The following is a 56,583-nucleotide window of genomic DNA, read 5'->3' on the forward strand; positions in this document are numbered from 1 at the left end:
GGCAGGAAATGCCGATCTTATTCTCAGCAGCGGTGGCGTATCAGTCGGCGAAGAAGACCATGTCAAATCGGCAGTGGAGGCACTGGGCTCATTGAGCTTGTGGCGGTTGGCGATTAAGCCGGGTAAACCGCTTGCGTTTGGTGAAGTGAAAGGTACGCCGTTTATTGGCTTGCCAGGTAACCCCTCGGCTGTCTTGGTAACCTTTTTGATGCTGGCGCGCCCGTATCTCTTGAAAATGCAAGGTGCTTGCAATCTGCAGCCGCGTCAATATCAGGTACATGCCGGTTTTGATCGTACTAAAGCTATCTCCAGAAAAGAGTTTTTACGCGTCATCGTTACTAACGAAGATGGTAAATTGTTTGCAGCACCGGCCCATAGCCAAAGTTCTGGTGTCTTGAGTTCAGCGGTTATGGCTGATGGGTTGTTAGTGGTACCCGAGCAGAACCCGGTAGTAAAAGGTGATCTTTTAGACTTTATTCCGTTCGCAGAACTAGGAGCGGTTTAGCTGAATTTTTTCATAAATAGGGATAACAATGAGCAATTTAACGAAGTTAACAGCGGGTGAGGTAATGTCTTCCTCTGTACTGACCGTGCCACAGTACTGGTCATTAAAACAGCTGATCGACTTTTTTGATCAGCATAAAATTAACGGTGCGCCAGTGATGGGCGAGAGCGGTAATTTAGTTGGCGTTGTCAGTATTAGTGATATTTTAAAGTTTGATAGTCGCGCCCACTCGATTAACGAAAATCCAACTACGCAGTTTTACTACAATAATATGGACGGTGCTTCACCTGAGCAGTTAGGTTTGGTGGGCGGGGATGTACATACGCAACATCAGGTCAGCGAAATTATGACGGCCCATGTTGTTTCTGTTGATGCCTCTACGCCATTAACAGAAGTGGCAGCGTTGATGTGTAAAAATAAAATCCATCGTGTTTTTGTCACCTCAGGTAATGAACTCAATGGTGTATTATCTACTCTTGATATACTTAACCGGGTATAGCAGGGGATACATTGGCGACTCTTTTGGGACGTTTACCATTAAAAAGCCTTAATATCTTTCGTGTGGTAGCACGGCTTAAAAGCTTTAAGAAAGCGGCAGATGAGTTGTGTGTTACTTCGCAGGCAGTGAGCTTGCAGATACGTTCTTTGGAAGAGGCTCTAAGCATCACTTTGTTCCGGCGTTTTCCTGCAGGGGTTGGGCTTACTCCTGCTGGTGAGCGCTTGTATGAGTATACTGAGCGTAGTTTTCAACTATTAGAGCAGGGTATTCGTCAAGCGCAAGCGTGCCAGCAACGGCGTCAATTCCGTATTAATGCATCACCGTGGTTTGCTGTGCATCGTTTACTGCCTGTACTGGATCAATTTGAACAGTTACATCCTGATATCGATATAAAGATCACTACCGCCGTGGGCTTTCCGGATTTTGCAGATCAGCGTCTGGATTGTGCTATCCAGTGGGGTTGGGGGCAATGGCCGAGCAGTGCTAAGCAGTTGTTGCTCAAAGATGATAAGCGCTTAGTGTGTGCGCCATCGTTATTGAACGATAAAAAAACCTTAAACACGTCCCGGGATCTTAAACATCATCGTCTTTTGTGTACTCAGCTATCAGTTTCATTGTGGCAGCAACTTTCCAATACATTAAACCTGGACCTGCTTTTGGATCAGCAAGCTCTCGTACTGGATAGCCAAGCGAGCCAGGTGGAAGCAACAGAAAAAGGGCTGGGTGTTGCGCTGATTTCTGATGCATTAGCACTTGAGGCTTGTCACCAGGGACGATTGATAATGCCATTATGGAAAACGCCCGTGAGCGTGCTTAATCCTGCACTATTGCCAGGTTATTGGCTGGTGGTAGGAGAAGAGCGTCAGCAGGACCCGCTGACGTTAGCGTTCAGAAAATGGTTATTCAATACACTCAAAGACGATGAGCGCTTTGCCGGTTTTTGAGCTGTTGCCACCCCAGCCAGGTTTCACAGTGCTGCTTCCTTAATGTCCGTTATAAAATGTTCCTACCCATATTTTTGGATAACTCCCGCAAGCACATATTGCTTTAGTTACTTTTACAGCCACCTGATGAACGGCCAGTTCAGCAGGTAACGAGTTCAGCTGTTTATAAGCACAACCAGGTCTTTAGATCTTTTTATCCTTCCTTAAAGAAGCAACGCCTTTAGCCGATATGTTGACTATGACGACTACATACTAGTCACCTGGTTAACACACCCACTATGCCTGGAGTTTTTGTGAATACAGAAAATTTTCAAAAAAGTACCGCATATCTAGACGGTGCTTTGATGTCACTTGATGGCGATAAAGTCATCATTATTAGTTTTGGAAGCCAGCAAGAACGTTTTTATGTTTCTAGCTGTGGTGAAGTAAACCGTTGCGGTGAACAAGGACCGGTAAACGGTAATGAGAATGACTTTGAGCGTTATCGAATGGCCTTTTTAGAAGCACTGATGGATGGCGGATCACTCATCGTACGTCAGATAGGGGTTGGTGAATTGCAATTACCAACTGAGCTTGGCGGTGTCATTATTCCCTTGGATTTTCTGAGTTCAGCAAAAGTCGGCCCAAAAGGTATACGCTCAATGAGAGCTGAGGAGCTTAAAAAAATCTATAAGGGAGGTGCTGACGGGGCCGTTGAGTATCACGACTTTCCGAGTCAGGACCAGGTGAAAATCGCAATGTTGAAGTTGATAGAAACGGAGAAAGATGAAAGTACAATTGTCTGAAGAGCTGAAGTTAGCTGCTGTAACACGGGTAATGACAGCTTAATTCTGTTGCCTAAATAAACTTGTTCTTGGTGGTAAGTTTTATTGTTTGCTCTGCGGCCCTTTCAAGGCCAAACTTAGGTAAAATAATCCTGATTTTGGAGCGCACTATGCAAGCTGAAGCCTTTTTTAATGAATTGTGGGCCGATTACGTCAGTATCGCTCCGCAGGCTCAGAAAATTCATGATCTGTTTGTTGTCACTGATGGTGAAGTGATTAATGATCATGTGGCTTTTCGTACGTTTGCCAATACGCCGCTACGGCTCGATCTGCTTGAACCTCTGATTTTAGCGATGGGATATGAGCGTCAGGATAGCTACGAGTTCGAAGCCAAGAAATTACGTGCTCACAGCTATATCCATTCGAATCCGCTGCTGCCCAAAATCTTCTGTTCTGAGTTGCTGGTGGATCAGCTTAGTGATTCGGCGCAGAAAATTATCGGAAAATACACGGCTGAAATAACAGAACAGTCGCTGGATCAATCAGTGTTTTGGTCTGGCCGGCACTGGGCTATGCCTAGCTGGGAGGATTACACTACGCTAATGGCTGAAAGCGAATATGGCGCCTGGTTGCTGGCTATAGGTTTACGGGTTAATCACTTTACTGTCAGTATTAATCACCTTACGACTACCGGTGCTATTCATGAAGTATTGGATCGGGTCAAGGGTGCCGGATATAAAGTCAATACGGTGGGCGGCGAAGTCAAAGGCACACCTGAGTCTCTCTTAGAGCAAGCCTCAACCATGGCGGACCGTCAGGTTTTTGAGTTTTCTGCTGGTGATCAGCATGAGATTCCAACCTGCTTCTACGAATTTGCCAAGCGCCATGCTGATGCTCAGGGTGTTGTCTATCAGGGCTTTATTGAAGCAAATGCTGACAAAATTTTTGAATCGACTAACGGTTAATATTACCTGTCCATAAAATATTTGGTTAATTACATAAACCCGCCTGTATAACGTTATCGTTATACAGGCGGGCTTTTTGCTTAGTACGATGAGACCTTTGCACGAGCCGGAATTTTGTTTATTGGCAAAGCAAAAAGGCACAAAATAAGTGAGTTTTTGCTGATAAATGACCGATTGAGTACGTTTTTAACGCCGCTGGAAGACAGCAGGGCAATCAGGTCTTATGATATATAGCTCGCTATCAGGCCAATCAATCCGCCAAATACTCCTCCCCATACGACTAACCAACCCAGATGTTTTTTGATCATGTGTTGAATGATATTCTTCACCATGTCCGGCGTTAATTCGTTCAGGCGGGCATCAACAATCAGCTCAATATGCTCACTGATATCAGCACTGAGTTTTTCTGTACTCAGGCTATGGTGAATAGCCGCCTGAAAGCGTTCGCTTTGGGCTATTTCTTGTAATGCTGTTCGCATTTTTTCTGATACAGGCTGGCGTAATGGTTCGAGTGCCTCAGCACCGCCCACCATGTTAAGCATGGCGCCAAGCGAAGAGGCATTAATGGCATCGATCAGCTTTTGAAAGATATTGTCGTAATCCACAGCATCCAGAACGGAAGTGAAGTCTAACGTCTTTTTGGCAGACTTTTCTTCCGATTGAATGAAACGTTTAATGTTCTCTGTGGTGAAAAACTGCAACATGATGATGTTCTTTATGCCACTTTTAAAGTCTTCGAATTGGTTTGGAATAACACCAGAACCATACAGAAAGGGCACTTTCTCAAAGAGCATATGAATCGCCAGCCAATTAGTGATCGCACCAGAGAGTGCAAATAAGCCGATGGATAATAATATCTCTGAATAGACAGGCGAGACGAAGCCTGCAATAACGAGAACAATGGCAATGAGATTGGTGATGAGACTTTTATTCATAATATCAAGCTGATTTCAGTGTCAGGATGTGGGAGCAGGATTTTAGCGCATTATCGGCTTATTGAAGAGAATATTTAATCAGGTCTTGCTGTTTCAACAGGGTATGCACCTCAGTTATTTAAGCCGTGTTAGTAAAGGCCCTTTATGGTGATCATATCGGGCCTTTCCGGGCTATGCGTAAATTAAATTAGCGCTTCACCCGGACCAAAAATCTCATAATGCAGCTGCTCATCGGCTACGCCTGATTGGCGTAGAAGTGTGTGTATTGCTTGCATAAAAGGCAGCGGTCCGCAGAAATAAAACTCGGCATCCAGTGGGCAATTTTCTTTTATGAGCTGGGCCGTCATATAACCCTCATGGTTATAATCAGTATCTTGTGTAGCACCTGCGACGTCATCATAAAAAACCACTTTCGTCAGGTGAGCTAAGTCGTTATCGAGAGCGTTGATATGCTCACGAAAGGCGTGGGTCTGGCGATTACGAGTACCATGTAACCAGGTAATCTTGCGTGTTGAGTGCTGCCGAACTAAGTCATTCAGCATGCTAAGCATTGGTGTCACGCCGACACCGCCACTGATGAGAACAACGGGTTTATCTGAGTCGTCTAAATAAAAATTGCCCGTCGGTGCATGTACTAAAATTGTATCGTCTACGTTGACCATATCGTGAAGGAAATTAGAAGCGACCCCTGCAGGTATGTCATGTTGTGGTGCGGGTTCACGTTTAACAGATATCCGATAGCTGTCGCTGTTATATGAATCCGATAAGCTATATTGGCGCAGTTCTGTATTGACCAGGCTCGCATCATTGAGTTTTAAGCTGAGATACTGGCCCGGCTTATAGCTTGGTAAAGGCTGGCCATCTGCAGGCTTTAAGTAGAATGAAGTGATTTCACTGCTTTGTTTAACCTTATTAATGACACGGAAAGGTTTAAAGCCTGACCAGCCACCAGCCGTATTTTTCGTATTCTCATAAAGTACTTTTTCTGCACCAATGAGAATGTTTGCCAATTGCCCGTACGCTTCTGCCCATGCATTGATCACATCGTCGCTAGCGACCTCGGCTCCCAGTACTTCACGAATGGCTTTTAACAGGTTTCTGCCGACAATAGGATATTGTTCTGGCTGAATATCTAAACTGAAATGCTTAGTCGCAATGTTGTTGACCGCATCCCCGAGTGCTTCTAAACGATCGATATTAGCGGCATAGCCCAAAATAGCGTTAGCAAGAGAGGCGGGCTGGCGGCCGTTGCTTGACTTGCCATATTGAATACATCTTTGAGATCAGGGTTTTCTTCAAATAGCAGATGGTAGAAATGTTGTGTGATCTCTTCTCCGCGTTCTTGAATGACAGGTACGGTTTGTTTAATGATTTGGATATTTGATGCCAGCATAGAAAGTCTCACTTATAGATGTATTTTATATGCATTAAAATAGAAAAGCATTAAAATGTCAATAAAATACACTTTATGAGGCTGCCTGTGTGTTAGAATATTTCCAGGGCGGTTTGAATTTGAAGGCGCTTATCTGTTATTTGTTATCCTAGCGGGAGCACTTCAATAGCATTAAAATTTAAAAACTATGGGAGACCAAGTCTCCCATTCTTGTCTCGATAGCACTTATAACAGTGCTTCAGTTGAATTTGCTGGTGCTACCAGACCAAAGCTGGCGACCGTGCTGTTGGCAATAGATGTTATGTGAGTCGTGTTTGCAAAGTGTGCTTCAGTTGATGCACCTAAGACAGACAATGGACTAATAGCTGCTGTGAAACTCTCGGCTGGTGTAGTCACTCCTGACGCTAAGTTATGTTCTGCCGATTGTGCAGAAAAATCATTTAATCCACCGGCAAAAGCTTGTGAAGCGAAAAGTGCAGAGGTGATCAGGGCCGCGTTAATTAAAGTTTTCATGGTTGTTACTCCAGTTGTGTAAGTTGATGGGTGTACTATAAAACCCGTTACTGAAACGAAACTGAAATAAGAAAACCCTTTTATATAATTTTTAAGTATTAAAAATGAGTAGTGCTAATCGCTGGTCAATAAATAGAGGCGAATACACTTGTCGTCTCTATGCGGTCAATAGAAACGACAAGTTGAGTTGAAAAAGCCTGTTGGTGCCCGGTTTAAGCCTAAACCGCTTGTTTTGCTTGAGCTTCCAGCTCCGCCTTTAATGAAGGATCAAACTTCAGTTGGCGTGCTAGCTCATCCAGATAAGCTTTTTCCATAAAACTGTCTTCATCAACGATCAATAAGCTGGCCAGGTACATCTCTGCCGCCATTTCCGGGCTGCTTGCATGACCAGCTATCTCCACTGGATTTAAGGGCTTGTGTAGTTCCTGATCAAACCAGCGTTGTAAATCCGGGTCGTTTGTCAGACTAGCAATTCCCTGGTCAATTAAACGTCGCTCGTTTTCATCAATATGCCCATCTGCCTTTGCTGCGCCTATCATTGCGCATAATACAGCACGGCTATGTTTTTCTGCTTCTTGTGCGGGCAGGGCGCTTAAGGGGGCGGCGGCGGGAGCAGCGGCTGCAGTTGAGGGATGGTTTTGCTGCGCTTGCCAGTTGTTATAGGATTTGTAAGCAACGGCACCTAACGCCGCAAGACTGCCGTATGTAAGCACTTTGCCACCTACTTTACGCCCCGTTTTACTGCCGAGTAACAGGCCTAGTACGCCTCCAGCCAGCAACCCTCCTTTATTATCGGAGAGCAGGCTGCCTAAAGAGGTGCTTTTTTGAGATGTATCCCCTTGAGTTGAGGCAGTGCTATCGGTATTTTGGTTTTGTAAAAAATCAGTCCCGGATTTTAGTAATTGATCCAGCAGGCTTCGAGTGTCCATGAGATATCCCGATATGTGATTAAGATAAAAATTCGACATTGCTTATCCGGATAAATTCCAAAGATAGGAAAAGTTTCACACAGAGCAGGGCGTATGAGTCAGGTGAAAGCAAATGAGTCTGCGTCTTGAGGATTAGCGTTTACCGTTTGTAGCCAATGCATGTCAGGGGCGACACTTTAATCTACAAAAAACTCTATTTTGAGATGGACCCGGAGGGCTGCATGATGAGCCTAGCTTTGCCCTTGAATTCGCAAATAAAGTGCTACGTTATTGAACTTTAGAACTAACGAGATATGATTCTGCAAAAGGATTTATTCTGTCGGGCAGAGAAATGGCTCTTTTTTACAAAATTGATAGAAAACCATCGGCTCTGGAAAATACTGCTCTGTGTCGAGTTATCCACATATCTACAGGAAATAGAAGTGATACCCAAGAAATATACGTCATATGTTTTCTCATTTTTTATGGCTTTGCTGATGTCATGCTTAATGTCGCTGTTAATTAGTATTTTCAATGTTGGTTTAGTCGATGGAATAATATTAATTTGGCTCAAAGCCTGGTCTTTTGCATTTTCTGTGGCCTTTCCAATGATAATTATTGTATCTCCAGCGGTAAGAAAGTTGGTAAGTTTAGTAGTTGATAACAGTGAATAAAGCATATCAGAATAAAAAATAAACAAAGCAGCAATAATCAAACGTTTGTTTTATTTAACAAAGGGTTAATGATTAATATTTATTTTTCCTATATGAAATGATTTTGTTTAAATTCCTTTAACTAGGTGTCTATAATATCAGACAGAATATCTCCTGTTGGTTTGAAGTGTTCAGCCACAAATGTAAGCGGGAGTTATTTCAATAGGGAGGAGGTGTTCTATGGATACTGAACTTCTTCCCTGGATACTGAATACCTTGTGTTTGTAACAAGCTACGCGGTTTGATGGAAATGTTTGACCTAAAGGGATTTGACATGGGACGTTGTACAGAATTATCCTCAATTCCACTACACATCAAGCTTCTCTACTTCGCAGGCCCGATCGCGGCGGCTCTTCTCGCTTTTTTGATTCAGTTTAACGGGTTAGCGCAGTCATTTGAGGACGAGCTAGATACCGCTGTTTATCAAATAGAAACCACAGTAAATTCTTTCGAGGTGGCATTAGAAGGGTTTGCTAACTTTATTGCCATCTCTCATGATATCCAGGATGATCAGATTCGTGCGTATGCTCAAGGTATTCGAAGGCTATACCCTGACCTGTATATGTTTGAAATTGCCAGTGAGGTACCATATTCTGATCGAGACGCTTTTGAACGTTTAATGCGAATAAAAGGTTATCCTGATTTCAGGATTCATGGATTTGATTATACTGCCACCCGACAGGTAACGACTGTTGCAGAAAAACAGTTTTACTATCCCATTCGTTTTATCGAGCCTGAGTCTCCAGAGGTAATGGAAGTACTTGGATTAGATCTTGCGAGCTCATCAGGTATTTTAATTGAAACGCTGCTTGGGTCTTTAAAAGCCCCAAGACCTCTGGCCTCAAGGCCGTTTGAGCTTCTTGAAGGGGGCAAAGGTTACGTTATTTACCGACCAGCCGTGGCTATGCCAAATGTCCGTCTTGATGATGCAAAGATGCCGTTTTTAAATTTTGCTATGTTGGTAATAAGAGGGAAGGACTTGCTTCCTGACGGGTTAATGGGCCAGAGTGGCTACCGTGCCACTCTCTCCTTTACTGGGGTAAATACTGAAGATGTAACAGAGGTTTTGGTCGAACCGATAAAGATTGAGGAATCAGCCTACCCACTGTATACATACACAAAAACAGTGCAGGTGGAGAATGAGTCCCAACCCTTCAGGCTAACGCTGGAAAAAGATATTAGTTGGAATGCTTTCAATTGGTTAAAGATTCTGAGCATTACATTGGCAGGTGTTCTGTTTTTCTATTATTTAACCAGCAGACTATCAAAAGCTCACAGTAGAGATATTCTGGCTAAATATGAAAGAGACAAACTATATAGTCAGGCAAACTTTGATCTACTGACGGGGTTGCCTAATACCAATCTGTTAATGGATCGGGCGGAACAAGCTATTCGAATGGCAGAGCGCTCCGGTAGTATTGTCGCAATCTGCTATCTGGATTTAGATAAATTTAAAGTGGTTAATGATACATGGGGGCATGATGCAGGTAATGAACTGCTCATTCAGATAGCACTGAGATTAAAGCAGGCGTTAAGAGCTGAAGACACTGTAGCTCGCATTCATGGCGACGAGTTTGTCATCCTGCTTCCAGAGGTCAACAAGTTATCTGCATGGGACTACAACATTCCGGATAAATTACTTTCTATCTTTGAACAGCCCTTTTATGTTGCAGGCCAGGCTCTGCATATTACAGGTAGCTTCGGTGTTGCCTCCTATCCTGAAGATGGGCGCGATCTCGAATCATTACTAGGTGTCAGTGATAAACGAATGTATGTACATAAACACGAGCTCAACGCCCTCATGAGTTAATTGTGAGTTAATTGGGGTCAGAGCAACAATTCTCAATACAAGATCAACACAACTGCTATTTTGCTACGGTAATTCCGTTTCGCTCGAGTATCTCCAATGCTTTCCCGATATCCGGGTTGACTGGATCGATCTTCGCATCCACTTCGGTGAACATTTCTGCCGATCGGCTTTCCCGACTTGTTAATTCCAGCATCGAACCGCCCCCCGCACCGTAGGTGAATGCATGGATCGTATTCCTCGGGACATGGACTAAGGTGCCAGGTGCGCATAAGTACTTTTCTTCACCGCATTGAAACGAAATTTCGCCTGACAACACAAAAAACGCCTCGTCCCATCCGTGACTGTGGGGTGGCGGGCCGCTTCCTTCTTCACCCTGCTGATGTGTTATCCCGTAACCGCCTATCTGTGAGGCGGCCGCTAGTACAGTGACGTCGGTTCCAAATACCTTGAGTGAAGCCGGCCGGTCATTGGGCGTTGTTACAATGTACTTGTCCATAGTTCGGTCTCCAGGAGTTAAGTGGGGTCTTAATTGGGCTCAGAGGCACAATCCTTTAATTCAGACAATCGGAGTCAGAATAACAATTCTTTATGTCTGTTTATAGTTCCCGATAAAACGCCTGATCTGGATTGATTCACAGCTAATCAGGTCGCTCAAGGATACAAAGCGGTCATATGAAGGCTACAACCATTCTGATTTTTAAACCAACCCCGACACGAAATGCCGGCGCTTAACATCGGCGCAGATATCCTGCTAAACAGGCTTAACTTAGTGTAATTCTCGTCTGACCCCATTTATACTGAAGACTCGTAGTCGAGACTCAAAAAGGTCAATTTATTTTTTAAACGTACTCTTAGTGTGCTAATTACCCCTCCACTCAATAAGCTGAGAAATTAACTATGCTTGAGAAGTTTCAGACATTTATTGCACCCATTTTAGAATCATTCGGCGACAGTCCAATGATACAAGCGACAATGGTGGTATTAATTTCCTTCGTTATAGCCTCTATTTTCAAATATATCGTCATTGCCGGCTTAAAAAGAATAATAGCGCGCTCGAAAATAAATCTCGCTAATGGCTTTTGGGCGCTACTACATGGGCCTATTTACTATACGGTTCTTCTCATCGGTTTATCCAGCGCATTGTCGATTTTACAGCCAGCATATTTATTTATATGGCTGTCGGTACTAACGTCTATTGGCATGCTTATATGGACGTTATTTTTGTTAAGAGGCAATAGAGTTTTACTTCAGAGCCTCGCTTTGAACCCGGCCCGCTTCCAAAGCGTTAATCATAAAACCTTGCCGCTCTTTCAGAATATTCTGAATATTGTAATTATTATCCTTTCTGTATATTTAATTTTCTCTATTTGGAATGTAGATATGACGGCATGGCTCGCATCTGCGGGTATCGTCGGTATTGCCGTTGGTTTTGCTGCCAAAGACACCTTGGCCAATTTGTTTTCGGGGGTGTTTATTATGGCAGACGCGCCCTATAAAGTGGGCGATTATGTCGTCTTAGATTCTGGAGAGCGGGGTGAAATTACGCATATAGGGCTGCGCAGCACTCGAATGCTAACAAGAGACGATATTGAAATTACCATTCCGAATTCCGTCATAGGCAATACTAAAATTGTCAATGAGTCAGGCGGACCACATGAAAAATCGCGCTGCCGCTTACCTATTGGCGTGTCTTATGATGCAGATATCGACTTGGTTCGCAGCGTGTTAATGGCAGTAGCCAACAATGATAAATCGATTTGCATGGACCCTGAACCTCGGGTGAGGTTTCGTCGATTCGGCGGCTCATCGCTCGATTTTGAATTACTGGTATGGATAGATAGACCCGCCATTAAGGGGCGTATAATTGATATTCTCAATTGTTCAATATTGAAGGAGTTCAGGGCAAATAATATTGAAATCCCTTACGCCAAACAAGATTTGTATATTAAAGAAATGCCATCTCCCAAGTAAGATCGGTAACTGGTTTAGGATATCCGCATGCTAGCCCACATTGGCGCTAGCATGGTCTTTCCCTGTAACTGATTACATCGGACGTGAAGTTGTCGTGCATTTGTTATTTAATGATATATGTTGCAAACAGACCCACACCCAGCGCAATGGTCACGCTGCTGAATGTTCCCAGCATGATGTACTCGGTAAGTTTCATATCTTTGCTTTTTGACAGGTCGTTGAAGCGGAATACACTTTTTGCAGCAAGTAAAAATCCAATACCACTCAACAGATCAAGCAGAACGAAACTGAGTACCAGCCAGCGTTCCAGATAACCTATGGTTTCACCGGCAGACTTAAGGCTGCCGACTGTAGCGCTCTTTGTGAAGGCTGTATCAGCATCGGTGCTTATATCAGTGCTTGTATCAGTACTTGCATTGGCTCTATCCAGATGAGGAGTCCATTTTTTAAGCATCAGGCTGATGATAATAGAGGCCGGTTTCGCGCAAATAATATAAGCCAAAGCTATTATCAGCGATTTTTCGTTGATTATATTGACCAGCACGGATGTCACTGTGTCCGGGTTCCAACCATCAAGCCATCCCCAAACAGCGATCAGGCAGAGAATATGCAGTGCCTGATCGAGCAGAAACCATCTCAAACTGGACTGAAGGTAGGACTTCAGCAGGTCGATGCTCAGGTGGCAGATAAGGATGAAGGCTGCCAGCGCCACACAGGTGAGTGAACTGATGGGACTGAACAGTATTAAAATTAAAAATGTCAGAATCCCATGGACGCCTGCATGTTTGTAAAGTGCGGGTGATTTAAAATGTTTGCGGTAGCGGCATATGACCCACGGGTTTGGTTGCAGGTAAAAATCACCGATGACGTGAGCGATGATCAATAGCAGAAGTAAGCTGATGTCATTCATTGAATATTATCCGCTAATGTTTTTTCAAAGCAGAGTACATAATCACGAATCAAAATGGCACCACTGCGGCGTAACAGTTTACTGGCATTTGATCGGCTTCCGCCAATCTGTTTGGCAACTTGTTGGTGGTCGCCAAAGTCACAGCGAATATAGGCCAAAACAGCCTCTGCCTGTTTTGGGGTGATGCTTGATAGTTGAAAGTTTAAGAATTGAGTGGCTAATTGCAGTTGGTTATTCAATGGAGTGATGTTGGTGAGGAGTGAAATATCACTGTTTTTTAGCGCCTCTAAACCCATTCCGGAGAGTTCGAATGCTTCGCCGCTGGAAGTGCCGCTGTTGTTTCTCAAGTCGCGGTATCCGCCCACACCTAATGCCAGGCGAACCTCGACTGGGGCATCAGGTGAAGAGGCGATCAGTGCCATTTTCAATAACAATGCGCAGCGCATAGCAGGGATAGGATCTTTAAATGTCACCTGAAAACTATCACCGCGAAATATTTCATAAACGCCGGCGTAGTGTTCTTTTATTTCGGTAAGTGTTTGCTGCAAACTGTACAGCATCGTGTCGTAATGTTTCGCATCAATGTTCCGCGAGTTGACAATATCGCCTGTTAATACTGAGAGGGTGGACATTAGCTTTCCCTGATCGCCGCTTTGCTTAAATAAAACCATTAATGGTTCCTTAAGTCAAATTGAACCGAAAATGGTCCCATTGATAGAAAGGTTCCGTTTTTGGTTCCAGTTGAAAGCACTGAGTCAGTGGGCAGGCGTTACAAAAAATATGAAGCGAAGCGGAAAAAGAGATGACAGGGAAGAAGGCAGGAGGAATATATCGCTCCTGCCTGAGGGTATTAGCCGCGCTTGCTTATTTTCTTTTCCATGGCCAACTGGTCTGCCAGGTACTCTTCATAGGTGCCCTGGAAGTCGATCAGTTTTTTGCCTTTGATCTCGATCACACGGGTGGCCAATGAGGAGACGAACTCACGGTCGTGGCTGACAAAAATCAGGGTGCCCGGGTAATGTTCCAGTGCCATGTTTAACGCTTCTATCGCTTCCATATCCAGATGGTTGGTCGGTTCGTCCATAATCAGAACGTTAGGATCAGACATCATCAACTTGCCGAACAACAGACGGTTCTTTTCACCACCGGAGCAGACTTTGGCTTTTTTGTTGTAGTCATCAGCCGAAAACAACAGACGTCCGAGTGTTGAGCGAACAATCTGGTCGCCATGGTTGGGTTTACGCCACTGGCTCATCCAATCGAACAGATTAAGGTCCGAGTTAAAGTCAGTGGTGCTGTCCTGCGGGCAGTAGCCGAAATTGACGTTTTCTGACCACTTAACAACACCTTGCTCAGGGCTTAACTGGCCGAGCAAACAACGTAACAGGGTCGTTTTGCCTGCACCGTTTTCACCGATGATAGCTAAGCGGCTGCCCGCATCCAGGATGATATTGCCACCTGTGAATAGCGGCTCTCCATCAAACCCATGTCCCAGGTCTTCCAAAACCAGCGCCTGACGAAACAGTTTCTTATCTTGATTGAAGCGGATAAAAGGGTTAATACGACTGGAAGGTTTTACTTCATCCAACTGGATTTTATCGATCTTTTTCGCACGTGATGTTGCTTGTTTAGCTTTTGAAGCATTAGCAGAAAAACGGCTGACAAATTGCTGCAAGTCGGCTATTTGTGCGCTCTTTTTAGCGTTCTCAGAGAGCAGACGCTCCTGTACCTGAGTTGCCGCCATCATAAAGTCGTCATAGTTGCCTGGATAAACACGCAGCTCACGATAGTCGATATCAGCCATATGAGTACAAACCGCATTCAGGAAATGGCGATCATGCGAGATGATGACCATGGTACTCTTGCGCTCGTTAAGTAGCGCTTCCAACCAGCGAATGGAGTTGATATCCAGGTTGTTGGTTGGCTCATCCAACAGTAGAATATCCGGGTCTGAAAACAGCGCTTGAGCCAGCAGCACGCGCAACTTCCAACCGGGTGCAACACTGCTCATCGGGCCATAAAACAGGGACTGATCAATACCGGCACCCAGCAATATCTCTTCTGCACGGCTTTCTGCACTGTAGCCATCCATCTCGGCAAAGATGACTTCGAGTTCTGCAACTTTCATCCCTTCCTCTTCAGACATCTCCGGCAGGGAATAGATACGCTCTCGTTCCTGTTTGATCTCCCATAGCTCTTTGTGGCCCATGATGACCGTATTAACCACACTGAACTGTTCAAAGGCGAACTGGTCCTGATGCAGTTTGCCGACACGTTGGTTCGCGGAGATCGAGACATTACCGGAAGTAGGCGCAAGGCTACCGTCCAGTATCTTCATAAAGGTGGTTTTTCCGCAGCCATTTGCGCCAATCAGGCCGTAACGATTACCGTTGCCAAATTTTACTGAGATATTTTCGAACAATGGCGTGGTGCCAAATTGCATGGTGATGTTTGCGGTGGAGATCAATGAATTATTCCTGAATCTGGGAAGCGTTTAAAAATGCTGCATAAGCGGTACGGTACTATAAAGGATTGCGGAGTGATTCAAAGGGGTAAAGTGCAAATAATTGGATGATTTTTGTTCAAATGAGAGTAAAAGAGCCTTTCTGCATCCTGTTTGGGATTGAGCGTGTGAAATTTAAGAATGAATGCGCTTAAACGTAGAAAAAAGGATAGACAGAATACGAGCATTCGACGCTAAAATAGACGGTTTTAAGTTATCTGTTGGTGATCCTCCATTCAGAGTATTTTATCAGGTAGGTTGGCCAGAGATCTCTTTTGAGATAGGTAGAGTGACAGAGGCCGTTATAAAGAATCGATATACAGAGCGGTTAAACAGAACCGATTTACAGCAGCGTTATAGAGAAGCATTACAGAGAAGGCTACGTGAAGACCAGTCAGCGTTTACAGCAAATTGATAAGATGATTGCCCAACCCTACGAACATATCTGGGATTGCTGTTGCGATCATGGCTTGTTGGGGTATTTGTTATTGCGTCGGGATGCCGCTCGCACAGTGCATTTTGTTGATGTGGTTGAGCCACTAATAGCGGAGGTGCAGGGTAAATTACAGCGCTACTTTACGGAGGGTTTTCCTGAGCATGCCTGGCAGGTGCATTGTACAGATGTGTCAGAACTGCAGTTGTCTGAGGCCAGGTTGGCGAACGCTGCTAGCATACATCTGGTTATTATTGCCGGTGTGGGCGGGGATCTGTTAATTGAGTTGGTAGAGGGCTTGATTAACGCCAACCCTACACAAAAAATGGAATTTTTATTGTGCCCCGTACTGCATAACTACAAAGTGCGGGCAGCGCTTGTCGACATGAACTTTGGACTGATAAATGAGCACTTGGTCTGTGAAAATAATCGTTTCTATGAGATTTTGCATGTAGCTATGGGCGTAGAGCAGCCCATTTCACTGACGGGGTCGGTTATGTGGGATCTCTCCCGGGAGGAGGATCAGACGTATTTAGAGCGCACTATCAGCCATTATCAACGCAAGGCGCAAAACTCGAGCCGGGATGTAGAGCAAATTCTTTTCGATTATAAGGCGTTGCGCCCTACGTGCATCGCTCAGCCGATTGAGTCTTAATCTGCGAAAACAACTGTCCTGTCGCCATTTAAAAAGACCCGTTGTTCGACATGATAGCGGACAGCCCGGGATAAGGTCAGACGCTCGATATCGCGGCCTTTGGCTATCAGGTCTTGCGGATAGTAAGTATGGTCAACGGGTTCAATACCCTGCGCAATGATGGGGCCCTCATCCAAATCATCGTTGATATAGTGTGCGGTGGCACCAACGGTTTTAACACCTTTTTCATAGGCTTGATGATACGGTTTAGCACCTTTGAAGCCAGGCAGCAGTGAATGGTGAATGTTGATTGCCCAGCCTTCTAACTGCTGACACATATTTGACGATAGCACCTGCATATAACGTGCAAGCACCACTAACTCCGCATCCGAGTCCTTGATGATTCTCATGACCTTGGCTTCCTGCTCCGCTTTAGACGCTGCGGTGACAGGTAGGTGATAGTAAGGAATGCCATGCCACTCAGCCAGCGATGCCAAGTCAGGGTGGTTGGAGATAATAGCGGGGATTTCGATGGATAGCTGACCAATACGGTGTTTATAAAGAAGATCATTCAGGCAGTGATCAAACTTAGAAACCATAATCACTACTTTGGGTTTGTCGGCGGTTGAGCGCAGCCGCCATTGCATGCCAAACTTCCCGGCCCTCACTGCAAACTGACGCCGGAAATCCGATTCATCAAAAGCCGCTTCAACCCTGAACTGCGCGCGGATAAAAAATTGGTTGCTATGGCAATCATCGAAAGAGTTCAACTCAGTAACGTAATGCTGATGCTGATATAAAAGCCCCGTTACGGCATCAATCGTACCTAAACGACTCGGGCATTGGGCGGTAAGAATCCAGTTACTCGTGGCCATCACTGTATCTCCGGGGAAATAATGAAACTCATTGAGTGAATTGAGTATAAAGGTATCACACTCACATACTCATTATGCCGCTGTTGCATGCGATTTATGCGCTGCTGATTGATTCATAGGAATAAACCGCACCAGCCCCCCGACAGCCAGTTGTAATGTCCGGAATGTGGCTTGATCGATAATGATATCGCCGTTTTCGTTGAGTTTCCCCGGGGCTAATGCAACACGATAGTTGTCCAGGTTTTCATTGCTGATCAGGTACATTTGCGAAGAAGCGGGTAGGCTGTCAATGACCTGAAAGTGGCTGCTATTACTGTCTTTGACACTGCGTATCTCTTTGATATCTGCCTGTACGGAAGGGCCTCCATCAAACAGATCGACATAACCTGTGAATTGAAACCCTTCTTTTTTCAGCATATATAAAGCAGGCGCAGAAGAGTCGTGAGGTTTGCCAATAACGTCTTGTGCTTCCTGCGGTAGCAAGTTGATATAGATGGGATACTTAGGCATCAGATCAGAGATAAACTGCGAACCTTTCAGTGCGGCGGTATTTACGGCATCCTGAAACTCAATACCAAAGAAAGGCTTGCCTAAGTTATCCCACAACGGAGACCGTCCATTTTCATCCTGCCAGCCACGTAGCTCGGCAATAACCTGATCGCCGAAACGTTCCGGGAAATCAGCCATTGCCAGAAAACGTGCACGTGAAAGGAACTGCCCAACGCCGGGTTTACGGTATTCCGGTAACAGATAAATAGAGCCGACCTCAGTAGAGCCGGTGTAATCATTGACGATATTAAGGACTTTGGTTTTACGAATAATATCCAGGTCGCTGCTGCTACTCACCAGTGTGGATATTTTGTAAGAGTAAAAAGGGCGCTTAAGCCCCACACCTGTGTATATAGCGGTGGTACCGGCAATATGCCCGGTAGCCGTATCTTCCAGTACCATGAAATAGGTGTTGCTATCCGCTGCTGGTAGGGCAGAGTTAAATGCTTGAGCCGATGCACTGATTTTTTCCTGCCATGCGGCTTCATCGGCAGGCATTGATGTCATCCCTTTGCCGACAGCACGAGAGATATTCATCAGATCATCCAGATCACTTTCTTTGCAGGGGCGAATAATCAGCATGTTGCGCTCACTTATTTCTCATTGTCATTTTTATATTCTACGCGCGGCCTGACAAAATGAGCTGTTTAAATAGGTGTGTAGTGAGCAATAAAATAGGGAAATAATAGCTAATGAAAAATTTAATTCGGATAGTAAGTAAAAGTCATCGGAATGTGGTTTTTAGATAATTTATTGAGATAACAAATATTTACTCGTAATTAAGGCGTAATTAAATAGCAGCGCAGAAATAGCGGAAGGGAGTGATGGGGATGGGGCGAAATATTATTTCGTTCCTGTTGCGAAGCTATCCGCTACTTATCTTACACAGAGTCACTCTAAAAGCGTGAGGCTGTAGAGATAGGTTAATGAGATAGGGTAATGAGTTAGGCTAGGTGTTAAATAGCGCTGTAAGCGAGTTCATCAACTTCCTTTGCTGACCTGTGCTGTTTGATGATCTGTCGTGCAGTGCGTGTGCACTTCCCACAGCAGCTACCAAGCGATAACGATTTGTTCAGATCAGAGACATTCGTAGCACCTTCATCGAGGGCATCTTTAATTTGTGAATCAGTTACTGCGTTACAAATACAAATATACATGATGATAGAACCTGATATGCTAAAATCTATATGTTATTAAGATTGATAATAATTCTCATGTAGATTTAAAGCAAGCTTTGTTCGAATTTTAATCCTAACGTATGACTTTTGCCGCGCATCGTTTTAAGCTTCATGTGTTTTATAAACTTAACTAAAGTTTGCCGGAGGGTGTTATGCAGGGTGATAAGCAGGTGCTAAGTATGCTCAGTAAGGTTTTGACGGCTGAGCTGACATCTATTAATCAGTTTTTTTTGCATGCTCGTATGTATAAGCACTGGGGGCTGGATGAGTTGAATGAAAAGTCCTATAAAAAATCTATCAAAGATATGAAGCAGGCTGATGCCCTGATCGAACGAATTTTGTTCCTTGAAGGGTTGCCCAATCTTCAGCATCTTGAGCGGTTGCGGATTGGCGAGCATACCGCTGAGATGCTGCAGTGCGATCTGGAGTTTGAGATGGAGCAGTTGGCGCTGCTTCGTCAGGCCATTGCGCTGTGTGAAACCCAATCTGACTATGTTAGCCGTGATATGCTGGAAGAGATTCTTGAAGCCGAAGAAGGGCATCTCGATTGGATTGAGGCGCAGCAGCATCTGATTAGCCAGATGAGTATCGCAAATTATCTACAGAGCAAGCTTTAATCGGGCGGAGAGAATGTATGAAAGGTAATCAACGTGTAATTGACGGCTTGAACTCGTTGCTGGCAATGGAACTGGCGGCCATGGATCAGTACTTTATCCACTCACGCATGTACGATGATTGGGGGTTAAGCAAACTTTTTGTGCGTATCGATCATGAAGTCGAAGATGAAAAGGGGCATGCCGCGTTACTGATCGAGCGTATGCTTTTTCTCGAAGGCATACCTGATATGGTGACGCGAGATGGGTTGAAAATCGGTTCTAATGTTGCCGAGATGATAGAAAGCGATCTGCGTATTGAATATAGCGTGGCTGACCAGCTCAAAGCAGTGATTAAAATCTGTGAAGAAGAGCAGGATTATCAGTCCCGGGAGATTCTTGAGAAGCTGTTGGAAGATACAGAAGTTGATCATGCCTATTGGCTTGAGCAGCAACTGGGCCTGATTAAGATGATTGGGCTGGAAAACTACCTGCAGTCTCAGATGTGATTTTTTCTTTGTGACGGATCGATAAAAGCGGTCACTCTCTGGAAAGGAAACCGCTTTTTAGTTAGCTTCCTTTATGCATAAGTATAGAAGTAGCCCGAGTATAGAGTGCCTCTGTTATAAGAAGTACTTTGTTATCAATGAGTGCTGAAGGCTGTTTGTCGATGCTTTACCTAACCTGGTGAATAATAGGTACCCTATGCGGATTGAAAATAGTAAGAATCGGATTGTTTTATGACGCTTGACCGTATCAATCGAAAGATTCTTTCAGTCCTTCAGAATGAAGCACGCATCACTAATCAGGATCTGGCGGAAAGGGTGAGCCTCTCCCCGAGTTCCTGTTTAAACCGGGTGAAAAAATTAGAAGAAGAAGGATTGATCGGTCCGTATCTGACTGTGTTAAATCTGCCAAAACTATGTCGCAGTGTCACGGTGATTGCGACCGTCAGTTTAAAGGATCAGAGCACTGAGGCGTTTCGTCTGTTTCGTCAGGCAGCCCAGGGCATTCCTGAAGTCGTTGAATGTGATACGGTGAGTGGTGTGTTTGACTTCTTTCTTAAAATTGTGGCGCCAGATATGCTGAGATATAACGCCATTAATGACCGGTTACTCGATCTGATACCCGGACAAATTAATATTAGCAGTCATGTAGTACTTGAAACCGGAAAACCCTTTCGTGGCTACCCGCTGGATCAGTTGTTGGATGATTAGGAAATCAAGCCTGTCAGGTGATAACAGGCTTGATGGGCGTTAAAAATGCTATCAGATTCAGTTTTTAATTAACGGCAGCAACGACAGATATCTCTACCAGCAGCTCCGGAGAAGCCATCTTCGCCTCTACACACGCGCGAGCAGGAGCCTTGCCTTCCTCAACCCATGCATCCCAAACACTGTTCATCTCGGCAAACAGGCTCATATCTTTCAGGTAGATAGTGGCTGAAAGGATACTTTCTTTTGAACTGCCGACTGACTCCAGCAGAGAAACAACTTTTGCCAGCATGGTTTGTGTTTGTTGTGTAATACCCGCGGTGCGATCTTCTGCTACCTGGCCACAAAGATAAACGGTATTGTTATGTACCACTGCGCGGCTCATGCGGACGCCGGTTTCATAGCGAGTGATCGACATTGTTTGTATACCCTGTAGTTAGTTAATAGTTAGTTAAAGAAGGTTAATTAAAAAGTTAGTTCAAACCGCTGATGAAAAAGCAGCTTTTGATAAATCGTATCTGATAGACAATAGTAATATATGTCTGTCAGGAGATTTTCATTTTTTTTGAGTTTATTCAGCCAAAACGGCTATTTCGCCAAAGGTGAGTAACCCAAGTGACCGAGTTGCACTTATAGGTATTTTCCCATTGATGGTGGCCTGACTTCTACTTTTAGCAGCGCTAAAATTGGGAGGACTACCTTTATGAGAATCTGATCTTTGAGTATGTGCTCATGTAAGTTGATCAAAGGGTTCCATTTAGAGGTTCGTAATCTGCTCTATGTAGAAAGGGTTTCAAATAAAAAAACCGGGCTTTCACCCGGTGACAGAAGCGCTACAACTAATAAGGAGGCATAAAGTAATTCAGACTTGCTGAAAGGGATAAACAGAGCCCAGATTTAAGATCTGTGTCAGTTCATCCAGTGCACGGCGAGATTCCAGCAGTAGTTGTGGATCAGCCAGATCTGCTTCTGTGATACGATCGCGATAATGTTGCTCAACCCATTGAGTCAGATGAGAATAAAGTGCTGCACTCATCAGGGTATTCGGGTTACACGCGGCTTGTTCCTGTTCATTAAGTACCACGCGTAAGCGCAGGCATGCAGGCCCGCCGCCGTTGCTCATGCTCTGTTTCAGATCAAATACTTTCAACTCGTTAATCGGTGAATCACCGTCGCGTAATTCAGTTAGGTAATCCCAGACAGCGGGTATCTGCTGGCATTCTTCAGGAATTACAATCACGGTTTTGCCGTTGATAGACAGTAGCTGGCTGTTGAACAGATAACTTTTTACGGCATTTTCAACAGAGACGCGTGCGCTAGGCACTTCAATCACATTGAACTGGTTGTTCATTGCAGCAGTGAGCTGCTTCAGCACTTCGGGTTGATTTAAAAAGGCTTCCTGATGGCAGAACATCAGGTCACGGTTGCCCACCGCAATAACATCATTATGGAATACGCCTTTATCGATCACATCCGGGTTTTGTTGAGCATAAACGACCCCTTTATCCTGCAAACCATGTAAACGAGCTACGGCTGCCGATGCCTCGTAAGTATGACGGGCCGGGTAGCGAACCGGTGCAGGCTTGCTGCTATCAAATGCATTACGGCCATAGACGAAGAATTCAACACCGGCGTGGCCATACTCATGGCAGAAACGCGTATGGTTTGCTGCGCCTTCATCACCGAAGTGTTCCACACCTGGTAGCGCCTGGTGATGAGAGAAATAGCGCTCATCACTGAAGGTCGCTTTCAGAATACGTCCGGTCACTTCATGTTCAATCGAGCGATGAAATTTATTAGTCAGGTTTGCCGGTGTGAAATGTACTTTGCCATCGGCCGTATCAGCACTGGGTGATACGGTGGCGGCATTGGCTGTCCACATGCTCGAAGCCGAGCAGCAGGCAGCCAGAATTTTAGGTGCTTGCGTGCTGGCCGCTTGCAGGACGTCGGCATCCGTGCCGGTAAAACCCAGGCGGCGCAACGTGTTGATATCAGGCCGCTCTTGCGGAGCAAGGACTCCCTGAGTCATACCGGCATCGTGCAGGGCTTTCATTTTAGCTAAGCCTTGCAGTGCTGCTTGCTTAGGGTTTGATGCCTGGGCAGAGTGGCTCTGTGACGCAACGTTTCCAAATGACAGGCCAGCGTAGTTATGTGTTGGCCCGACCAGGCCGTCAAAATTGGCTTCTACCGCATTGATAGTGGATGTCATCTCAATCTCCATTAGGCTTAGTTGAGTGTCAGGCCTGGGGATAGCGTCTCTGGCAATGAAAGATGATCTGCTTCAATGCCGGCAACAGGGTATGCGCAGTAATCTGCGGCATAATAGGCGCTGGCGCGGTGGTTGCCACTGGCACCAATGCCGCCAAAAGGTGCAGCACTGCTGGCACCTGTTAGTTGCTTGTTCCAGTTGACGATGCCGGCACGGATATGGCGGTAAAAGTGATCGAAGTGTTGGGCATTATCGCTGAACAGGCCGGCAGATAAGCCAAACTGCGTAGCATTCGCCTGACGGATAGCATCATCGAAATCAGTGTAACGGATCACTTTTAATAGCGGGCCAAAGTGTTCTTCATCTGGCATGTTTTTAACAGCGGTGACATCAATCAAGCCCGGGGATACTAGGCCTGTACCTGCTTTGAGTTTTTCCAGCTTGAGTAGCGAAGTTGCACCCATGTCCAGTAGTTGTTGCTGTACGGCGACCATACCATCGGCGGCCGCTTCAGAGATCAAGCTCCCCATGAAAGGAGCCGGTTCATCAAACTGACCACCAACCTTAATCTGGCTGACGGCTGTTTTTAGTTGCTCAAGGAACTGATGGCCGGTGTCGGTTAACGGTACAAATAAGCGACGCGCACAGGTACAGCGTTGGCCTGAAGTGATATAAGCAGATTGAATGGTTTCGTGTACGGCTGCTTTAATGTCACTGATCTCATCGATGATCAGTGGGTTGTTGCCGCCCATTTCCAGTGCGAGAATTTTTCCTGGATGCCCCGCGAATTGTTCGTGGAGCAGATGGCCGGTGCGCGAGCTGCCGGTGAAGAAAAGCCCATCAATATCCGGGTTTGAGGCCAGGGCAATTCCGGTCTCTTTTTCACCTTGAACCAGGTTGATCACACCGGCGGGTAAACCTGATTTTTCCCACAAAGAGACCATCAGTTCTGCCACTTTAGGCGTGAGTTCACTTGGCTTGAAAATAACCGTATTGCCTGCCAGTAAAGCCGGAACGATGTGTCCATTGGGTAGGTGAGCAGGGAAGTTGTAAGGGCCGAAAATAGCGACAACACCGTGGGGCTTGTGACGCAGCACAGCCTTTGCTCCAGCCATATCACTGCTGCGCTCGCCAGTACGTTCGATGGCCGCTTTGACAGAGATCTCGATTTTACCAATAACGGCCGCGGCTTCGGTTTGTGTCTCCCAGAATGGCTTGCCGGTTTCTTCTGCGATGGTGCGCGCCAATGGCATCTTATTTTCGCTTAACTGTTCAGCATAACGGCGCACCTGTTCGCAACGTTGTTCGAAACTGAGGTTTGCCCATGCGGCGCTGGCCGTCCTCGCTGCAGATACAGCAGAGGATACCTGTTCTGCACTGGCTGCCTGGCCTGTCCAGATGGGTTCGCCGGTTGTTGGATTAACGGAATTAAAGGCTGTGCCCTGGCCTGCCAGCCACTGGCCGTTAATGAAGAGTGATGCCGTCATATTAAAATCTCCTTCCTGAGGACAGTCGAACGATGCGAACAGTCGTGCCCTCAATAATGTTCAGTGCAGAGGCCACGTCGGGCGTTACATTAATTAAGTTATTACCCGCTCGTGTCAGCGTCGACATGCAGCAACGAAATTGGCAAAGCTTGGTGGTGCTGATCAGATAAAGCTCACCCTCATCTTTATCCTTAGCGGGTGTGTCAGTGATATGTACTTTGACATACCGACTTTCCTGAATAGCGCGTATATCGTTGACGCGTGCTTCCAGTGTCGGGCCTCCATCAAAAATATCGACATAGCCGGTATAGCGCATCCCCTCGTTCTCTAACAAACGGCGCGCAGGCGTGGTCGCCTCATGGGTTTTGCCAATTGAATTCTGCGCTTCCTTGGATAATAGATTGGTATAGATGGTGTTTTTGGGCATCAGCTCGGCAATAAATACTTTGCCCATTGACGAAATTTTATCAGCTTCCGCAAAGTCCAGAGAGAAGAAGTGTCGGCCCAATCCTTCCCAAAATGGAGAGACACCTTTGTCGTCTGAATAACCACGCATCTCCGCAATCAGGTGTTCATTAAATCGTTGTGGAAACTCTGCCATAAACATGAAGCGGGATTTCGACAGCAGCGAGCCTTGCTTACTGTGGCGTGCTTCGGGTGTTAAAAACAGCGTGCAGAGTTCGGAGTACCCGGTATGATCATTGCTGATCGTCAGGGTGCTGATTTGGTTATAGACCTTTAATTCGCGAGAAGCATGAACCAGTGTGCCTACACGGTAGTTGTACCAGGGATCGGTTAACCCCACAGCTGATTCGATTCCGCATATGCCCACAACTTCATGTGTGTCTGTATCTTCCATGACAAACAGGTAGAGGGCTTCTTTTGGGGGGCTTTGGGCAGTAAAAGGGATGAGAGCTGCTTCAAGTTTAGCCGCGACCTGCTCATCATTGTCTTGCAATGAAGTGAACCCCGGCCCGGTTTTGCGTGCCAGTTCTCGCAGGGCTTTGTAATCATTTGCCTGAATAGGGCGAACTACCATCATAATTATACTTTCTCCTGTTGCGGTTAAAGGCGAATGGTACGAACCTTATCGCCACTGCTAAGGAGTAACGCTTCGGCTACCTCTGCACTAATGACGGGGTGTTGTGGATCAAGTGCGGTCATCAGACAACGGAAGTTTTCGCGTCCCAGATTACTGATCAGCACATCGACGGGTTGCTCAGCTGCATCTGTGTTGCCAATTTTTACTTCGGTTAGCCGGTTCTGTGCGACCGTGTGAATATCCCGGGTGCGTGCTTCAAGCGTAGGCCCCGCATCGAAAATATCGACATAGCGGCGGTAGCTGAAGCCCTCTTCTTCGAGCAGGGTTTTAACCTCTGCCATATCAGGGCGGGGTTGGCCCAACGATGCCTGAGCTTCCGCACTTAATAGCGGCACATAAACCGGATAGTGGGGCATCAGGTCAGCAATAAAGCCTTTTGAATTAATGCCGGTTAAGTAGTTAGCTTTATTGAAGTCCATATTGAAAAAGTGCCGTCCCAGACATTCCCAAAACGGAGAGCGGTTTTCGCTGTCGGCGACACCTTGTAACTCGGCAATCAATTTGTTTGCGAAGCGCTCCGGATATTGGGCGATAAATAGCATCCGGCAGCGAGACAGTAGATTCAGATTTGCTGTGGTACGATGTGCTTTATCCAGAAACAGCGTACATAGCCGCGCTGAACCGGTGTAATCCTGGCATAAATGTAAGGCAGGAATACGGTTGTGGATCTGCAGTTCGTTGGACGCATGCACGACGTCATCCACTCGATAGCTATAAAAGGGTGTATTCATGCCCACACTTGCATCAACACCGCAGACACCCACTATTTCGCCATTGGTTTGATCTTCTAAGACAAAATGGTAGCTCTCATCAGAATATTGAGTCACCTCTTTGCGTAACGACTGTCGGGTACGGTTAATCAATTCGTTCAGATGATCACGGTTGGCAGGCAATGTGGTCATGCGGCCACCGGAGATAACCGCCAAACGTTCTAAGCCTTGCAGGTCGGCAAATGTAAGAGGGCGAATTAACAGCATTTATTGCTCCTTTAGCCAACTAAGGTCAGTGGCGCTAGCCAGTTTCATGAGCAGTAAAGCGCTTAAGCGCGCACGCGCTGATAAACTACTGACAAACATATATTCATCACTGGAATGAATTTTTCCACCCTGTACGCCTAACGTGTCGATATTAGGAATACCCGCTGCTGCCAGATTGTTGCCATCACAGCAGCCACCTGTAGCGACCCAATTGATGCTCATTCCAAGATCTTCGCCGCATTCTTTTGCCAGTTCAAATAGCTTTTGGTTAGCAGCACTCAGTACTTTGGGTTTGCGGCCAAAACCGCCGTGCAAAGTGGCATTAATACCATCACGTTGGTTAAGTTCTGCTATCAATTCTTCGATATGTTGTGTGCACCATGCTTCATCTTCCGGGCGCTCTAAACGTATGTTAAAACGTGACAAACACAGATCGGGAACCACGTTGACGGCACCGCCACCTTCGATAAAACCAGGGTTGATCGTAACGCCCTCGCGCTGTCCGTTGAGATCATCTAAGGCTGAAATGAAATCACACATGGCACGGATCGCATTGCGTCCAAGGTGATGTTCACGGCCTGCATGAGCTGCTTTGCCCCGTACCACAATGCTGAAGTTGCCGCTGCCTTTGCGAGCACCGGCAAGCGTGCCATCGGGCATGCAAGGCTCGTAAATCATACCCAGATCAACGCGGCTCGCTGCATCCGCAATCAGGGGTGCTGAGCCGGGAGAGCCGATCTCTTCATCGGGATTGAACAGAATCTCCCAACCAATGTTATTTGCCCAAGGACTACGTTCTAAGGCTTCAATGGCCTTAAGCATTACCATTAATCCCCCTTTCAGGTCGGCAACACCGGGGCCGTTTAAGGTATTGTCGTCCAGCCAGGTGATATCTTGAAAAGAGGAGTCTGCAGGAAATACAGTATCCATATGACCGCAGAAAAATATCTGTAGTGGTGCTTCCGGGCGTTTGCGGATGCGCAGAGCATCCCCTAAGGGTGCATGGGACACTTCTCCTGAAGCACTGACAAATTCAAAGGGCGCGACAGGAATCACCTCTGCGTTACCGCCAAGCGCTTCGCAGTATTGCGCTAGCTTTTGACGAACACGATTGACGCCGGCTGTATTCAGGGAGCCTGAGTTTAACAAAGCAAGTTCAATGGTTTTCGCCAGCATCTCATCTTGTTGCGAATCCAGCCAGTCCAGCCATTGTGTGTAGTCGTGAGCCATACTTGAGTCCTTTTGTCTGATTTAACCATTATTGGTGAAAACGTTAAAAGAATCTGTTGAGTATGCGACCTGATTTTCAGATTTCTAAATAATTTGTTGTGTCGTTACCAGGGTGGGGAGGTAAAGCGCTTAACCAAAAAATCCAGCAAAGCACGTACGGCGGGTGATAAATGCCGCCTGGAAGCATAAAGCGCGTATAAAGTTAGCGGGGGGGGAGACCACTCGGGTAGGATCTTTACCAGAGATCCCTCGGTAATATATGGATTAGCAAGGTAGCATGGCTGTAGCGCTATTCCTGCATTGCTGAGTGCTGCATTTAGTAAAACAGTGACTTCATTGGCAGTGAAGCGCGGAGTGACTTCGACCTGTTCAAGCTGCTTATTACGCGATAATTGCCAGACTCCTTTTCCAAAGTTGGCATATCCCAGGCAGGCGTGTTGTGCCAGTTCTGATGGATGCTGTGGATATCCATGAGTCTCTACATAATGAGGTGAAGCAACCAATACTGAATCACATTGCGTCAGAGGGCGGGCAATCAGCATTGGATCAGGCGTGTTGCTGATACGGATCGCCAGATCAATCCGGGCTTCTACCAAATTGAGTGTATTGTCGTTAGCATCAAGGTCAATTTTCAGATGTGGATGTAATGCAAGGAAGTCGCACACGGCTGTTGCCAAGTGAGCATGGGCAAAAGACATGCTGCAGGTTAGCTTGAGTTGTCCCCGTAGCGTGTTTTCCTCAGGTGTTATTTCTGCCTCGGCATCCTCCATAATATCGAGCATCTTTAAGCAATGTTGAAGGCTTTGTTCGCCCGCATGAGTCAGCGTTACGAGTCGTGTTGTGCGTTGTAACAGCCGGGCATTTAACCATTTTTCCATAGTGGCAATGTAGCGCGTTACCATCGCACGTGACATATCCAGGCGTTCTGCGCTGGCGGTAAAACTACGCGTATGTGCTACATCGACAAAAACCCGCATGGCAGTAAGTCTGTCCATTTCATTAACTCTTTTATTTGATCTATTTGTGAAACAATATTGCGCATTTTTAGCAGTTTATCTGATCGGATAATGAAATTATAGTGTTGCCATGCTTAGCTTCATACAGGTGGCTTAGCGAACAAATTGTTAATTCTATGAGGAATACAGAGATGTTTAAAAAAATGATCTTGGGTGCATTACTGGTAAGCACATTGGCTTCAGCGCAAGCCGCAGAGCCGTTGGCGTTAAAAGTTTATAATGCCAATGCAGAGAGCTTTCATGTGAACTCGGTGTTGGTCAGCGGTGAAACAGAAGCTATTGTTATTGATGCGGGTTTTACGCGGGCTGATGCTCATCGTATTGCGGCTAATATATTGGACAGTGGCAAAAAACTGACTACTATCTTTGTGAGTCAGGCAGACCCTGATTATTACTTTGGTGTAGAAGTACTGAAAGAAATATTTCCAGAGGCAAAAGTACTGACAAGTGCTGCGGTTCGTGAAAAAATCGAATCTAAGTTACCTGCAAAGGTTTCATTTTGGGGCCCGAAAATGGGAGTAAATGCGCCACAAAATCCTATTCTTCCACAGCTCCTTAAAGGCGATAAGCTATATGTCGATGGCGAAGTTCTTGAGCTTCACGGTACTAGCGGAGAACTGGCGCATCGTCCTTATGTATGGATTCCTTCTTTAAAAGCTGTTGTTGGTAACGTCGCAGTGTTCGGTGATTTGCATGTGTGGACAGCTGATGTGCAAAGCACAAGCGCCCGTAACGCTTGGTTAGCACAACTCGATGAGATGGAAAGCTTAAAACCTGCTGTTGTTGTACCGGGTCATATGAAGGCGGAAACGGAGCTGGATTTGAATACGATTCGTTATACGCGCAGATACCTACAAGGTTTTTATAAGGCAGCAGACACCGCGGACAACTCTGCTACATTAATTGAGACTATGCAGAAAAATTATCCTGATGCCGGTCTGCCAGTCGCATTGGGTATTGGTGCGAAGGTCGCCACAGGTGAAATGAAGTGGTGAAATATGGCAATGAGAGCCGGGTAAGCAGGTGAAATAGATATGATGACGCGGCTGCTTGCTTGTATTAATAACTGCCGCGTTTTTATGCCCTCGAATTTGTCATGCCTCTTTGCATTTAAAAGAGAGGCCTTCTTGTTTCAGCATTGCCTGAATAGAACTGCGTTTGAGTAAGGTTATCAGCAACTGCTTAATCTTTGGATAATCTTGTGCCCGGCTTTCGTAGCGGCGACTCCAGTAGGCAATCATAAACAGATGAAAGTCAGCACCACTTAATGTATCCCCCAGTATCCAGGGGCCTTTCCCGCTAAGGTCTTTTTCGATTACTTGCCAGCAGCGCTCAAGCTCTGCAGACGCTTTTACTTTTAACGAGTGTTGACCTGCTGTGTTATCACAGTAATGTTCGGGATGTGCCCAGCGGTTGGCGGCCTCTTGTAGTGTATTCGACATCCAGATGAGTGATTGGTAGTAATGGCCTCTTTGTGGTGACGTTGTGATAGGGGATAAGCCTGATTCAGGGTGCTGATCCAGAAGGTATATGAGAATGGCGGCCGATTCGTAAATAATATGGCCATCATGTAGCAGGGTGGGGACCTTGCCGTTTGGATTAATGGCGAGGTACTCCGGTGTTTTTTGCATCTGGCGGGCAAGGTCTATTTCAACGAGCTGATAATCAACGCCAAGTTCTTCCAACACCGCGTGAGTAGCCATATTGGCCCCGCCCCGGTCCCAATAGAGTATGTAAATAAGGTATCTCCTGTCGAGTTGCTACTAGAAATTATTATACATAAACAAGCATAATCGTTTGAATATTAATCTGAACAAGTGCAGTGGCTTTTAATAGTTAATAAACTGACTTGATGGTTTGCCTGGCAGACAAAATAGCTGAGCCGGTTTCATCATAAGTGATCACTTTTTCTTGCCTGTGAAGTATACTTCTGCTCCCCTTTCAATACCGTTTTTTTATTTTGGTCACTATCATGCCGAGAGCTTCAGAACTTAGAAAAGGACATGTTGTAGAAATCAGCGGAACATTATATCGAGTCCTGCATGTTGATGTGCGTAGCCCGTCATCAAGAGGTGCGCAGACGCTTTATAAAGTGCGCTTTAATCAATTACCACACGGTGGTAAACGCGAAGAAACTTATACTGGAGATGATGTTGTTACTTCAGTGGCTCTTGAGCGGCGTCAGGTGTCGTTACTTTATCGTGAGGGTAATGTTTACACCTTCATGGATCAGGAAGACTACAGCCAGTACAGTGTAGAGGAACAAATTATCAGTGAGCAGCTAGCATTTCTCAGCGATGGCTTGGGCGGTATTAATGCAATGCTGGTAGATGATCAGATTATCGGCCTGGAACTGCCTACGACGATTGTTCTTGAAATCGTGGAATGTATACCGGGAATGCAAGCTGCTAGTGCTACAGGGCGGACTAAACCCGCAAAATGCATCAACGGTTATCAGCTGCAAGTGCCTGAATATATAAAAGAAGGTGAAAAAGTGAGGATTAATACAGAAACGGGGAAATTTATTTCGCGTGATTGAGTTAATGTAGGTTTGCGGATGCTCTATAACGACGAAAGCCCGCACTAATGCGGGCTTTTCGAGCTTAACTCTGATCGGAAGATCGAGAGCGGTAAAGGTTAATCTACTGCTCTCAATTCAGCCTCAGCATTGTTATTCAACAATGCCAGAGAAGTTCATTATACAGCTTCGATCTGGTCAGCCTGAGGACCTTTTTCGCCTTGTACTTCTACGAAACGAACTGTCTGTCCTTCGTGAAGAGTTTTGCGGCCTTCACCAACGATAGAACGGAAGTGGGCAAAAAGGTCTTTACCATTTTCACGCTCAATAAAACCAAAACCTTTCTCATCGTTGAACCACTTAACTGTTCCAGTCTGCTTGTCGGACATATTCAATATTTCTCATAAATAGTAAGTTAAAACCGGGAAGTCATAATGTCTTCAATACCGGTTGTTTTCAGATGTAGCTGATCAAAAAATCATATACATCGGAATCACAATACACAACTAATGTTAGAGATACAAGCTACTTAAGAGCGATGAAGGAGGGGAGTTTAATCAGAGATTAGGAGAGTTTGAGCGTTGCGACATTCAGGCCGCAAGATTCTTGCTTGTAAAACTGGTATACTGTGCCCTCATTCTCCCCATAGGATTCTCTATTATGGCAGCAAAGCCTAAGAAAAAAGCAGCAACCGAAACTCATGACTCTATTGAAGAACAAACAGCGGCTTTCCTCCGGGCTGGTGGTCAGATTCAACAAATTGCCAGCGGTGTTACTGGCCAGCAGAATCTTGCCGGGCCACGTCAGATTGTATTGGGTAAGCCTGCAGACAAGTAATAGTCGGGATGGGCTGGTTGCGTATTAATCGAGAGCATCTTTAAACAAGTGTATCTTTGAATATGTACCGCCCTGTTTTTTCACCTCCTTTCTGACTGACAACCCTCCCCGGAAAATTCTTTGTGTCTCGTTCTGTTTGCCAATAAGTAGTTGCTGAACTTTATTAACACATCTAAAAGATACCCGTGCTACTTATCACCTTACAAATAGCACTGGGCTTTGGTTACAAGTAGCACTGAGCTTTGACAGATTAAGCGTTTTCAGCCATGAGTACTTTTATTATGGCGCGTTCCAATAATGCCATACCGTCACGAATATCTTCATCGGGTATGATCAGAGAAGGAGCCATGCGCAGTACATTCGGACCTGCCATTAAAATCATCAGTCCCTCTTCGCGAGCCGTTGCAAGAAAAGATGCAGCTTTGCCATGCATGCTGTCGATTAGCTCAACCCCAATTAATAAGCCATCGCCACGAATCTCCTTAAAGATTTCATGTTTAGCGTTTATTTTTTGCAGGTCTTCTACAAACAAAGCACGCTTATCAGCGACGCCATTCAGTAATTCAGGTTGATTAATCAGGTCCAATGCGGTTTCTGCTACAGCGCAGGCCAGTGGATTACCTCCATAGGTACTACCGTGTGTACCGAAACCGAAACTGGGAGCGATTTTATTGGTTGTCAGCATCGCGCCAATGGGAAAACCGCCACCTAATGCTTTAGCGCTGGTGAGTATGTCGGGTTCTACTCCCATTCCCATATAGGCATACAGGTGTCCGGTCCGGCCCACGCCTGTTTGGATCTCATCGAAGACAAGCAGAGCATTGTGTTGGTCGCATAACTCACGTACGCCTTTTACAAATTCAGGATCAGCCGGAATAACACCGCCTTCTCCTTGGATAGGTTCCATGACAACCGCACAGGTTTTATCTGAAATAGCGGCTTTGAGTGCTGCTAAGTCATTGAAAGGCACATGCGAAATTCCACCTGGGGCAGGTTCAAACCCTTCACGGTATTTTGCTTGTCCACCTACAGAGACAGTGAACAGTGTCCGGCCATGAAAGCCTTGATAAAAGGCGATGATTTCATGCTTTTCAGGGCCAAAATTATCATATGAGTATTTGCGAGCGAGCTTGAAGGCTGCTTCATTTGCTTCTGCACCCGAGTTACAGAAAAAAACTTTATCCGCAAAGGTGGCATCGGTAAGTTTTTTTGCCAGACGAAGCGCTGGTTCGTTGGTGAAGGTGTTGCTCATATGCCAAAGCTTATCTGATTGCTCTTTGAGTGCAGCAACCAGCGCCGGGTGTACATGGCCAAGTGCATTTACAGCGATACCTCCGGCAAAGTCGATATATTCATTATCTTCCTGATCCCATACTCGTGAACCACGGCCGCGAACTGGTACCATCTGTTGAGGGTTGTAATTGGGAACCATCACTTCATCAAAAAGTGCGCGATTAACCGGTTGTTTCAACATGGGAGTACTACCTCATTATTAATTCGGAGCTTATGGTGGGCGTCCGTTCAGCCCAATATTAGGTCAAAGGCCAGTAACAACCGGCCTGTTGAGTTGTCTATAGTCAGTATCAGTAAAAAACGCTCATGAATACAGGCCTTTAATTTCTGTAGTGCGACATGAACTTGCGCTAAGCTGACATTTGGAAAAAAGGCTAAGGAATTAGGCTCTAAAGATCATTATTGTTAGGCTCAGATCTATTTACTAATAAGAATATGCAGAGGCAAGTCCGTTGGCAATATGGAAACAGAGCACGCAAGAAAATAAACCCAGACCTAAAAGGTTTGGTTTTTTATTGCTTCCTAATTTTTCCCTTATTGCCTTCTCATCGGCAATAGAGCCGTTGCGGATGGCGAATTGGGTGAGTGGAGATGATCTTTACGAGACTGTCCTGGTAAGTCATGACGGTGAAGCGGTTGCAAGCAGCCTGGGTGTTGAAATTCTGGTAGATTGCAGCCTTAATGATATTCCTTCGTTAGATACCGTTTTTGTGTGTGGTGCAAGTCCCATTGCACGAACCGGCAATGAAGCCGTGATTGGCTGGTTGCGCCGCCAGAGCCGGGGTAGCATTGCATTGGGTGGTATCGGGACGGGCTCCTATCTGTTGGCTTGTGCGGGGCTTCTGAACAATTATAGGGCGACAATACACTGGTGGGATATCGCCAGCCTTAAAGATGAATTCCCCAATACTCTGGTAACAAATAACCTGTTTGAGATTGATGGTGCACGTTATACCTGCAGTGGCGGAACTGCCGCTATGGATATGATGTTGTTTTTGATAGCTCAGGGGCATGGTATGGAGTTGGCTGCATCGATATCCGAGCAGTTTGTTTATGAGCGTATGCGCACGTCAGAGGAGCAACAGCGTATTCCGTTAAAAGCAAGAATTGGTGCCAGTCAGCCAAAATTGATCGAAGCGGTCACCTTGATGGAGATGAATATCGAAGAGCCTTTGTCGACAGATGATCTGGCACACCATGTGGGGGTTTCCAGGCGGCATCTTGAGCGCTTGTTTAAAAAGCATTTGCAGACGGTGCCTTCTAAATATTACCTGGATCTTCGTCTGGAGCATGCGCGCCAATTGTTACGCCAAAGCGATAAAACAATTTTACAGATTGGATTAGCCTGTGGCTTTTCCAGCGCCTCCTATTTCAGCACGGCTTACCGGAATCATTATGGTGTGACGCCACGGGAGGAGCGAAAGCGTGAAGCGGATCATAGTGGGGAGCAAAGTGCTATGGGGCGTTCTGTGTTAATGACGCCGTGAGGCGCTAGAGCGTAATATTTCTTTAACGATATGCCATGCTGCTAATTTATCAGCGAAGCTGAGAGAGGCATGTGCAGGGCTGGTGGATGGCAGGGTGATGAAAGAGATCCCGGGAGTCGTCAGCAAGCCTGGGAAATGTCGTTTAAACATTTTTGCTGCCGTTTGCCCGTTGAAACAAATTGCCCGGATACTCGGGTTCGCTTTTAATAATCTGGCTATCTCGTTGGGTATGACGCTGTTTCTATCAATTTCACTGTCCAGGCTTCCGGGTCTTATGCATTGATGTGCAACATCCCACAGCGCAACGCCATGCCTCTGAATATGTTCTAAACGCCGGGTGTAATTCAGCTCATCATCAAACTCCAGCAGATGCTTCATAATTTGCCAGAAAGCGTTACGCGGATGTGCGTAATACTGTTGTTCCTGTAAAGATTTAACGCCCGGCATTGAGCCGAGAATCAAGAGCTTTGCTTGAGGTGCGACAATGGGGTTGAAGCTGGTGACGGGAGAGTTCACGATCTGTTTTTCAAACCTTCGGTTGGTGGGCTGCGTTTGCCACTTTACTCAAAATATTGACTGCACCACGAATAACTTTCTGGGCTTTGTGTACATCCTCATTCTGGCCAATCATGGATATATATAATGTATTGTTTTCTAAGCGGAAGCAGAGCAAACGACGTTGTCCTAATTGCAAATGTGCTTCGTCGTATTTTTCTGTGATGTCATCAGTTGCAGCTTTTTCAGCATCGGCTTTATCAGCATGTTTGAAAATGAGCGTAAATGCTTGCAGGGATAGTTTAAGGTAAACGCTCTCTTCGGTAGTGAAAGTGGTCGCAAGAGATTGACTGTTTTGCACAAGGGCGCTGCAATTTGTGCCGGCCATCCCCTCAAGTTTTCTCAGTATTTTCGACATTGTCGCTCCATTGGAGCAGGTCTTCTGCTTGTTGGCGGATCTGTTTGTGTGTAAGTGCGGGTAATGTCAGCAGCCCTAAAGATTGATCTTGCTCGAGAAAAACTGAAACTGAATCTTTATCAGGAGCATGTAGTGAGATGTTGCGTACCAGTTCGAGCTGAGGGGCTTTGCTTTTAATGGCTGCCGCCAGTTTGGCCAGCGATTTGAAAAGGTTGTTACATTCCAGATCTTCCTGAGAGGTATCGATCGTATTAAATTCTTTATTCAGATGGGTGGCACCGGAAATGCCTCGTACTTGCATGGCTGCTTCGATAATAGATATTTTGGGCACGTCCCGGGTTTTTCGTAGCCACTCAAATTGAGGAGAGTCAGGGTCAGGGTTGCGGTTCTTTAATTCGGTCATGGCAACGCGATGTGAGACTTCCGCCCAATCGATGTCGCTCTCCTGATTCAAAGCCGATACTACCAGATCCATAACGTCCATCGATTTGCGTGCATCGATGAAAAGAATAGGGGCCAGGATACCTTTATCTTTCAGGTAATTCTGGTATTCGGCCTCAGTCGGGCTAGGGGTCAGGTCGGAACGTGTAATTGCGATAATAAAGTGTCGTTTGACAATGTAGTCCCAAAACTCACTCAGATAATAATCAATGTCGCGAAAAGGGTAGTTGCGTGTATTGTCGATAAGCAGGATAAGCGCCGAAGCATCGTTCGCTAAATCGCTAACCATCAGGTCCCACATGAACTTAAAGCGTTCTTGTCCCGGCGTGCCATATAAATGAAGCACGCTATCTTCACCCAGAGATAACTTACCGTAGTCCATGCCGACGGTCGTTGTTCTTTTTCGTTTAATAGTTGAGTCAGACACCTTAGTGTCGGTATCGACTACATCGACATCGCTGATGGTTCTGATTGCTGTGGTCTTCCCCGAACCCGGTGAACCAACAAAAAGCACTTTATATGATTTCATGACGCACTTTTTATAAACTCCATTTTTAAGACTGTGTTTACGAGTGATATCAGCTGACAAGATCAGAAGGCTGGTATTATCATGTAATCCGGTGAATCGACACTGAACTGAATTATAGCTTAAAAATTCCGATTGCCAGTCAGAGCGCTATAAATCTAAATAGAAAAGCCAGAAGCAATTAATTACTTCTGGCTTTTATGTGGTTGTTCTAAAGGGTGAGACCTATGGGCAGAGAGCGTCCAGTTTTTGCTTCATCATACCTTGTACCTGACCCGGGTTAGCTTTGCCGCCTGATACTTTCATGACTTGTCCCATAAAGAAGCCAATCATTTTTCCGCGCTTATCAGGTTCAGCAGCGACATATTGATCAACTTGCTTTTGGTTATTGGCAATGACTTCGTCGACTATTTTTTCAATAGCACCCGTATCAGTTACCTGTTTCAGGCCTTTTGCTTCGATAATTTCATCAGCACTACCGCCTTCTTTCCACATGGCTTCAAATACTTTCTTGGCAATGTTTCCTGACACGGTATGGTCTTTAATCCGCTGCAGTAAGCCGCCCAGTTGCTCTGCCGATACGGGGCTGTCTTTGATATCAGTATCATGCTGATTCAAGTGCCTGGAGAGTTCCCCCATCACCCAGTTAACGGAGAGTTTAGCGTCAGCCGATATGGTGGCCACTGTTTCAAAAAAGTCAGATAGCGGTTTATAAGCAGATAACACACCGGCATCATAAGATGATAATTGGTAGGTGTTGATAAAACGAGCCCGGCGCGTATCGGGTAATTCTGGCAGTGCGTTACGAATCGCGTCGATATACTCGTCATCAATGACGATAGGGAGCAGGTCCGGGCAAGGGAAGTAGCGATAATCGTTGGCTTCTTCTTTACTGCGCATTGAGCGGGTTTCATCTTTGTCGGCATCGTACAGGCGGGTTTCCTGAGTAATGCGGCCGCCATCTTCGAGAATATCGATCTGGCGCGCGACTTCACCCTTAATCGCTTTTTCTATAAAGCGAAAAGAGTTGATGTTTTTGGTTTCTGTGCGGTTGCCCAGAGCCTCTCCTTTATAGCGTACAGATACATTGCAATCGCAGCGGAAAGAACCTTCTGCCATGTTGCCGTCACAGATCCCCAGATTAGTCACCAGAGAGTGGATTTTTTTCACGTAGGCAACGGCTTCTTCAGCAGAGCGCATATCCGGTTCAGATACTATCTCCAGCAGTGGTGTGCCCGCGCGATTCAGGTCGATACCTGTCATGCTGGCGAACTCTTCGTGCAGTGATTTTCCCGCGTCTTCTTCAAGATGGGCACGTGTTACGCCAATACGTTTTGTCGTGCCATCCTCTAATTCGATATCAATGTGCCCTTCACCCACAATTGGATAGAAGAGTTGACTGGTTTGGTAGCCTTTCGGCAAATCCGGGTAAAAATAATTCTTACGATCAAACACAGATACCTTGCCAATCTCAGCATCAATCGCCGTACCAAACATAACAGCCATACGTAGCGCGTTTTCATTGAAAACGGGGAGTGTACCCGGTAATGCTAAATCGACAGCGCACGCCTGGGTGTTTGGCTCCGCCCCATAGGCGGTGCTGGCACCCGAGAAAATTTTAGTGGTTGTCGCGAGCTGAGCATGAATCTCCAGCCCGATCACTGTTTCCCATTCCATTATTCGTTATTCCTCTTAAAGGCCTGCAGGCTTCAGGGTGTGCCAGTCAGTTGCCTGCTGGAATTTGTGGGCGACATTCAAAAGCTTTTCTTCAGCAAAATAGTTACCGATAACCTGTAAGCCTACCGGTAGGCCGTTGCTCATACCGCAAGGAATAGACATGCCCGGTAATCCTGCCAGATTTAACGATAGTGTGAAGATATCTTCCATATACATTTCTACAGGGTCAGATGTTTTTTCACCTAGCCTGAAGGCCGGCGTTGGCGTTGTTGGCCCCATGATGACATCGACTTCAGATAATACGCGCACAAAATCTTGTTGGATTAAGCGGCGGATCTGCTGTGCTTTTTTGTAGTAAGCATCATAAAAACCTTCAGAAAGGGCATAGGTGCCGACCATGATGCGGCGTTTGACTTCGGTGCCAAAGCCTTCTCCGCGGGTGCGCTTATACATGTCTTCAAGATCTGTCGGATCTTTACAGCGATAACCGTAACGTACACCGTCAAAACGGGACAGGTTAGATGACGCTTCTGCTGGTGCAACGATGTAATAGGCCGGAACTGATAAGGCTGTATTTGGCAGGCTGACTTCTTTTACTGTTGCGCCTAATGCTTCATATTCTTTGACAGCGGCATGAACGAGTGCGGCTATGTCAGGGTTAAGGCTGGCAGAGAAAAATTCTTTTGGTAAGCCTATCTTTAAACCTGCCAGTGGTGCATTCAGATTGGATGTGTAGTCAGGCACCGCACGGTCAACACAGGTAGAGTCGAGTGGATCCATACCTGCCATGACATTCAACATCATAGCCGCGTCTTCAGCCGTTTGAGCCATTGGGCCGCCTTGGTCTAATGACGATGCGTAGGCAATCATGCCGTAACGGGAAACACGGCCATACGTAGGTTTAAGGCCTGTCAGGTTGCAAAATGCAGCGGGCTGGCGAATCGACCCGCCAGTATCTGTGCCGGTTGCCGCTGGCGCGAGTCCGGCGGCAATGGCTGCAGCCGATCCACCAGAAGATCCACCAGGAACATGCTGTGTGTTCCAGGGGTTGCGGGATGGGCCGTAAAAGCTGGATTCATTTGACGAGCCCATAGCGAACTCATCCATATTGGTTTTACCCAGGGTCACTGAGCCTGCTGCATTAAATTTGCGGATAACTGTTGCATCATAAGGTGATATGAAATTATCCAGCATTTTTGAACCAGCGCTGGTGCGGACGCCTTGTGTGCAAAAAATATCTTTATGCGCAATTGGCAAGCCGGTCATTATGCCAGCGTTACCTGCTGCGCGGCAGGCATCGGCAGCAGCGGCTTGCTGCAGTGCGAGTTCTTCAGTAACAGTAATAAAACTGTTGTATTTGCTGTCTTCGTTTTTGATGCGCTGAAGATATGCCTGAGCCAACTCAACGCTGCTGAATTCGCCCTGTTGAAGCCCTTTGGCCAATCCGGCCAGTGTTTTATTTAACATCTTTATTTAGTCCTAAATCGTTCGCGGGCGCTATTATTCAATCACTTTAGGCACTAGAAACAGGCCGTTTTCTACTGCAGGTGCGACTTGTTGAAGGTGCTCGCGCTGATTTTGCTCAGTAATGATATCCGCTCTCAGGCGCTGCACTGCATCGAGTGGGTGTGCCAGTGGTTCCACATCGGAGGTGTCGATATCTTGCATCTGGCTGATGAGGTCCAGTATGTCGGACAGATTTTTTGCATATTCAGGTACATCGTTCTCATCTATCTGCAAACGCGCCAGATGGGCGATTTTTTCTACATCGGTTCTGTTTAGAGCCATGGTGATCTCGCTAACTGTCTCGGTTTTGGCGAAAAAAAGACTAACTTAACATATTTGCTCCTTGCTCTAAATGCCTGCCGTTGCTAGAGTTACGTGTTTTTAAAAATACCTCAGCTATACCTGTAACTCTTTAAGGTTTCCATTCGACATGTTCAAAAAAATACGGGGTCTGTTTTCGAGCGACCTATCAATCGATCTGGGTACAGCTAATACGCTGATTTTTGTACGTGATAAAGGCATTGTTCTTAACGAACCTTCTGTTGTTGCGATCAGACAAAGTGGTAATCAAAAGTCTGTCGCTGCTGTTGGTAGAGACGCTAAGCGCATGCTGGGCCGTACACCGGGGAATATTACAGCGATCCGTCCAATGAAAGACGGTGTTATTGCAGACTTTCATGTTACTGAAAAAATGCTGCAGTATTTTATTAGCAAAGTGCACGATAATAGCTTTTTCTCGCCTAGTCCGAGAGTGCTTGTCTGTGTTCCCTGCAAATCAACGCAGGTAGAGCGTCGTGCCATTAAAGAATCTGCTTTGGGTGCCGGTGCACGTGAAGTGTATCTGATTGAAGAGCCGATGGCTGCCGCGATAGGAGCTGGTTTACCTGTTGAAGAAGCCAGTGGTTCGATGGTCGTGGATATCGGCGGTGGGACTACTGAAATCGCCGTCATCTCTCTGAACGGTATTGTTTACGCAGAATCTGTGCGCATTGGTGGGGATCGCTTTGATGAAGCGATCGTCACTTATGTGCGTCGTAACTACGGTAGCTTGATCGGTGAAGCTACCGCTGAGCGTATCAAACAAGAGATTGGCTCTGCATATCCAAGTAAAGAAGTACTCGAAATCGATGTGCGCGGACGCAATCTGGCAGAAGGTATTCCACGTAGCTTTACACTCAATAGTAATGAGATTCTGGAAGCTTTACAGGATCCGCTTTCTGCTATTGTACAGGCGGTTAAAAGTGCCCTTGAGCAATGTCCTCCTGAGTTGGCATCTGATATCGCAGAACAAGGTATCGTGTTAACGGGTGGTGGTTCAATGTTGCGTCATATTGATCGCCTGATCAGTGAAGAAACAGGCCTTCCTGTTATTCTGGCGGAAGATCCTCTTACATGTGTAGCCCGTGGTGGTGGTCGAGCGTTGGAGTTGCTGGATAAGCACGCGTTTGAGCTGCTAACGTTCGAATAACAGCGGTTGTTGTTATGAGTAGCTGTGAAACCCCTTCTTTGAGATTGAGGAGGGCGGTCGCGTGAAGCCAATATTTAAGGGCGGTATCCCTCGCCTTTTTTTCGTTGTTCTGGTCTTGCTTGCCATTTTATTTATAGTCAGCGACCTGAATTCTTCCCGTACTCGCGAGGCACGTAGTGTGCTTTCTCTTGTGATGACGCCTGTCCAGTGGTTGGTGGATCTGCCCACACGTGTAGCAGATGATCTGTCAGATGTATTGGTTAGTCGTCGTTCTCTTGTAAGAGATAATATTCAGTTGCGTTCTGAAGTTATTTTGTTGGATGAGCAAGTCCAGCAAATGTCCTCACTGACGACTGAGAACTTGCGGCTTCGTGAGCTATTGAGTGGTCGTCAGCGCATTAAAAATGAGGTGCAGCTAGCCGAGTTGATTGGCGTTAACCCTGACCCCTTCCAGCATCAGATCATCTTGGGAAAAGGCCAGGAGGATGGTGTTTTCCTTGGTCAGCCCGTTTTGGATGCACGAGGCGTGCTCGGGCAAGTCGTCGATGTTTCTCACTATACCTGCCGGGTTATGCTGATTACTGATGCACGCCATGCGCTGCCGGTTGAGATTAATCGTAATGGTTTTCGTGCTATCGCTCTGGGTAAAGGTACATTGGATGAGCTGGAGTTAGAGCATGTTCCTGATACGGCTGATGTGCGTGTAGGAGACCTGTTGGTATCTTCTGGATTAGGCGGGCGCTTCCCATATGGGTATCCGGTGGCGAAAGTGACCAGTGTTGTGCGTGATCCGGGGCGGCCATTTTCAATTGTAAAAGCAGTGCCTGCGGCACGCTTAGATAAAAGTCGGCATTTGTTGCTGGTTGAGCCGGTAAGTGAAAATCGGGAAGAGCCATTGCAAGACGCTTTGCAAAACCCAGCGCCTCCTGAGGAAAAGCAAGCAGATGAATGAACGGCATAACGGAGGCGTGCTGATAGTTATCGGCACCTTGATCATTGGCTTTATTCTAAGTCAAATGCCTTTGCCCGCGATGTTTGTCTGGTGGCGGCCTGAATGGGTTGCCATGATTGTTATTTATTGGGTCATGGCATTACCGCACCGTTTCGGCATTGGTATGGCGTGGGTATCAGGTCTGGCATTGGATGTGTTAAAGGGCAGTTTGCTTGGCATGAATGCGCTTTCACTAACGATGGTGGCATTCCTCACCCTGATCCTGCATAAAAGGCTGAGAATGTATCCTTTGTGGCAGCAGGCGATGATGGTGCTGGTGCTGGTGGGTATTAATCAATTGATCTTCCACTGGATTCAATCTTTGTCCGGTAGTACCGGCGATAGTCTTATTTTTCTGTTGCCGGCTTTTGTTAGTGCGATTTTATGGCCTTGGGTTTTTGTTATATTAAGAGGCATACGACGGACTTTTCACGTCAATTAAATTTTCTGATTAGAGTCGCTTATGTGTGATTTGATTCTGGCTTCGGCTTCTCCCAGACGCAAGGAGTTATTGGCACAGATAGGTGTTGTTTTTAAACAATGCAGTGTGGATATTGATGAAAGTGTCCTGCCTGATGAGCGGCCTGAAGATTATGTGCGTCGTTTAGCCTGTGAAAAATCAGCGGCAGGATTCCGGATTAATTCTCAGCAAGGTGTGGTTCTGGGTGCAGATACGACGGTCGTTGTTGATGGCGTAATATTGGGTAAACCAGATTCTGAAGATCAGGCAGTAGAGATGCTGCAGCAATTGTCCGGCAGAACACATCAGGTTATGACGGGTATCGCCCTGACCGGTAATGGTTATGCTAATAGCCAGGTGGTCGTGACACATGTTACTTTTAAAGACTTGGATGTCGCGCTATGTCGCCGTTATTGGCAGACAGGGGAGCCATGCGATAAAGCAGGCGGATATGGCATTCAGGGATATGCTGCTATATTTGTTGGTAAGATAGAAGGGAGTTATTCCAACGTTGTCGGTCTGCCATTAGCAGAAACCGCGGAACTCTTAAGTAAAGCCGGGATCCAAATTTGGCAAGTCTAGTGTTTTAAAATCTGGTATTTAAAAAGCTAACATTAAAAAATAGGTAGGAATATTGCTGTGGCAGCAAACGTTGGAGAAGAAATCCTGATTAATTTCACCCCGATGGAAACCCGCGTTGCTGTTATTGAAAACGGGATGCCACAGGAGATCTATGTAGAGCGTTCGGCGAAACGGGGAATAGTCGGTAATATTTATAAAGGTAAGGTCGTACGGGTGCTGCCTGGTATGCAAGCGGCATTTATTGAAATTGGCCTTGAGCGCGCCGCCTTTATTCATGTTGAGGATGTGTTGCCGCAGCCTGCCAATGGTGAAGAGAAAAGCAGTATATCGATTTCACAGGTGCTAAAAGAGGGGCAGGCGCTGGTTGTACAGGTGACCAAAGACCCGATCGGTACTAAAGGCGCGCGTTTAACCACACATATTTCAATCCCCTCCCGCTATCTTGTTTATATGCCGGGTAATAGCCATGTCGGTATTTCGCAACGTATAGAAGATGTTGAAGAGCGCGAGCGGCTTCGTGCAGCATTACAGAACAGCATTGCATCAGATGAATCTGATACCGCAGGCTATATTTTAAGAACGGTGGCCGAAGGCGCTTCTGAAATAGAGCTGGTGGCCGATGTTCAGTTCTTAAGGCGTTTGTGGAAATCTATTGAAGCCGATATCAAGACGGCGGCAGTGCCATCAAATGTGTATGAAGATCTACCGCTTAATATGCGTGCGTTGAGAGATATGGCGCATACGGGAATGGAGCGAATTCGTATCGATTCCAAGGAAACCTTCCAGAAAGCGCAGTCCTTCTCGAAAGCTCTGGTGCCTGAAATATTTGATCATCTTGAGTATTATCCGGGTGAAAGGCCTATTTTCGATCTTTATAACGTTGAAGATGAGATGCAAAGGGCGCTGGGGCGAAAAGTTGATCTGAAGTCTGGTGGCTATTTGATTTTTGATCAGACAGAAGCGATGACGACCGTTGATGTGAATACGGGTGGTTTTGTCGGTCATCGTAATCTGGAAGAGACTATTTTTAAAACCAACCTTGAAGCCGCGACTGCTATTGGCAGGCAGTTGAGACTAAGAAACTTAGGTGGCATTATTATTATTGACTTCATTGATATGGAGTTGGTTGAGCACCAGCGTCAGGTGCTAAGAACGCTTGAGCGGGTGCTTGAGCGTGATCATGCTAAGTGTAAGGTGACGGGTGTGTCTGAGCTTGGGCTGGTTGAAATGACCAGAAAACGTACCCGGGAAAGTCTGGAGCATATCCTTTGCGAACCCTGTAGCCAATGCCAGGGGCGAGGTTCTATTAAAACCCCCGTCACGGTCTGTTATGAAATTTTCAGGGAGATTTTACGCCAGCACCGGGCTTATGATACTGACGCTTATCTGGTGCTTGCCTCCGCCGCTGTTGTCGAATATTTAACAGATGATGCTTCAGACCATGTGGCTGAACTGGAAGCCTTTATTAATAAAACTATTCGCTTTCAGGTGGAAGCGATGTATAGCCCTGAGCAATTTGATGTTGTACTGCGATAACCGCGCTTGGTTAGTGGTATAGCGTATATTTTTCGCGTTATTATTTCATTCATAGTACTTTCCGTAATAGTACTCTGCAAAACAGTACTCTCCGACACGGCGAGTGGATAAAGTCTGATGCTGAATCGTATCTATAGCTGGCTTGTTTGGGCAATACTGGTGTTGTTGCTGTTAGTGGCAATACTGGTCGCGGTTAGCCGTCAATTCTTGCCTTCTATAGCAGAGCATAAGTCTGCTATTGAGCTTTTCCTTTCTGAAAGAACCGGGTCTGCGGTCAGTATTGGTGATATTTCGGCTCATTGGGAAGGGCGTTACCCGGTTTTTCAATTGCGCGAAATCAGAGCCCTGACTGAGTCTGAAGCGGGGCCTGATATTAACTTCAGTGTCCGGCAATTGGATGCTGAGGTTGATCTATTGGCATCCTTGTGGTCGTTTTTTCCTGTTTTTGCGAAATTATCGATTGAGCAGACGGAGGTAGAGATCCATCAGCGCCAAGGGCGCTGGGGGGCCGCTGCTTCGAATGATAATGTGCCTGCCAATGCCTCGGCTTTTGTTCGTCAAATTATTGCGGTTTTGTCTCGGCAGCCTGAAGTCTCCTTCAGCAATGCCAGCTTGTCACTGTACCCCGAGCAGGGCGAGATGCAACGGTTATTCCCGATCACTTTTCTGTTAAACAATGCGGCTGAGCAGCACTACCTGCATGGCTCATTAACATTGCCAGTGGCGGGTAGCAGTGAGTCTCACGTTGAGTTTGCTATTGAAACAGAAAATCTTCCTTTAGATCCGTTGGCGGCCGATTACCGGCTTTATGCAAAAGTCAGTAATCTGGGACAGCAGTTACTGAATCTGGATCTTATCGAGTTGCCGTTTAGTGTAAAGCGTCTTGATATGGGTGCTGAGCTGTGGGGGCGTTGGAATAACCGCAGGCTCGAATCAGTTCAGGGGGCATTACAGATTAGTCAGTTGTCTTTTGAGCAAGCTTCGCTAGAGAATATTACGGACAGCGCACTGACTTTTACGCTGCAGCCGAGCAACCCCCAACAGTTTAATCTCGTTGTATCTGATCTGATTGTTCAAAATAGTAAGGCGAAATTAACGATGCCTTTTGTCTCCGCCGACGTTGTCTGGGGTGAAGATGAAGTCGCTTTGCAGCAGATCAATGTTAAGGAGATAGATCTTGGGATGTTATCAGAATGGTTTACTGATAAGCCCTACCTTCCTGAGAGCCTTAACGATGCGTTGTTAAAACTCAATGCAAAAGGATCTCTGAAAAATCTGCAAATAGTCTGGTCAGATAGAAACGATTACTCACGCTTCCAGGGAGCTGGTGATCTGCATCAGGTGAGTGTTGAAAATTATTATGGTGCACCGGTATTAAAAAATGTAACGGGTCGTTTGGGCTTCACCAAGGATACGGGATCTATTGATCTTAATACTGAAAATTTCCACATGGGGTTTCCTGATCTTTTCCCGCAGGGATGGGATTATAGTCACGCCAAGGGCCGGGTTAACTGGATTATCGAGAGCAGAGTAGGGCATGAGCGCCCAGTGGTGACGGTTAATAGTAGTTTACTGAATCTTGAAAGTTCAGCAACAACGGCAGCCGGGCGTTTTAGTATGTATCTTCCGTTAGATAGAGAGCATCAGACAGAGCTGATATTACTAATTGGCATGAAGGATACCGATGGTCGCCAGGCTTCTTTATATATTCCTCCGGAAGTCGTTGGCGAGTCGTTGCATCAATGGGTATCTGATGCGATTCAGGGAGGCCATGTTAATGAGGGGATGGTAGTTCTCAGAGCCGGAACCCGGCGCTTAGCTGATCGATTGCCGCCATCCGTGCAGCTTTACTTTGATGTGTCTGATGCGACCGTTAAGTTCCAGCCTGACTGGCCGGTTATCAGTCAGGCCGGCCTGAAAGTTCGTCTGGATGAGGCGGGATTAGATATTAAAGCAGAGCGTGGCGCATTGCTGAACAGTCGTGTCAGCAGGGTGGAAGTTCAGTTGCCGGCGGGATCGACTGATTTAAGTGTAAAAGCCACAGTAGCAGGAGATGCCAGCGATATTTTGACAGTGTTACGTACCACATCGCTGCATGATAGCGTTGGTGCAGGGCTGGACACCTGGGAGCTCAGTGGGAAGCATAAAACAGATGTCAGTCTGGTGGTGCCGTTACAGGGGAAAAAAACACCTGTGGTGACGGTGAGTTCCCACGTGGCCAATAGCCTGTTTCAAGACCGGTCCGCTAAACTGGCCTTTAGTCAGGTTGTTGGCGATATTATATTCAGTTCAGAAAAAGGCCTCTTTAGTGACAATCTTCAGGCAAACCTAATGAACGCGCCTGTGAGCATTCGTATAGAACCGGTTGCAAAAAGACAGGGGGTTCCCGCACTTACGCGAGTCTACCTTGCCGGTAACATTGGTATTGATGCACTGAAAAAACAGATAGATTTCTCACTGTTACAAAGTGCGGCAGGAAGCGCCGCGATTACTGCACGGCTGGATATTTGTTCTGGTTCTTCCGCGTGTAATAAGCTGGTGATCGACTCCGATCTGAAGGGCATATCGTTACAAGCGCCGGTGCCGTTTGGTAAGGAAGCGGATGTGTCTTTACCGCTACAGATTGTTGCGCAGATAGGCATTACAGACCCTGTCTGGCGCTATAAGCTCGGTGATCAGCTTCGTGGCGTGACCAAGGCTATTGACGGTGCGCCGCGTACCCGTATTAGTTTTGGTGGTAAACGTCCAGCGGAGCCAGCGGAGCCAGGGATATGGATCGAAGGGAGCCTTGCTCTGGTTGATCTTGATGAATTAAAAGCGTTTTTGATGCGTAATCAGTGGTGGGGTAGCGAAAACGCATCTACTTCCGGGGAAGGGCTGAAGCAACTTGTCCTGAAAATATCGCGATTAAATGCAGGGAGTGTGCAGATCGATGATGTTGATCTGGTGTTGAGCACAGCCCCGGCTACCCATACGGCAATAGGTTTCGCTAGCCCTAAGGTTGCAGGTGAAATAAGAGTACCTGTGAATTCAGGACCTTATCAGGTCAATCTTGATTATTTGTATCTAAGCCAGAGCAAGGAGCAGGGAGAGGATTCAGTCAGTAGTAAAAATGCCCCGGGGGTTGTAGAGACACAAGAGTGGCCAATGATCGATATTGCTATTAAGCAGCTGTATATCAATTCAAAACCCTTTGGTCATTGGTCGATGCGAATTGAGCCGGATGTTGTGGGTCAGTTGACCATGAAAAGCATTCTGGGCAGTTTTAATGACTTCATAATGAAGGGTGAAGCGGGGTGGCGACTACAGAATAACAACGCCGATAGCTTTGTGAATATGACATTGGAGGGAGGGGATCTTGGTAGCTTGCTCGGACATTTTGGCTATAAGGGGGTTATCGAGTCAGAGTATACGAACATGCAGAGTGATTTCTCATGGCCAGGATATCCATGGGATTTTGAAACAAAGCGCTTGAATGGCCGTTACACTATGCTATTGAAAAAAGGACGCATTATTGAAACAGGGGAGAGTAGTAATATTTTACGCTTGTTCGGTATTTTGAATCTCAATACTGTTGTTCGTCGTTTGAAGCTTAATTTTACTGATCTTGTTAAAGCCGGTGTGGCTTTTGATAGTATCAGAGCACACTATTTGTTAAACAACGGTGTTGCCTATAGTCAGGAGCCCCTCACGATGGATGGCCCTTCTGCGAATATAAACATGCAGGGTAGTATCGATATCGCTGAGCAAACGTTGGATAGTCAGATGGATGTCGTGTTGCCGTTAACCAGTAATGTACCCATTGCAGCCGTTTTACTCGGTGCGCCGCAAATAGCAGGTGCAGTTTTCTTGTTGGATAAACTGATTGGCGATAAATTTGAAAAAGTATCGACATTAACTTACCTGTTATCAGGGTCATGGGCAGAGCCTGAGATTAAAATTGTGACCCCTGGTAGTGCTAAATCGCGTAATCTTCGTCCCGGTTTGTCAGGAGATAAATAGTGAGTTGTGTTGCTGTTATACAGATGGTTTCTACGAGTGATCTTGATAGCAATTTACGGGTGGCGGAACGCTTGATCCGCGAGGCTGTGGACGCGGGTGCAAGATTAGTGCTGTTGCCAGAGAACTTTGCACTCTTTGATAGTCAGCAGCTTTTCAGGTTGGCAAAACATGAAGCTGAAGCAGGCAATATAAGTCGTTGGCTTAGTGAACTTTCGGGGTCTTTGAAGGTATGGATATTTGCCGGCAGTTTTCCGTTACTTAGCGAAACTCCTGAAATCAAGAAAGTCCGCTCAGCACTGCGTGTATATAATCCGCAAGGTGATGTGGCAGGTCGTTATGATAAACGCCATCTGTTTGATGTGGATGTCAGAGATGGTCACGGCAGTTACCGTGAATCAGATGTGATTGCGCCAGGCAATGAGTTGATCGTGGTAGACACGGAGATGGGGCGGGTAGGGTTGAGCATCTGTTACGACTTGCGTTTTCCTGATCACTTCTGGAAATTGAGAGAGTTGGGCGCAGAGATCATAGTTGTGCCATCTGCCTTTACTAAGGTGACTGGAAAAGCACATTGGGAAGTGTTGTTAAGAGCTCGCGCGATTGAAACACAGTGTTTTGTGCTTGGCGCAAATCAAGGTGGTGTGCATAGCGTCTCACGTGAAACATCAGGTGATTCAATGATTATTGATCCATGGGGATCGGTACTCTCCCGTTGTGACGGCGGAGAAGCCGTTGTGTTAGCCGAATTAGACTTTGAGCTGTTGTGTCAAGTGCGCCAGCGTATGCCTGTTTTGTTACATCGTCGCTAAAATCCACAGGCCCGGGGTTATGTGACTTTTTAACCCCTGAGCCTGTCTGATATTATTGATTTTCTTCTAATTCACGTAAATATTTAAATAATTTACGGGCGGCGGCAGGTGGCTTGTTAAGAGCAACTTCTTTCTGCGCATTTCTAACCAGCTGGCGAAGGTGTTGAATATCGGTATGCGGGTATTCCGTGATGATAACATCCAGCATGCTGTTGTCTTTATCATTTGCAATCAGGCGGTCACGCCACTTTTCCAGTTTATGGAAAACTTTATTATGCGCCTCTTTTGTAACATCAAAACGGTCGATCGCTTCTGCTATCGCTTCTCCGTCAGCAAAACGCATCAGTTTGCCGATATATTGCATTTGACGACGCAGTGCGCTGCGGTGCGGTAAGGTTTTGGCGAAATCAATAGCTGTACGCAGTGTTTCATCGATTGGGAGCTTGTCGAGGTGGGCAGGTTTGAGTTCAACCAGACGCTCTCCTAATGACTGTAAAGCTTCCACTTCCCGTTTTTTTTGCGAGCGACTAATGAAGTTTTCGTCATCGTCATCGTCATGCTTTATATTTTCGAAATTATCTTCGTTCATTGTGTTATCCGTAGAAGTAGGTTGCCAGACCTAAAAATGCAAAAAAGCCTACAACATCAGTAATTGTTGTTAATAATACGCTGCCAGCCAGGGCCGGGTCGATTCCCCATGACTTAAGAATCATGGGGAGAAGAGTGCCGGCTAATGCCCCGGCAATCAGATTGATAATGATCGCTAGCCCAATGACTAACCCGATGGTAGTGTCATCAAACCAATAGATGGCCACAGCAGCGACCACAAGTGCCCAAAGTACGCCGTTTAACGTACCAACAAGCAGTTCACGATTTAATAGCCAACCGGCATTTGAGCGTTCTACGTGCCCTAGTGCTTGACCTCGAATCATTAATGTCAGTGTCTGGCTGCCGGCTATTCCTCCCATAGAAGCAACAATAGGCATCAGCACAGCAAGTGCGACGACTTGATTGATGGTGGCTTCAAAAAGCCCGATAACGGCTGAGGCGAGGAGCGCTGTCATCAGGTTGATGCCTAACCAGACGGCACGCCGTCGGGTGGTTTTCATCAGCGGTGCAAAGGTGTCTTCATCATCATCCAGGCCGGCCATGCTCATCATGGAATGGTCGGCATCTTCACGGATTACATCCACCACATCATCAATAGTGATACGACCGAGTAATTTACCTTTTTTGTTGACCACAGGTGCCGAGACTAAATCGTGTTTTTCAAACAATGACGCGACTTCATCATCAGGCATGTCTACAGGGATCGGCTCGATATCGGTGTTCATGATCTCACGAACAGTAATGTCGGGATCAGACACCAGTAGTTTAGTCAGTGGTAAAGTACCGATGTAGGATTCTTTACGACGGCTGATAACAAACAGGCTATCGGTCATTTCCGGAATTTCGCTATGGCGGCGAAGATAACGTAATACGGTTTCTACGGTGATATCCGGACGGATAACAACGGTATCCGTATTCATCAGGCCGCCAGCAGTATCTTCCGGATACGCAAGAATGACTTCTAAGCGTTCACGATACTGCTGATCCATGATCTTCAGCAGTTCTTTGGTTACCCGTTCGGGTAGTTGTTGCAAAACATCAGCGACATCATCGGCATCCAGCGTTTCTGTGATGGCGAGAACGCGGTCGGTGTCCATTTTACTGAGGAGGTCAGACTGTATGTCATCGGCGAGGTATTGAAGTACTTTACCTTCGTTATCCGGGTGTATCAGGTTCCAGAGGATTTCACGTTCTTTGGGCGGAGATTTCTCTAGTAAATGCGCTACTTCGGCAGGACGTAGTGAGTTATTGAGTGTAAAACGTGCATGTTGAAAAGCTCCGCTCTCTAAAGAGCGATTGAGTTTATCCAGCGCTGTCGTTTCGTCACTCGTAGCCATATTACCCTTAACTGCGAAATATCACGGTATTATTTCTTGATGGCGTAGTATAGCGGATTGCGAGGTTGGGTTCAGTAATTGCAGGTAGCTATCGGTGTTTATTCTTCTTCGTCGAAGCGGTTATTTATCAAGGTTGCAATGGCTGAAATGGCGTCTGCCTGATCCGTACCGTCAGCAGTGATAGTTAGTTCAGTACCTTTGCTGGCGGCTAGCATCATTACTGACATGATACTCTTGCCGTCCACTTCCCGGCCGTCTTTACATATGCGTATATCAGCTGCAAAGCGAGTGGTTGTGTTGATTAATTTGGCAGCGGCACGCGCATGCAAGCCCAGTTTATTTATTATGGTTATTTTCAAATCGAGCATAGTGCCTCGTTCCTTTCTGAATAGTAAAACTACGTTCTATGTAGTTCCCGATGCCTGATATTCACATTGTCCATATGTGTTTTAAAATGACTAGCTAGTTGTTCTGTCACATACACAGAGCGGTGTTGTCCACCGGTGCAGCCGATACCTACCGTGACATAGCTACGGTTGTTTTTCATGAAGTGGGGTAACCATTTGCTGAGATATTTCTGAAGATCCTCAATCATTTCGTGGACATCTTTTTCCTGATCCAGAAAGTCGATAACCGGCTGGTCACGACCGGTGAATTTTCTTAATTCAGGAATCCAGAAGGGGTTAGGTAAAATCCGCATATCAAACACCATGTCTACATCCATGGGGACACCATGTTTGAAACCAAAGGATTCAAATTGTAATGAAAGAGACTGTTCGCTGCGTTCTGCGACTCTGAGCTTAATAGAATCTCTAAGATCGTATATAGACAGGAGGGTCGTATCTATACGCAGATCTGCCAAATCGGCAATCGGTTCTAATAAGGTTCTCTCATATTCAATAGCATCAGGTAAGTTGTTAACCAGTTCGGCCATAGGATGTCGCCGTCGGGTTGAGCTATACCTTTTTAGTAATGTATCGTGAGAGGCGTCCAGATAGAGTAGCTCTACTGAAATTTGAGTATGCTGTTTAAATTGACGCCAGATATCGGGTAGCTTTTCCAGGTTGCTTGATAAGTTCCTTGCATCAATGCAGGCCGCAATGCGGGTTAATTGTGCGTCATCTTCTAGCATGTGGCTGATTAAATCAGGTAAAAGCTTTGCCGGAAGGTTATCAATGCAATAGAAACCAACATCTTCAAGCGCTTGCAGTGCAGTACTTTTACCTGAGCCTGATCGCCCGCTGATGATGACTAGTTTCATAAATCCCATCCTATGTTCGAAATAGCTCAGTGGCTACTTCTAATAGCTGTTCTTTTGAGTGGGTGTCTCTTAACTTTGAGCGTAGCTCTTCCTGGCTGAATACTTCAGCTAATTTTCCTAATGTGCTTAAGTGATCATCGCATGCTTCTTCAGGAACGAGCAGGAAAAAGAGTAAATCTACCGGTCGGTTATCGATCGCATCAAAGTCGATGGGCTCGGATAAGGAAATAAGAGCGCCGATTGCTTTGTTCACACCGGCAAGGCGACAGTGCGGTATTGCTACACCCTCGCCAATGCCGGTACTGCCCAATCGTTCTCTGCCAATGAGGCCGCTGAAGACCGCTTCCGCAGTGAGGTCATCGTCAGACTCAGCAATAATTTTGCTGACTAATTCAATGATACGTTTTTTGCTTCCGCCTTCAATATTTTGAAGAACGCGTTCAGGTGTTAACAATGACAGAATGGGCATGTGATTTCAGTTTTTAGGTTACTTATGGCTTTTGGTTTTTTCTTTGTGTTTGATTATCTGGCGATCTAGCTTATCAATCAATCCATCAATAGATGCATACATATCATCTTGTTCGCTGGTGGCAAACAGTTCTCCACCGGCAATATGCATATCAGCTTCTGCTTTTTGGCGTTGCTTATCAACGCTTAAGGTCACTTGTACATTGGTAATATTATCAAAATGCCGCTCAAGCTTCTGAAACTTATTATGTACATACTCAGATAACGCTTCAGTTAGTTCTACGTGATGACCTGTAATATTGATTTGCATAGGTATCTCCTTAAACAACGAGAAACAACGACGTTTGTCGTCAGAACATATTCATTAAACCAGACACTTCCTTTCATTTGAAGGAGCAATTCCCATTGCTTCGCGGTATTTTGCAACCGTCCTTCTTGCCACCTGTATCCCTTCCTGGTCCAGCAGTTGTGCAATTTTATTATCACTTAGTGGTTTGGTTGTGCTTTCAGCAGCGATCATTTTTTTAATAACGGCACGGATAGCCGTAGATGATGCCGCACCTCCATCGTTCGTACTTACATGACTGGAAAAGAAGTACTTTAACTCAAAAATCCCTCGGGGGGTGTGCATATATTTTTGCGTGGTGACACGAGAGATAGTAGATTCATGCATCTCAACCGCTTCGGCTATATCATGCAAAACCATTGGTTTCATTGCCTCTTCGCCATGCTCAAGGAATTCAGATTGGCGTTCGATAATCTGGCTGGAAACTTTGAGTAACGTTTCGTTACGGCTTTGTAAACTCTTAATAAACCAGCGTGCTTCCTGCAAATGGTTTTTCAGATAGGTGTTATCGGCACTGCTATCCGCACGGCGGATAAGATCTGCATAACTGGTGTTAATTCTGAGGTTGGGAGAGGATTCCTGGTTGAGTCTGACCGTCCAGACGCCTTGGAATTTCTCAACATAGACATCGGGAATCACGTATTCAGCTTTACTACTCGAAATCATTGAACCCGGGTAAGGGTTAAGTGACTGAATCAGAACAATAATGGCTTGGAGTTGATCTTCTTTCAGCCTGAGTTTTCGTAACAGTTGTTTGTAATCACGCGTACCCAGCAAGTGAATATATTGCTTGCACAGTGTGAGTGCTTGCGAAAGTAAAGGTGTGTCAGCAGGCAGTTGACGCAATTGAATGCTGAGGCATTCTCCCAGGTCTCTTGAGGCAACACCGGGCGGGTCGAACTGTTGTATCCGATGTAAAACGGCTTCAACTTCATCTAATTCGGCTTCGGCAAACAGGTCCGGTTCGCTTTCTTTGAAATGTTCCAGAATCTCTTCGGTTGTGGTGCGTAAATAGCCTTCGTTATCAATGCCATCAATGATTGCTTCTGCGATCAGTTGATCGGCAGGGCTCATTGGTGTGAGATTCAATTGCCAGTTGAGATGATCCTGAAGGGTTTCATCGGCCGAATCATTGGATTCGAAAAAGGAGTCATCTTCTCGCTGGCCGGAGCTTGTTGTTGATTGAAAGGTATCTTCCCAGGACGAGTCAGTTGACAGATCTTCCGGAATGCTGTCGCTCCATTGGTCGACAGCAGAATTATCGATACTTTCATCTTTTGACGCGTTTGATTGTGCGAAATCGTGATCTTCGCTGGGGGTGGTTATTTCTCGTTGTGCTTCAGCGGGCTCGTCAGCTTCGTCTCCGGTTTCGAGCATGGGGTTGCTGTCCAGCGCTTCTTGTATCTCATGCTGGAGATCAAGCGTGGATAGCTGCAACAAGCGAATAGCTTGTTGTAACTGAGGGGTCATGGTCAGATGTTGACCCATTTTTAGTTGCAATGACTGCTTCATAAAATTACAACGTTGCTCCGAAAAACTTGCTTATTGTGCTAACTAAAGAGTACTTACTATTAACAGTGCTTAAAGTGTAAATGCGTGCCCCAGATAGGCTGTTTTTACTTGTTCGTTAGCCAGAATTTCTTTAGGTGTACCTTGGGCCAGAATGACGCCTTCACTAACAATATAGGCTTTTTCACAAATATCGAGTGTTTCTCTGACATTATGATCGGTAATTAATATGCCTATCCCTTTTGATTGTAGGTGTTTTATTGTTTGTTTTATATCATTTACTGAGATCGGATCGACACCAGCAAAAGGCTCATCTAATAAAATAAATGTGGGTTCCGATGCGAGCGCCCGGGCAATTTCAACACGACGGCGTTCACCTCCGGACAGACTCATGCCAAGGCTGTCCCGAAGGTGTGTAATATGAAACTCATCAAGCAGACTTTCCATTTTTTCAGTACGCTGTGCGGCACTTAATTCTTTGCGCATCTCTAAAATGCCCATCAGGTTGTCATGGACTGAAAGTTTACGGAAGATCGATGCCTCTTGTGGCAGGTAGCCAATACCTTTGCGGGCGCGTTCATGCATAGGCAGCGACGTAACATCATCGCTTTGAATACGGATGGCACCTTTGTCTGAATTAATCAGTCCGACAATCATGTAAAAGCAGGTTGTTTTTCCCGCACCGTTAGGCCCCAGCAGGCCGACAATTTCGCCGCTGCGTACTTCCAGAGATACGTCACGGACAACCTGTCGTTTTTTATAGGACTTTGCTAAATGTAAAGCTTGTAAAAGAGTACTCATCGTTATTGTTTGCCCTTAGGCTGAATGACCATCTGGACGCGTTGTCCGGATGACCCTTTTCCACTGTATGCGTTTACTATGGCTTTATCCATTTGATAAACAATACGTTCACCGCTGAAGGTATCGCCTGCTTGTTCTACGCGTGCTTTTCCGCTGATGGTGACCGTCTGGTTAGTGATCTGGTAGTCAAGTTTTTCGCCAAAGGCATCAGTTATTGGTTGATCCGAAGATGGCTGCTGGCGAAAGTTTGCCGGGCTGCCGGTCGCTATAATTTGGCTGACTTCATCATTAATCCGGTAAAGAGAAACGTTGGCAGCGCGTATTTCCAGGCTGCCTTGCGTCATTAATACATTGCCTTTGTAGGTGGTCGTACCAG

Annotated in this window: 60 protein-coding genes (1 of these 60 only partly in view); 23 read left to right on the plus strand and 37 right to left on the minus strand. The window is 46.1% G+C overall.

Translation table 11 applies throughout. The annotated features are described in order from the left end of the window. The 5 genes from ABY436_RS02090 to ABY436_RS02110 all read left to right on the plus strand — a co-directional run. Positions 1 to 505: molybdopterin-binding protein (locus tag ABY436_RS02090; RefSeq protein ID WP_372737373.1), on the plus strand; the 505-nt coding region annotated here is incomplete at its 5' end. A 28-nt stretch (positions 506 to 533) separates the two neighbouring features. Then, on the plus strand, positions 534 to 1,004 hold the full coding sequence (locus tag ABY436_RS02095) for a CBS domain-containing protein (RefSeq protein WP_372737374.1): 471 nt from the start codon (positions 534 to 536) through the stop codon (positions 1,002 to 1,004). 11 nt (positions 1,005 to 1,015) lie between these two features. Next, positions 1,016 to 1,948, plus strand: coding sequence for a LysR substrate-binding domain-containing protein (locus tag ABY436_RS02100; RefSeq protein ID WP_372737375.1), 933 nt, complete (start codon positions 1,016 to 1,018; stop codon positions 1,946 to 1,948). Positions 1,949 to 2,241: 293 nt separating this feature from the next. Further along, on the plus strand, positions 2,242 to 2,733 hold the full coding sequence (locus ABY436_RS02105; protein ID WP_372737376.1) for a hypothetical protein: 492 nt from the start codon (positions 2,242 to 2,244) through the stop codon (positions 2,731 to 2,733). Between the two features lie 149 nt (positions 2,734 to 2,882). After that, positions 2,883 to 3,677: a DUF1338 domain-containing protein gene (locus ABY436_RS02110; protein WP_372737377.1), complete on the plus strand. Its 795-nt coding sequence runs from the start codon at positions 2,883 to 2,885 to the stop codon at positions 3,675 to 3,677. A 221-nt stretch (positions 3,678 to 3,898) separates the two neighbouring features. On the opposite strand, the gene ABY436_RS02115 is transcribed toward ABY436_RS02110, so the two are convergent. The 5 genes from ABY436_RS02115 to ABY436_RS02135 all read right to left on the minus strand — a co-directional run bounded on the left by ABY436_RS02115 (position 3,899) and on the right by ABY436_RS02135 (position 7,447). Further along, the gene (locus ABY436_RS02115; protein ID WP_372737378.1) at positions 3,899 to 4,612 is read right to left on the minus strand and encodes a DUF445 family protein; all 714 of its coding nucleotides are present in this window, start codon (positions 4,610 to 4,612) and stop codon (positions 3,899 to 3,901) included. A 182-nt stretch (positions 4,613 to 4,794) separates the two neighbouring features. Beyond that, positions 4,795 to 5,826: an NO-inducible flavohemoprotein gene (gene hmpA, locus ABY436_RS02120; RefSeq protein WP_372737379.1), complete on the minus strand. Its 1,032-nt coding sequence runs from the start codon at positions 5,824 to 5,826 to the stop codon at positions 4,795 to 4,797. Continuing rightward, a complete protein-coding gene (locus tag ABY436_RS02125) occupies positions 5,796 to 6,005 on the minus strand; it encodes a hypothetical protein (RefSeq protein ID WP_372737380.1) in 210 nt (69 codons plus the stop codon). Before ABY436_RS02125 ends, hmpA begins: the two co-directional genes overlap by 31 nt. 225 nt (positions 6,006 to 6,230) lie before the next feature. Continuing rightward, on the minus strand, positions 6,231 to 6,518 hold the full coding sequence (locus tag ABY436_RS02130) for a hypothetical protein (protein ID WP_372737381.1): 288 nt from the start codon (positions 6,516 to 6,518) through the stop codon (positions 6,231 to 6,233). A 218-nt stretch (positions 6,519 to 6,736) separates the two neighbouring features. Beyond that, complete coding sequence (locus ABY436_RS02135; RefSeq protein WP_372737382.1) at positions 6,737 to 7,447, minus strand: tellurite resistance TerB family protein; 711 nt, start codon at positions 7,445 to 7,447, stop codon at positions 6,737 to 6,739. A 464-nt stretch (positions 7,448 to 7,911) separates the two neighbouring features. On the opposite strand from ABY436_RS02135, the gene ABY436_RS02140 reads away from it, so the two are divergent. Together ABY436_RS02140 and ABY436_RS02145 are read left to right on the plus strand one after the other, a co-directional pair. After that, positions 7,912 to 8,100: a DUF2798 domain-containing protein gene (locus ABY436_RS02140; protein WP_372737432.1), complete on the plus strand. Its 189-nt coding sequence runs from the start codon at positions 7,912 to 7,914 to the stop codon at positions 8,098 to 8,100. A 283-nt stretch (positions 8,101 to 8,383) separates the two neighbouring features. Next, entirely contained in the window at positions 8,384 to 9,949 is a 1,566-nt protein-coding gene (locus tag ABY436_RS02145) for a diguanylate cyclase domain-containing protein (RefSeq protein WP_372737383.1), read from the plus strand. 55 nt (positions 9,950 to 10,004) lie between these two features. Here the strand turns inward: ABY436_RS02145 and ABY436_RS02150 are convergent, their stop codons facing one another. Continuing rightward, positions 10,005 to 10,445 (minus strand): cupin domain-containing protein, encoded by a 441-nt coding sequence (locus ABY436_RS02150; RefSeq protein ID WP_372737384.1) that lies wholly within the window; start codon positions 10,443 to 10,445, stop codon positions 10,005 to 10,007. A 401-nt stretch (positions 10,446 to 10,846) separates the two neighbouring features. Here ABY436_RS02150 and ABY436_RS02155 point away from each other — a divergent pair, with 401 nt between their 5' ends. Beyond that, the gene (locus ABY436_RS02155; protein ID WP_372737385.1) at positions 10,847 to 11,920 is read left to right on the plus strand and encodes a mechanosensitive ion channel family protein; all 1,074 of its coding nucleotides are present in this window, start codon (positions 10,847 to 10,849) and stop codon (positions 11,918 to 11,920) included. Between the two features lie 103 nt (positions 11,921 to 12,023). Here the strand turns inward: ABY436_RS02155 and ABY436_RS02160 are convergent, their stop codons facing one another. The 3 genes from ABY436_RS02160 to ABY436_RS02170 all read right to left on the minus strand — a co-directional run bounded on the left by ABY436_RS02160 (position 12,024) and on the right by ABY436_RS02170 (position 15,297). Beyond that, a complete protein-coding gene (locus ABY436_RS02160) occupies positions 12,024 to 12,830 on the minus strand; it encodes a DUF3307 domain-containing protein (protein ID WP_372737386.1) in 807 nt (268 codons plus the stop codon). Continuing rightward, positions 12,827 to 13,501 (minus strand): hypothetical protein, encoded by a 675-nt coding sequence (locus ABY436_RS02165; protein WP_372737387.1) that lies wholly within the window; start codon positions 13,499 to 13,501, stop codon positions 12,827 to 12,829. The genes ABY436_RS02160 and ABY436_RS02165 overlap by 4 nt, the downstream gene beginning before the upstream one ends. Before the next feature lie 179 nt (positions 13,502 to 13,680). Beyond that, positions 13,681 to 15,297, minus strand: a complete 1,617-nt coding sequence (locus tag ABY436_RS02170) for an ABC-F family ATPase (protein WP_372737388.1) — start codon at positions 15,295 to 15,297, stop codon at positions 13,681 to 13,683. A gap of 419 nt (positions 15,298 to 15,716) precedes the next feature. Between ABY436_RS02170 and ABY436_RS02175 the strand changes: the two genes are divergently transcribed. After that, complete coding sequence (locus ABY436_RS02175; RefSeq protein ID WP_372737389.1) at positions 15,717 to 16,421, plus strand: tRNA (adenine(22)-N(1))-methyltransferase TrmK; 705 nt, start codon at positions 15,717 to 15,719, stop codon at positions 16,419 to 16,421. Here the strand turns inward: ABY436_RS02175 and purU are convergent. The 3 genes from purU to ABY436_RS02190 all read right to left on the minus strand — a co-directional run bounded on the left by purU (position 16,418) and on the right by ABY436_RS02190 (position 18,981). After that, on the minus strand, positions 16,418 to 17,275 hold the full coding sequence (gene purU / locus ABY436_RS02180) for a formyltetrahydrofolate deformylase (RefSeq protein ID WP_372737390.1): 858 nt from the start codon (positions 17,273 to 17,275) through the stop codon (positions 16,418 to 16,420). The genes ABY436_RS02175 and purU overlap by 4 nt on opposite strands. Positions 17,276 to 17,347: 72 nt before the next feature. Continuing rightward, complete coding sequence (locus tag ABY436_RS02185) at positions 17,348 to 18,406, minus strand: arginine N-succinyltransferase (protein WP_372737391.1); 1,059 nt, start codon at positions 18,404 to 18,406, stop codon at positions 17,348 to 17,350. 374 nt (positions 18,407 to 18,780) lie between these two features. Then, the gene (locus tag ABY436_RS02190; protein ID WP_372737392.1) at positions 18,781 to 18,981 is read right to left on the minus strand and encodes a (2Fe-2S)-binding protein; all 201 of its coding nucleotides are present in this window, start codon (positions 18,979 to 18,981) and stop codon (positions 18,781 to 18,783) included. A gap of 173 nt (positions 18,982 to 19,154) precedes the next feature. Here ABY436_RS02190 and bfr (ABY436_RS02195) point away from each other — a divergent pair, with 173 nt between their 5' ends. The 3 genes from bfr (ABY436_RS02195) (at position 19,155) to ABY436_RS02205 (ending at position 20,812) form a co-directional block, all read left to right on the plus strand. Continuing rightward, positions 19,155 to 19,619 carry a bacterioferritin gene (gene bfr / locus ABY436_RS02195; protein ID WP_372737393.1) on the plus strand — a complete coding sequence of 155 codons (465 nt, stop codon included), beginning with the start codon at positions 19,155 to 19,157 and terminating at the stop codon, positions 19,617 to 19,619. 17 nt (positions 19,620 to 19,636) lie between these two features. Further along, entirely contained in the window at positions 19,637 to 20,104 is a 468-nt protein-coding gene (bfr, locus tag ABY436_RS02200) for a bacterioferritin (RefSeq protein ID WP_372737394.1), read from the plus strand. Positions 20,105 to 20,335: 231 nt separating this feature from the next. Next, complete coding sequence (locus tag ABY436_RS02205; RefSeq protein WP_372737395.1) at positions 20,336 to 20,812, plus strand: Lrp/AsnC family transcriptional regulator; 477 nt, start codon at positions 20,336 to 20,338, stop codon at positions 20,810 to 20,812. A 64-nt stretch (positions 20,813 to 20,876) separates the two neighbouring features. Here the strand turns inward: ABY436_RS02205 and ABY436_RS02210 are convergent, their stop codons facing one another. From ABY436_RS02210 to ABY436_RS02240, 7 genes are all read right to left on the minus strand, one after another. Further along, positions 20,877 to 21,227 carry a RidA family protein gene (locus ABY436_RS02210; RefSeq protein WP_372737396.1) on the minus strand — a complete coding sequence of 117 codons (351 nt, stop codon included), beginning with the start codon at positions 21,225 to 21,227 and terminating at the stop codon, positions 20,877 to 20,879. Between the two features lie 444 nt (positions 21,228 to 21,671). After that, positions 21,672 to 23,006, minus strand: a complete 1,335-nt coding sequence (astB, locus tag ABY436_RS02215; protein ID WP_372737433.1) for an N-succinylarginine dihydrolase — start codon at positions 23,004 to 23,006, stop codon at positions 21,672 to 21,674. 29 nt (positions 23,007 to 23,035) lie between these two features. Then, positions 23,036 to 24,505: a succinylglutamate-semialdehyde dehydrogenase gene (astD, locus tag ABY436_RS02220; protein WP_372737397.1), complete on the minus strand. Its 1,470-nt coding sequence runs from the start codon at positions 24,503 to 24,505 to the stop codon at positions 23,036 to 23,038. A 1-nt stretch (position 24,506) separates the two neighbouring features. Then, entirely contained in the window at positions 24,507 to 25,547 is a 1,041-nt protein-coding gene (gene astA, locus ABY436_RS02225; protein WP_372737398.1) for an arginine N-succinyltransferase, read from the minus strand. Positions 25,548 to 25,570: 23 nt separating this feature from the next. After that, entirely contained in the window at positions 25,571 to 26,584 is a 1,014-nt protein-coding gene (gene astA / locus ABY436_RS02230; protein ID WP_372737399.1) for an arginine N-succinyltransferase, read from the minus strand. Further along, positions 26,585 to 27,814 (minus strand): hydrolase, encoded by a 1,230-nt coding sequence (locus tag ABY436_RS02235; RefSeq protein WP_372737400.1) that lies wholly within the window; start codon positions 27,812 to 27,814, stop codon positions 26,585 to 26,587. Between the two features lie 104 nt (positions 27,815 to 27,918). Further along, positions 27,919 to 28,809 carry a LysR family transcriptional regulator gene (locus ABY436_RS02240; protein WP_372737401.1) on the minus strand — a complete coding sequence of 297 codons (891 nt, stop codon included), beginning with the start codon at positions 28,807 to 28,809 and terminating at the stop codon, positions 27,919 to 27,921. Between the two features lie 152 nt (positions 28,810 to 28,961). Between ABY436_RS02240 and ABY436_RS02245 the strand changes: the two genes are divergently transcribed. After that, positions 28,962 to 29,825 (plus strand): MBL fold metallo-hydrolase, encoded by an 864-nt coding sequence (locus tag ABY436_RS02245; protein ID WP_372737402.1) that lies wholly within the window; start codon positions 28,962 to 28,964, stop codon positions 29,823 to 29,825. 99 nt (positions 29,826 to 29,924) lie between these two features. Here the strand turns inward: ABY436_RS02245 and ABY436_RS02250 are convergent, their stop codons facing one another. Further along, positions 29,925 to 30,569, minus strand: coding sequence for a glutathione S-transferase family protein (locus ABY436_RS02250; protein WP_372737434.1), 645 nt, complete (start codon positions 30,567 to 30,569; stop codon positions 29,925 to 29,927). 233 nt (positions 30,570 to 30,802) lie between these two features. On the opposite strand from ABY436_RS02250, the gene yeiP reads away from it, so the two are divergent. Continuing rightward, the gene (gene yeiP, locus ABY436_RS02255; RefSeq protein WP_372737403.1) at positions 30,803 to 31,369 is read left to right on the plus strand and encodes an elongation factor P-like protein YeiP; all 567 of its coding nucleotides are present in this window, start codon (positions 30,803 to 30,805) and stop codon (positions 31,367 to 31,369) included. A 158-nt stretch (positions 31,370 to 31,527) separates the two neighbouring features. On the opposite strand, the gene ABY436_RS02260 is transcribed toward yeiP, so the two are convergent. Beyond that, complete coding sequence (locus tag ABY436_RS02260; RefSeq protein WP_054343568.1) at positions 31,528 to 31,737, minus strand: cold-shock protein; 210 nt, start codon at positions 31,735 to 31,737, stop codon at positions 31,528 to 31,530. A 271-nt stretch (positions 31,738 to 32,008) separates the two neighbouring features. Between ABY436_RS02260 and ABY436_RS02265 the strand changes: the two genes are divergently transcribed. Then, complete coding sequence (locus ABY436_RS02265; RefSeq protein WP_090729403.1) at positions 32,009 to 32,185, plus strand: hypothetical protein; 177 nt, start codon at positions 32,009 to 32,011, stop codon at positions 32,183 to 32,185. 250 nt (positions 32,186 to 32,435) lie between these two features. On the opposite strand, the gene ABY436_RS02270 is transcribed toward ABY436_RS02265, so the two are convergent. Continuing rightward, on the minus strand, positions 32,436 to 33,659 hold the full coding sequence (locus ABY436_RS02270; RefSeq protein ID WP_372737404.1) for an aspartate aminotransferase family protein: 1,224 nt from the start codon (positions 33,657 to 33,659) through the stop codon (positions 32,436 to 32,438). 388 nt (positions 33,660 to 34,047) lie between these two features. Between ABY436_RS02270 and ABY436_RS02275 the strand changes: the two genes are divergently transcribed. Further along, positions 34,048 to 34,965 carry a GlxA family transcriptional regulator gene (locus ABY436_RS02275; RefSeq protein WP_372737405.1) on the plus strand — a complete coding sequence of 306 codons (918 nt, stop codon included), beginning with the start codon at positions 34,048 to 34,050 and terminating at the stop codon, positions 34,963 to 34,965. Here ABY436_RS02275 and ABY436_RS02280 read toward each other — a convergent pair. The 6 genes from ABY436_RS02280 to gatC all read right to left on the minus strand — a co-directional run bounded on the left by ABY436_RS02280 (position 34,951) and on the right by gatC (position 40,310). Further along, a complete protein-coding gene (locus ABY436_RS02280) occupies positions 34,951 to 35,481 on the minus strand; it encodes a DNA-deoxyinosine glycosylase (RefSeq protein WP_372737406.1) in 531 nt (176 codons plus the stop codon). The two genes, ABY436_RS02275 and ABY436_RS02280, sit on opposite strands and share 15 nt — an antisense overlap. Before the next feature lie 10 nt (positions 35,482 to 35,491). After that, positions 35,492 to 35,878: a hypothetical protein gene (locus ABY436_RS02285; RefSeq protein ID WP_372737407.1), complete on the minus strand. Its 387-nt coding sequence runs from the start codon at positions 35,876 to 35,878 to the stop codon at positions 35,492 to 35,494. Next, complete coding sequence (locus ABY436_RS02290; protein ID WP_372737408.1) at positions 35,853 to 36,848, minus strand: ATP/GTP-binding protein; 996 nt, start codon at positions 36,846 to 36,848, stop codon at positions 35,853 to 35,855. Before ABY436_RS02290 ends, ABY436_RS02285 begins: the two co-directional genes overlap by 26 nt. A gap of 222 nt (positions 36,849 to 37,070) precedes the next feature. Further along, the gene (gatB, locus tag ABY436_RS02295) at positions 37,071 to 38,522 is read right to left on the minus strand and encodes an Asp-tRNA(Asn)/Glu-tRNA(Gln) amidotransferase subunit GatB (RefSeq protein ID WP_372737409.1); all 1,452 of its coding nucleotides are present in this window, start codon (positions 38,520 to 38,522) and stop codon (positions 37,071 to 37,073) included. Positions 38,523 to 38,537: 15 nt separating this feature from the next. Then, the gene (gene gatA, locus ABY436_RS02300) at positions 38,538 to 39,989 is read right to left on the minus strand and encodes an Asp-tRNA(Asn)/Glu-tRNA(Gln) amidotransferase subunit GatA (RefSeq protein WP_372737410.1); all 1,452 of its coding nucleotides are present in this window, start codon (positions 39,987 to 39,989) and stop codon (positions 38,538 to 38,540) included. A gap of 33 nt (positions 39,990 to 40,022) precedes the next feature. Then, positions 40,023 to 40,310 carry an Asp-tRNA(Asn)/Glu-tRNA(Gln) amidotransferase subunit GatC gene (gene gatC, locus ABY436_RS02305; RefSeq protein ID WP_372737411.1) on the minus strand — a complete coding sequence of 96 codons (288 nt, stop codon included), beginning with the start codon at positions 40,308 to 40,310 and terminating at the stop codon, positions 40,023 to 40,025. Between the two features lie 148 nt (positions 40,311 to 40,458). Between gatC and ABY436_RS02310 the strand changes: the two genes are divergently transcribed. From ABY436_RS02310 to ABY436_RS02340, 7 genes are all read left to right on the plus strand, one after another. Then, entirely contained in the window at positions 40,459 to 41,496 is a 1,038-nt protein-coding gene (locus ABY436_RS02310; protein ID WP_372737412.1) for a rod shape-determining protein, read from the plus strand. 61 nt (positions 41,497 to 41,557) lie between these two features. Next, positions 41,558 to 42,448: a rod shape-determining protein MreC gene (gene mreC / locus ABY436_RS02315; RefSeq protein ID WP_372737413.1), complete on the plus strand. Its 891-nt coding sequence runs from the start codon at positions 41,558 to 41,560 to the stop codon at positions 42,446 to 42,448. Continuing rightward, positions 42,441 to 42,929 (plus strand): rod shape-determining protein MreD, encoded by a 489-nt coding sequence (gene mreD / locus ABY436_RS02320; protein WP_372737414.1) that lies wholly within the window; start codon positions 42,441 to 42,443, stop codon positions 42,927 to 42,929. The genes mreC and mreD overlap by 8 nt, the downstream gene beginning before the upstream one ends. 21 nt (positions 42,930 to 42,950) lie before the next feature. Continuing rightward, positions 42,951 to 43,529: a nucleoside triphosphate pyrophosphatase gene (locus ABY436_RS02325; protein WP_372737415.1), complete on the plus strand. Its 579-nt coding sequence runs from the start codon at positions 42,951 to 42,953 to the stop codon at positions 43,527 to 43,529. A gap of 57 nt (positions 43,530 to 43,586) precedes the next feature. After that, complete coding sequence (gene rng, locus ABY436_RS02330; protein WP_372737416.1) at positions 43,587 to 45,065, plus strand: ribonuclease G; 1,479 nt, start codon at positions 43,587 to 43,589, stop codon at positions 45,063 to 45,065. 117 nt (positions 45,066 to 45,182) lie between these two features. Beyond that, on the plus strand, positions 45,183 to 49,067 hold the full coding sequence (locus ABY436_RS02335) for a YhdP family protein (RefSeq protein WP_372737417.1): 3,885 nt from the start codon (positions 45,183 to 45,185) through the stop codon (positions 49,065 to 49,067). Then, positions 49,067 to 49,876, plus strand: coding sequence for a carbon-nitrogen hydrolase family protein (locus ABY436_RS02340; protein ID WP_372737418.1), 810 nt, complete (start codon positions 49,067 to 49,069; stop codon positions 49,874 to 49,876). The genes ABY436_RS02335 and ABY436_RS02340 overlap by 1 nt, the downstream gene beginning before the upstream one ends. Before the next feature lie 52 nt (positions 49,877 to 49,928). On the opposite strand, the gene yjgA is transcribed toward ABY436_RS02340, so the two are convergent. The 9 genes from yjgA to lptA all read right to left on the minus strand — a co-directional run. Beyond that, a complete protein-coding gene (gene yjgA / locus ABY436_RS02345; protein ID WP_372737419.1) occupies positions 49,929 to 50,465 on the minus strand; it encodes a ribosome biogenesis factor YjgA in 537 nt (178 codons plus the stop codon). Between the two features lie 4 nt (positions 50,466 to 50,469). Further along, positions 50,470 to 51,822 (minus strand): magnesium transporter, encoded by a 1,353-nt coding sequence (gene mgtE / locus ABY436_RS02350; RefSeq protein WP_372737420.1) that lies wholly within the window; start codon positions 51,820 to 51,822, stop codon positions 50,470 to 50,472. A gap of 98 nt (positions 51,823 to 51,920) precedes the next feature. Beyond that, positions 51,921 to 52,190 carry an HPr family phosphocarrier protein gene (locus ABY436_RS02355; protein ID WP_372737421.1) on the minus strand — a complete coding sequence of 90 codons (270 nt, stop codon included), beginning with the start codon at positions 52,188 to 52,190 and terminating at the stop codon, positions 51,921 to 51,923. 29 nt (positions 52,191 to 52,219) lie between these two features. Next, complete coding sequence (gene rapZ / locus ABY436_RS02360) at positions 52,220 to 53,083, minus strand: RNase adapter RapZ (protein ID WP_372737422.1); 864 nt, start codon at positions 53,081 to 53,083, stop codon at positions 52,220 to 52,222. A 10-nt stretch (positions 53,084 to 53,093) separates the two neighbouring features. After that, on the minus strand, positions 53,094 to 53,552 hold the full coding sequence (gene ptsN / locus ABY436_RS02365; RefSeq protein ID WP_372737423.1) for a PTS IIA-like nitrogen regulatory protein PtsN: 459 nt from the start codon (positions 53,550 to 53,552) through the stop codon (positions 53,094 to 53,096). Positions 53,553 to 53,570: 18 nt separating this feature from the next. Further along, positions 53,571 to 53,861, minus strand: coding sequence for a ribosome hibernation promoting factor (gene hpf / locus ABY436_RS02370; RefSeq protein WP_090729373.1), 291 nt, complete (start codon positions 53,859 to 53,861; stop codon positions 53,571 to 53,573). 54 nt (positions 53,862 to 53,915) lie between these two features. Continuing rightward, on the minus strand, positions 53,916 to 55,409 hold the full coding sequence (locus ABY436_RS02375; RefSeq protein WP_372737424.1) for an RNA polymerase factor sigma-54: 1,494 nt from the start codon (positions 55,407 to 55,409) through the stop codon (positions 53,916 to 53,918). A gap of 69 nt (positions 55,410 to 55,478) precedes the next feature. Continuing rightward, the gene (gene lptB, locus ABY436_RS02380; RefSeq protein ID WP_372737425.1) at positions 55,479 to 56,207 is read right to left on the minus strand and encodes an LPS export ABC transporter ATP-binding protein; all 729 of its coding nucleotides are present in this window, start codon (positions 56,205 to 56,207) and stop codon (positions 55,479 to 55,481) included. Between the two features lie 2 nt (positions 56,208 to 56,209). Continuing rightward, on the minus strand, positions 56,210 to 56,583 hold the 3' portion of the coding sequence (lptA, locus tag ABY436_RS02385; protein ID WP_372737426.1) for a lipopolysaccharide transport periplasmic protein LptA. The gene runs 136 nt beyond the window's last position; the window shows 374 of its 510 coding nt (coding positions 137-510); the start codon falls outside the window, past its right edge — the gene reads right to left on this strand; it ends in the stop codon at positions 56,210 to 56,212.

Source organism: Neptunomonas sp. (assembly GCF_041601355.1).
Classification (GTDB): Bacteria; Pseudomonadota; Gammaproteobacteria; order Pseudomonadales; family Balneatricaceae; genus Neptunomonas.

Excerpts from the sequence above, each read along its gene's own strand:
- ABY436_RS02095 (WP_372737374.1), top strand. The coding sequence starts at position 534 with ATGAGCAATTTAACGAAGTTAACAGCGGGTGAGGTAATGTCTTCCTCT.
- ABY436_RS02110 (WP_372737377.1), top strand. The coding sequence starts at position 2,883 with ATGCAAGCTGAAGCCTTTTTTAATGAATTGTGGGCCGATTACGTCAGT.
- ABY436_RS02115 (WP_372737378.1), bottom strand. The coding sequence starts at position 4,612 with ATGAATAAAAGTCTCATCACCAATCTCATTGCCATTGTTCTCGTTATT.
- ABY436_RS02125 (WP_372737380.1), bottom strand. The coding sequence starts at position 6,005 with ATGCTGGCATCAAATATCCAAATCATTAAACAAACCGTACCTGTCATT.
- ABY436_RS02130 (WP_372737381.1), bottom strand. The coding sequence starts at position 6,518 with ATGAAAACTTTAATTAACGCGGCCCTGATCACCTCTGCACTTTTCGCT.
- ABY436_RS02135 (WP_372737382.1), bottom strand. The coding sequence starts at position 7,447 with ATGGACACTCGAAGCCTGCTGGATCAATTACTAAAATCCGGGACTGAT.
- ABY436_RS02140 (WP_372737432.1), top strand. The coding sequence starts at position 7,912 with ATGGCTTTGCTGATGTCATGCTTAATGTCGCTGTTAATTAGTATTTTC.
- ABY436_RS02145 (WP_372737383.1), top strand. The coding sequence starts at position 8,384 with ATGGAAATGTTTGACCTAAAGGGATTTGACATGGGACGTTGTACAGAA.
- ABY436_RS02150 (WP_372737384.1), bottom strand. The coding sequence starts at position 10,445 with ATGGACAAGTACATTGTAACAACGCCCAATGACCGGCCGGCTTCACTC.
- ABY436_RS02155 (WP_372737385.1), top strand. The coding sequence starts at position 10,847 with ATGCTTGAGAAGTTTCAGACATTTATTGCACCCATTTTAGAATCATTC.
- ABY436_RS02160 (WP_372737386.1), bottom strand. The coding sequence starts at position 12,830 with ATGAATGACATCAGCTTACTTCTGCTATTGATCATCGCTCACGTCATC.
- ABY436_RS02165 (WP_372737387.1), bottom strand. The coding sequence starts at position 13,501 with ATGGTTTTATTTAAGCAAAGCGGCGATCAGGGAAAGCTAATGTCCACC.
- purU (WP_372737390.1), bottom strand. The coding sequence starts at position 17,275 with ATGGCCACGAGTAACTGGATTCTTACCGCCCAATGCCCGAGTCGTTTA.
- ABY436_RS02185 (WP_372737391.1), bottom strand. The coding sequence starts at position 18,406 with ATGCTGATTATTCGCCCCTGCAAAGAAAGTGATCTGGATGATCTGATG.
- ABY436_RS02190 (WP_372737392.1), bottom strand. The coding sequence starts at position 18,981 with ATGTATATTTGTATTTGTAACGCAGTAACTGATTCACAAATTAAAGAT.
- bfr (WP_372737393.1), top strand. The coding sequence starts at position 19,155 with ATGCAGGGTGATAAGCAGGTGCTAAGTATGCTCAGTAAGGTTTTGACG.
- bfr (WP_372737394.1), top strand. The coding sequence starts at position 19,637 with ATGAAAGGTAATCAACGTGTAATTGACGGCTTGAACTCGTTGCTGGCA.
- ABY436_RS02205 (WP_372737395.1), top strand. The coding sequence starts at position 20,336 with ATGACGCTTGACCGTATCAATCGAAAGATTCTTTCAGTCCTTCAGAAT.
- ABY436_RS02210 (WP_372737396.1), bottom strand. The coding sequence starts at position 21,227 with ATGTCGATCACTCGCTATGAAACCGGCGTCCGCATGAGCCGCGCAGTG.
- astD (WP_372737397.1), bottom strand. The coding sequence starts at position 24,505 with ATGACGGCATCACTCTTCATTAACGGCCAGTGGCTGGCAGGCCAGGGC.
- astA (WP_372737398.1), bottom strand. The coding sequence starts at position 25,547 with ATGATGGTAGTTCGCCCTATTCAGGCAAATGATTACAAAGCCCTGCGA.
- astA (WP_372737399.1), bottom strand. The coding sequence starts at position 26,584 with ATGCTGTTAATTCGCCCTCTTACATTTGCCGACCTGCAAGGCTTAGAA.
- ABY436_RS02235 (WP_372737400.1), bottom strand. The coding sequence starts at position 27,814 with ATGGCTCACGACTACACACAATGGCTGGACTGGCTGGATTCGCAACAA.
- ABY436_RS02240 (WP_372737401.1), bottom strand. The coding sequence starts at position 28,809 with ATGGACAGACTTACTGCCATGCGGGTTTTTGTCGATGTAGCACATACG.
- ABY436_RS02245 (WP_372737402.1), top strand. The coding sequence starts at position 28,962 with ATGTTTAAAAAAATGATCTTGGGTGCATTACTGGTAAGCACATTGGCT.
- yeiP (WP_372737403.1), top strand. The coding sequence starts at position 30,803 with ATGCCGAGAGCTTCAGAACTTAGAAAAGGACATGTTGTAGAAATCAGC.
- ABY436_RS02260 (WP_054343568.1), bottom strand. The coding sequence starts at position 31,737 with ATGTCCGACAAGCAGACTGGAACAGTTAAGTGGTTCAACGATGAGAAA.
- ABY436_RS02265 (WP_090729403.1), top strand. The coding sequence starts at position 32,009 with ATGGCAGCAAAGCCTAAGAAAAAAGCAGCAACCGAAACTCATGACTCT.
- ABY436_RS02270 (WP_372737404.1), bottom strand. The coding sequence starts at position 33,659 with ATGTTGAAACAACCGGTTAATCGCGCACTTTTTGATGAAGTGATGGTT.
- ABY436_RS02275 (WP_372737405.1), top strand. The coding sequence starts at position 34,048 with ATGGCGAATTGGGTGAGTGGAGATGATCTTTACGAGACTGTCCTGGTA.
- ABY436_RS02285 (WP_372737407.1), bottom strand. The coding sequence starts at position 35,878 with ATGTCGAAAATACTGAGAAAACTTGAGGGGATGGCCGGCACAAATTGC.
- ABY436_RS02290 (WP_372737408.1), bottom strand. The coding sequence starts at position 36,848 with ATGAAATCATATAAAGTGCTTTTTGTTGGTTCACCGGGTTCGGGGAAG.
- gatB (WP_372737409.1), bottom strand. The coding sequence starts at position 38,522 with ATGGAATGGGAAACAGTGATCGGGCTGGAGATTCATGCTCAGCTCGCG.
- gatA (WP_372737410.1), bottom strand. The coding sequence starts at position 39,989 with ATGTTAAATAAAACACTGGCCGGATTGGCCAAAGGGCTTCAACAGGGC.
- gatC (WP_372737411.1), bottom strand. The coding sequence starts at position 40,310 with ATGGCTCTAAACAGAACCGATGTAGAAAAAATCGCCCATCTGGCGCGT.
- ABY436_RS02310 (WP_372737412.1), top strand. The coding sequence starts at position 40,459 with ATGTTCAAAAAAATACGGGGTCTGTTTTCGAGCGACCTATCAATCGAT.
- mreD (WP_372737414.1), top strand. The coding sequence starts at position 42,441 with ATGAATGAACGGCATAACGGAGGCGTGCTGATAGTTATCGGCACCTTG.
- ABY436_RS02325 (WP_372737415.1), top strand. The coding sequence starts at position 42,951 with ATGTGTGATTTGATTCTGGCTTCGGCTTCTCCCAGACGCAAGGAGTTA.
- ABY436_RS02335 (WP_372737417.1), top strand. The coding sequence starts at position 45,183 with ATGCTGAATCGTATCTATAGCTGGCTTGTTTGGGCAATACTGGTGTTG.
- yjgA (WP_372737419.1), bottom strand. The coding sequence starts at position 50,465 with ATGAACGAAGATAATTTCGAAAATATAAAGCATGACGATGACGATGAC.
- mgtE (WP_372737420.1), bottom strand. The coding sequence starts at position 51,822 with ATGGCTACGAGTGACGAAACGACAGCGCTGGATAAACTCAATCGCTCT.
- ABY436_RS02355 (WP_372737421.1), bottom strand. The coding sequence starts at position 52,190 with ATGCTCGATTTGAAAATAACCATAATAAATAAACTGGGCTTGCATGCG.
- rapZ (WP_372737422.1), bottom strand. The coding sequence starts at position 53,083 with ATGAAACTAGTCATCATCAGCGGGCGATCAGGCTCAGGTAAAAGTACT.
- ptsN (WP_372737423.1), bottom strand. The coding sequence starts at position 53,552 with ATGCCCATTCTGTCATTGTTAACACCTGAACGCGTTCTTCAAAATATT.
- hpf (WP_090729373.1), bottom strand. The coding sequence starts at position 53,861 with ATGCAAATCAATATTACAGGTCATCACGTAGAACTAACTGAAGCGTTA.
- ABY436_RS02375 (WP_372737424.1), bottom strand. The coding sequence starts at position 55,409 with ATGAAGCAGTCATTGCAACTAAAAATGGGTCAACATCTGACCATGACC.
- lptB (WP_372737425.1), bottom strand. The coding sequence starts at position 56,207 with ATGAGTACTCTTTTACAAGCTTTACATTTAGCAAAGTCCTATAAAAAA.